Genomic DNA, 55546 nt, shown 5'->3' with positions numbered 1-55546 from the left:
CACGCCTGTCGACCAGCAGACCGACCACGATCACCAGGCTCGACGCATCAGGCTCGCGATCGGAAGACTTGCTCCAGCACGCGCGAGCACACCAAGCGGCGCAAGGCGAGTCCCAGCCATGCGCCTGGATTATCGATGCCATTCGACCACGCCCAGGACTGTCCAATGGAGTCTGCACACCACCATCGCGACTGCCGGTTGAGGATAGGGAGCGCCTTTGACCTGGGCAAATACCGCGATCCGCCACCTTGACGCGGAGTAGGGGAACGATCTCGGACACGTCCTCCGGCCAGCCTCAACGGCATGGATACGTCACGCCTTCGGTTGTGGGCCAGCATGGCAGAGTCCGAGTCAACGGCGGATCTCGCCTCGGCAACGCGGCGATATGTGCACCTCGGCATCCCGGTGTTCCCGTGCGTGCCACGCGGCAAGCGGCCGCTGACGAAGAACGGATTCCACAACGCCACCACATCTGCACGAACGGTGACGGAGTGGTGGCATCGTACGCCCGAGGCGAACATCGGCATCCCGACGGGATGGCGGTCGGGGTTGGATGTGGTGGACGTTGATGTCCATGGCTCCGGCAGTGGGTATCCGGCGTTCGAGGGCGCTCGTGCGGCGGGCATCGCTGACGGATGGGCCTGGCTCGTTCGCACTCCTTCGGGCGGATTGCACGCCTACTATCCGCGCACCGCAGTGACGGACGCCGCTGATCGCGGCGAGCAGAGGTCGTGGCAGGCGCCGTCGGCTCATGTCGACTTCCGCGGTGATGGTGGGTATGTCGTCGTCCCGCCATCGCGACTGAGTATCGACGGCGCCCAGGCCACGTACGCGGTGATCGCGACCGCGACCCACGAGCCCCGTCCGCTCGACGCTCAGCGTCTGCGGGATCTTCTCGAACCGCCACGACCGGCTCCCCCACCAGCGCCGACCCGGGCGCTGGGTAGTCCGGAGGGTCTGGCGAACTACGTCGCCTCGCGTCCGGAGGGCGAACGCAACCGAGGCCTGTTCTGGGCGGCATGCAGGATGGTCGAGGAGGGACACCGGATCGACACGACCCGCTCGATCCTCGGTGACGCCGCGCGCTCTGCGGGGCTGCCCGAGCGCGAGACAGAGTCGACGATTCGGTCGGCGTACCGGATCGCCCAACCAGGTTCCACGAGTCGCACCGTCACGCCCCAGTCGGCGGCGGTGACGATGTGAACACCGACGCCCACTACGAGCGCATGCGCGCGACGCCCGCGTCCGACTCTGCTGAGTCGATTGCTCTCGACACCGACGCCGATCGCCTGGCGCGACACCGCGATTCGTCATGGCATCTCTCACCTAGCCAGCCCACCCAGCCCACCCAGTCGTCCCCGGGCGGGCGGTCGATCGCCTGGGTCCGACCGAGCGACCTGGCGACCGCTGTGGGCTCGCCGGCGGTGGCACGCGGCGCAGCCGTCGAGGAGGCGGCCATCCGTGGAGTGCGCCGCGCTCCCTCACACATCGCCCGCGCCGCGATCGCGCGTCGTCATACCACCCCACGACAGGAAGGTCTGGAACGTTGAGCACCGACTACCGAACCTCTGAAGGCCTCCGAGCGCTGCTAATGCGCCTCGACGCCGACGGCGCGGACGCGTGGCGCGACGACCGGGAGGCACGCGACCTGATGTGCTTCGCAATGGAGAAGTACGGCGCCCTGGCGCACCGCCACGGCATGGAGGCCGAGGACGCCGCCTATGCAGCGTTCGAGGTATTGCGCACTCCGGCCGTCCGACGGGCCGAGGACCCGTGGGCCGTGGTCACCCGTGCGGTGCAGGTGACGCTGATCGCGGACGAACGCGCCGCTGGACTGGTGTGCTCCACCGCGGCCGCGCGCCACCTGGTCCATCACGACTGCCACGACGCCCGACGGATCTTCGACCGCGACGACCTGCTGTGCAACTACCACCCCGTCTTCCAGCTGCCTGCCGCCGAAGACGAGGCCGAACTCGACCCCGACGACACACCTGCAAGCACGGCAGACGAGCCGACCAACGCCTTCCAGGCGATCGACATCGCAGTCGCTCTGTTCGTCCGTCTCGGGTGGCCCCCGCAGACCGCTCGCTTCGCGCTGGAGTACATCTGCACCCGCCTGGTGCTGGCGGGCAGCCGCTCCACTGCGCACGAGTACCTCCGCCGCGACTACCACGCGCTGGCACAGCTCGACCTCGACCGCCGCGGATGGGCCGCGCTCCTGCGGGTGGTCCTCGGCAGCCCCGAGCCCCACCTCGCTCACACCCGCGTCGGGCACGGCGTACTGCAGCGAATCCTGTGCGACGAGCGGCAGGCAGAGCTCCTGCGCGATGACGACCTCGTGCTCGCGATCATCAGAGCCATCCCCGGTCGGGCCCGGAGCTCCCATGCCTGACAAGGGTCACATCGAGCTTCAACGCGCGGTGGCCTCGATCGTTGTCGGGGTCGTGCACCGCACCGACATCGGAGACCTCGAGCCGCTGAAGGCGTCGATCGAGCGACTGGGCCTCCTCCAGCCCATCACCATCGCGCCCGACGGCACGCTCATCTGCGGTCGACGACGCCTCGAAGCCATCCGCGAACTCGGATGGACGACGGTGAAGGTCTGGGTGCGCACCGGGCTCTCCGACCGGCTGCACAGCCTGCTGGCGTGGCAGGACGAGAACACCCTGCACAAGCCGCTGACCGAGCTCGAAGCAGCTCGACTCTTCCGAGAGCTCAACGCGGCCATGAAGGAGGACAGCCAGCGCCGCCAGGAAGCCACCCAGTTCAAAGGCTCCATGGACACCGAAGACCGGACCGATGCGACCTCCGAAGGTGAAACTGAAAGCGGCAGAGGTGACGGTGGTGTTGAGTCAACACCACCGTCGTCGCTGGCCGGGAAGACACGCTCCCAGGCGGCTCGGGCGGTCACCGGAGTGGATTCCCATCAGCGGCTGGAGCGCATCAACGACCTCGCCGACCTCGCCAGCGACACCGCCGTGGCGCTCAAGATCCGAGAGGTGGCCCAGGCCGGGCTGGACGAGATCGATGCCGGCAAGCCCGTCGCCCCGATCTACGAACACGTCATGGCGTTGAAGCGGGAGGAGGACGAGGCCGAGCTCGACCGGCTCGCGCGGGAGGCGCTCGAACGGGTCAAACAGCCGCGGTCTCGTCGCAAGGTCTCCAAGGAGGTGGCCCAGCGCAAGCGATCGGTCCGGGGTTTCGTTCACACCTGGACCGACATGAACGGATGGTCTGCCAGGTACGACGCCGAGGAGATCGGCGTCCTGCTCGATGACGAACAGTGGGCGCTGTTCGAGCGCGTTGTCGACGAGACCGCTGCGTTTCACCGTGCGGCCGCGGACGCGCGGTCGGCGCGGGTGACGAGTACCGTCGCGGCGAGCTGAGAGATCGTCATGCTCGTGCAACGCCCGGAGTCGCTCGTACGCCGGCGCCTGGTCATCGCCGTGGTCAGCGGACTCCTCTTGCTGGTGGCTATCGGTGCGTGGATCTTCCTCACCCCCACACACGGGGGTGGGTCGAACCCGCCGGGCCAGGTGGGCAGTCAACCGACAGCGTCCGCGCCGGAGGTTGGCGACAACCACGGGGAGGGGCCACCGCACGCGACGGCTGATGAGCTTCCGCCGTTGGACTCGACCAGTGACCCGGAAGTCTTTGCGCGCTCCGTGGCCGAAGCGTTGTTCTCGTGGGACACCACCTCGCAGGTGCCCCGGCGAGGTACGCGGGGCGGCTGGTTGGGGTGGCCGACCCCACCGGTGAGTCTGCACCCGGTCTGGTGGCCGACGTGGCGGCGTACTTGCCGACCGACGAGGCGTGGGCGATGCTGCGCGCCTACGCGACGCGGCAATGGCTCGAGATCACCTCCTCCGAGGTCCCCTCGCTATGGGCGCAGGCGCTCGAGGAGGCCGGCCCGAGCGGGCTGGCACCGGGCACCGTCGCCTACACGATCCAGGGCATCCGCCACCGCAGCGGCGTCTGGGAGGGCGCAGCAGTGAGCAGTGAGCATTCGGTGGCCTTCACCGTCTTCGTCGTCTGCGGACCCAGCTATCCCGAGTGTCACCTGCTGCGGCTGTCTCGACTCGACGAGCCGCTGGAGTGAGCGGTGATCAAGGTCGTGGTCGGGCTCAGCCTGACCGGGCTGCTGTTGGGGCCGGCGGCAGTCCTGATCGGGATCGGGGTGCTCCTCAACCCCGCTGCGCAGGCCACCTGCCCCACTCCGGTCGGCAATGTCTCGATCGGCCCGGTACCCAACCAGTTCACCGGCCGCCTCGCCGACGGCACCCGCGTCACGCTCGGCCGCCAACAGCTACGGCACGCGGCCATCATCATCGCTATCGGCAGCCAGACTGCCGGCGTCGGTTCCGACGGCATCACCGTCGCGCTGATGGCCGGGCTGACCGAGTCCTGGCTCAGGATGCTCGCCAACCCCACGGCGTACCCCGAGTCCACGCGCTATCCCAACGACGGCAGCGGCGCCGACAGCGACTCGCTCGGCATCTTCCAGATGCGCCCCACTGCCGGATGGGGCACCGTTCCGGAACTGATGGACCCGACCTACCAGGCACGCGCCTTCTACGGCGGAGCCAACGGCCCGAACCACGGCTCTCCGCGCGGCCTCCTCGATATCCCCGGATGGCGAGCAATGTCCAAGGGCGCGGCAGCGCAGGCAGTCGAGGTCTCGGCGTACCCCGACCGCTACACGAACACGATGCCCCTCGCCGTCGCGATCCTCGACCGGCTGACATCCACATCACCACGGGCCACCAACCTGCCGCCCACCTCACGCGTCGTCTTCCCACTCCCCCAAGGCACCTGGCACAAGACATCCACCTACGGCCCACGGATCGACCCGATCACCGGCGACCGCTCCGTCCACACCGGCGTCGACTACGCCGCGCCCGCCGGCACACCCATCCTCGCCATCGCCGACGGCACCGTGCTCTTCGCCGGCGCCGTCTCCTCCGGCTACGCACACCTGATCCTGATCCAACACCGGATCGGCGGGCGTCAGCTGGTCTCTGGCTACGCCCACATGTACGCCGACGGCATCGACGTACGGAAAGGCCAGACCATCACCGCAGGTCAACGGATCGGCGTCGTCGGCGCAGACGGCAAGGCCACCGGCCCTCATCTCCACTTCGAGATCCGGGTCGGCGGCCCCAACGGTTCGACCATCAATCCGGAGCCCTGGCTCGCCCACCACGACGCCGCCGAAGGACCACCCGCGTCATCTGGCGACACGGCAGAGTGCGCCCCCGACTCCCCCGCACGCCCTGCACTACCTTTCCCCGGCGGCAACCCCAACCGCCTCGTCGACGACCCCACTACCGGCGGTCGGATCACCGCCCGCATGGCCTACGTCCTCGGCCAGGCCCGACGTCAGTTCCCGACCTCGCAGTGGTCATGCTGGCGCTCCGACAACCCCGTCTCCGACCACCCCCACGGCCGGGCCTGCGACGGTACCTTCGGCAACCCCATCGGCACCCGCGCCACCGGCCCCGCCCTCGACCTCGGCTGGCGCGTCACGAACTGGCTCCAAACCAACGCCCGCACCCTCGGCGTCGCCTACCTCATCTGGCAAGGAAAGATCTGGTCGGTCGCCCGAGCCGACGAAGGATGGCGACCCTACGACGGCGGCGGCCGGTACAACCCAGCCGACGTCATCGGTGGCCATTGGGACCACCTGCACGTCTCGGTCTAGTGAAGCTACCTACTCGACGATGTCGTCGGCAGCTGCCGATACCCCTTCTCCGCCGTTACCGGACGATGGCAGCTACGGCAATGGCGGCCCTTGCAGGCCGATTCCGGACAGTCTATGCGACGGCATCGCGTTGGCCCCAGCATCTTGGGGCGGCCGCTCTGTTCGGCCACGCCATAGGCTCATTTGTGAACTGGACGACTTCGCGGCGCGACCTCGTTGGGGCGCGATCACACCAGATCCACGGCCCCGACAGCACCCGAACGGCGTGCTGCCAAGGCCCAGGGCGAACGCGGAAACACCCCAGGACGCTGCCGCCAACTGCTCAGTCGCGTCGATAGACCACTTCGTACTCGTCGCCCAACTCGCGCTGGAGCCGGGCAGTAAGCTCTAAACCGGCCTCCCGGTGTCCTTCCGGCTCGATGACAAAGCTATCCTCGAGGCCCCATTGTTCAAGCGCCGAGATCAACTCATCGGATATGCCGAGTTTATCTCGGGCCCCCTCTTCGCCGAGATAACCTCCGCGCACCCAGAGCGGAAAGCTGCCACTCTCGGAGAACACCCTGACGAGTTGGCGCCGGCTCTGTTCCATCGTCGGATCCTATCGCGATTCAGACGAACCTTCCTGAGTCAACTGTTATATCGGTGAAGAACGACACGTACGCGGCGCAACGACCAGGGCTATCTGGCGTCGGGTGCGGGAGACCCCCATCAGACACGACGGCCTCGGCGCGGGCACGAACTGACCTCTGGACGGACCTCTCGACCAACTCGGTCGCCGCGATGACCGACGTATACCGGGCTCGCCCTCCTAGGGTGTGCCCATGTGGCCGGATGATGCGAAGTCGCTCAGTCCTCTGATGCTATCGGCGGGTCTCGTCCTTTTCTTGATCGCACAGATCGACAGCTTCCGCGACCGAGACCGTCGCGAGCGAACCGCAAGGGAGCGGCCACAACCGATCCGCCTCACCTCGCGCGGTCGAGCGTTGATGATCGCTGCCTCCGCTTTCATCGCGGTCAGCGCGGTCCTCGTCGTTTTCGGTTAGTGACCGGTTGAGCAGGCGGTGGCGCCTGGCTTTGCTGTGACGCCCGCTCACGCCGAGATACGGGCGTGCATCGGATGCGCCCGTCCGCAACTTCCGTGCGCTACACGCGTCACGAGCCGATGAGTGAGCCATCGGCATCACCCTCAACGACGGTTGCGCGGGAACGCGACATCGATGCCGGGCCGGACCTCGCCAGCGGGCGGTCAGGAGGCGAGCGACTGCGAGGCGACGAATGGCCTCTGGTCCATCTGCTCGAGATGCTGGTCCACGGCGATCGTGAGGTCACCTTGGTTTGCATTGGCAACCCAGAGCATCAACAGAGAGGCGACCGTGCCGCCGGCTGCGACGGCGATCATTGCCGGCCCGATCCACTCGAGCCTGGACTGCGCTGCCACGTCCAAACTGCCGTAGGTCGGGTACCAGGCCAGCACCGCCAGAAGCGCACTGACTGCGCATCCGAGCGCAGTCCGGCCGACCGCGGCATACGGCCGCGTGCGGGCCTGGGGGATTACGGACGGGATGCACCCAACGTGTTACACGGTCCCCGCCCGGGGTCGCGGCTGTGCACGGGCTAGCGACACGCCAACCATGGACGCTCGGTTGAGAGCTGCGTCGTTGTCGCGCTCGACCCGTGTCATCGGAGGTATCGACAGTCGATGCGATCGATGATCGATATGGTTCCTGGGTGCACCTTTCCGTTCGCCGGCCGCCTGGCTTCTTCTTCGCCCGCGTATTGCTGGGTGTGAGCGTCCTGAGCGGCGCGCTCCTGATCGTCAGCGTCGTTGCTTCTGTCATGTCTTCCGATCCGGTGTTCCGCGAGATCGCCAACCGGAGCCGTGACGTCGGAGTCGTGGACGCGAGCGAGTCGCTGCTGCTGATCAATGCTGCCCCGGACGTCCTGCTCGGGACAGTCACGCTCGTCACTGGATGGTTGCTGCTCGTGGTCGTCGTCGACATCCAACGCGGTATGCCGTTCGAGAGCCACGCGCCCCGTCGACTTCGGTGGGCGTCGTACGTCGTTGTCGTTGGCGTCATCGGACACGCCCTGTTGTCCGCGTGGGCCGATACCGCCCTGCTCGCCGAGGTCGGCCGACACGGTGAGGGGTTCCTTGCCTACGCCGCACGGCACCTGTTCGACACCTCGGCGTGGTGGCTGGTCGCCGCGCTGCTCAGTGTGTTCGCTGCCGCTTTCGGTGCCGGGCGACGTCTGGCTGAGGATGCGGACGGTCTCATCTGATGCCGGCGACCGATCACCACCGGATCACATGCAACCTTGGTGAGCTCCTTGCAGATCGCGGGATGACTCTCGCTGCACTCGCCGAGGCGACCGGAGTGACCGTCGCCAACCTGAGTGTGCTGAAGAACAACCGCGCCCGCGCGATCAGGTTCTCAACCCTTACGGCTGTGTGCGATGCACTGTCGTGCACGCCGGGCGACCTCCTCGAGACCCAAGACGTGTAGGCGGTACCGGCCGGCACCGCGCGCTGCGACCTGTTTCCCTCGTGGAGCAATCAAGTGCGTCAATGCGCCGCGATAGATGCGCTCGCCTGGACTGCGGCGCCCCAAGCCGTCGCTGGGGTCGTCAATTTCAGCCAGACGACGCGGCCGTCATGTCCCGGTGCAGAGGAATGCCGGGTCAGCGAGGAAGGGCCAGGACTCGGTCGCGTCTCGTCCGGTGGTTCCTCCAGGGGTGGTGTCGCGGAGTTGGATGCCGAACCGGTAGGGCTTCTTGAGCTTGAGGATGATTGGCAGGCTCTTCCCGGGCGTGAGGGACGGAGAGGTGTAGATGGGTGCGTCGTCGGTGGTGAAGGCGATCGTCGCCGATGAGTCATCGGCCGAGATGTCGGCGACGCCCAGGACTGCCTTGAAGGACTTGCAGTGCCGCCCCGGGGTGAAGCGGCCCTCCCAGCTTCCCGTGTGGGAGGAGTAGGCGGCGCCCCATCCCTCGTAGACGCGACCGTTGACACTGGCTGTGCCGAAGATCGCTCCGCCGACCTCGTAGTAGGGGGCGTACTCCGAGAGCGGAATCCACCGCCACACCGTGACTCCGATGGCGCGGGACGCTACCGGCTTCTTGAAGCCCCGATAGTTGACGAGGAGGCGGTAGCGCTCGCGGTTCTCCTCGATGGCGGTCCGGTTGAAGTTGATCTTGCGATGACCGCGGACTTTGAGGGTCTTCACCGTCTGCCAACTCGGTGTGCCGTAGTAGGTCGGCACGTACCACTTCTGCAGCACGACCCGGCGAGCTCGTTTGGGCACGGCGATCGTGGCCGTGACGGTGAACCGATCACCCTCCTCAACGTGGCCGGTCGACCGCAGAACCGGCCTGGACACGGTCAGCACCCGTGCCGCGAGCGGCGGCGCAGACCGCTCGGCCAAGACCAGCTCACCGGCCGCGGCACGGGCTACCTGGTGCGAGTTCGGCGCAGCCGACGCGGCCGCCCACGGGGCGATAGCCGCCATCACCAAAGCCACCCCGCTCATCAATGCCATCCGTGTACGCCTGCGCTGCACGTTCCGCCCCCAGTTCCTCGCTCGATCTGCTCACCGCATCCTGCAACCGGTCGCCATCCTTGCGCAGCCGAACGCCCGAGGACGGGACTCGATCCCAGACAACCCGGTCGCACCCGTAGAGCACTGGGCGTGCTGGCGCACCTTCGTGGCGATGGAGGAGGCGAAGTCGCATGCGCAATCCGCACACCACGCCGACCGACCGGGCAGCAAAGTTGGACGCGCTGCAGGAGCGGCTTGCCGCTGCTGTCACAGACCTCGTAGGCGGCGAGGACTGGAGGCGCGCCCTCGAGTTCGCGGCACGGTTTCGCAGTCGGTCGTTCAACAACACGCTGCTGATCTACGTCCAGCACGCGGCCGCCTACGAAGCCGGCCGAGTGCCTGACCCCGTACCGTCGTACGTCGCCGGGTTCAGGCAGTGGAAGACCCTCGGCCGGAGCGTGGACAAGGGGCAGTCTGGCTACCAGATCCTCGCCCCGGTCACCGCCCGGTACGCGTCGGTCCAGCCAGGCATCAAGGGCTCGTGGCGTCGGCTCAGTCGGGGTGAGCGACCGGGCCCGGGTGAGACTGTCAGGTCGAGGCTGGTCGGGCTGCGGCCGGCGTACGTGTGGGACGTCTCGCAGACATCCGGTGAGCCGATCCCGAAGCGACCGCTACCCCGCGTGCTGAGCGGCGCCGCCCCCGACTGCCTGATCGACGGGCTGGCGGCGCAGATCTCGACGGCCGGGTTCCAGCTGCACCGCGTCTCCGACGCGCGGGCGATCGGTGGTGCCAACGGGCTCACCGACCACGCCCAGCGTGTGGTCTCTGTCCGCACCGACATGGATCCAGCCGCTCAGGCCAAGACCCTCGCGCACGAACTTGCCCACGCCCTGATGCACGACCCCGCCAACGCAGCAACCAGCGACGACAACGGCAGCGGCAACGACCTCGGCGATGGACGTCTGCATCGCGGCATCGCGGAGGTTGAGGCAGAGAGTGTTGCCCTCATGGTCGGCGCGGCGCACGGCATGGACACCACCGACTACACCGTCCCCTACGTCTCGGCCTGGGCTCACAGCGTTCCCGACAAGGCCCCCACCGAGGTCGTCCAAGCCACCGCTGAGCGAGTCCGGTCGACTGCGGTGCAGATCCTTGACGGCCTCGACACTCTCCAAGCCGGTGGCGGCGACCCACCCGGACTCCACCGCGAGTCTCCCCGCACGGGCCAGGTCGCCTCGCGAACAGCCGAAGTCGCGGCACCCGACCTGGTCAACCTATGAGCGCCACCGACGTTCACGTCCCCGTCGCCCTTCCCCTCCTCGACGTCACCATCGGCGACGAAGGGCAGATCACCATCACCCTCGATGGTCAGCCGTACGGCGACACCGCTGACCTCGATCGCAGCGGTATCCAGCAGGTGGTGGACGACATCACCGCCGCCCGCGGTCCGATGCGAGTCCACGTCACCGAGCACGACGGCACAGAGTTCACCGACATCGCCCTCCCCCACCACCCCGACGCCGCGGGCAAGAACCCCGACACGAAGGACCTGGATGAGGAGGACCACGCGCCGGGACGAACGCCACCGACTGCCCGAACGATGGCTACCGGGATCACCGGGACCGGACTACTGCCTGAGGAGGACGTCCACCTCGCCCTGGTCATCGCAACCGACACCGCCGACCGCGACGGCGCGGTCCAGGTGCGTCTGCCGGCCGCTGTCCTCACCCGGACCGACGCGCAGCTCCTGCTGGTCGGTGCGACCTCTGGCCACACCACGGTCTGTGTCCGCCCGAGTGCTCGCGCATGAAGTCGCGCAGGGCGTCGGTCGACGACCACCTCACCAACCTCGCACTCGCCACCATCGGCGCCCTCGGAACGCTCGCGATGCTGCTGCACGCCGCCGGCCGAGTCACCGCCTGGATCACCGGCCACCCCCAACCAGCCCGAGGACCCGACAGCACCGTCCGCGTACTGCTCGAACCAACCGACCCCGGCACGGCTCTCGGCACACCCGACCTCCCTGCCATCGCCTACTGGCTCATCGTGCTCACGGCGTTCGCGCTCGTCGCCGGCGGCGCCTACGGAGCGTGGCGGGCTATCGACCGAAGCCGCCACCTCCACGCACGCGACCCGCGGCGCATCCCCGGGACCGCGACCCACCGCGACGTCATACACACCGCCTCCAAGAAGGCCCTGCTCGCACACGCCCGCACGCTGCGGCCGAGCCTCGAGCATCCGCGCCCTGCCGATGTGGGCTACCAGCTCGGGCACGCCCACGGCATCGAGGTCTGGTCCTCGGTCGAGGACTCCACCCTGATCATCGGCCCACCCAGGTCCGGCAAAGGACTGCACCTGGTCATCAACGCCATCCTCGACGCCCCCGGACCTGTCATCACGACCTCCACCCGACCCGACAACCTCACCGCCACCCTCACTGCACGACAACAACGCGGCCCCGTCGCGGTCTTCGACCCCCAACGCCTCGCCGGCAACACCCCCGCCGGTCTCCGTTGGTCCCCCATCCGCGGCTGCCAAGAACCCCTCACCGCGATGATCCGAGCCACCGGACTCGCCTCCGCCACCGGACTCGGCAAAGGCGGCGTCGAGTCCGGCAACTTCTGGGAAGGCAAGACCCGCACCGCCCTCCAAGCACTCCTCCACGCCGCAGCCCTCGACCACCGCAGCCCCCGCGAACTCCTCGACTGGACCCTCAACCCCACCGCCGCCGTCGACGCCGTCGCCATCCTCGCCAGCCACCCCCACGCCGCACCCGGCTGGAGCGACGCCCTGGAATCGATGGTCCACGCCGACCCCCGCACCCGCGACTCTATCTGGATGGGCGTCTCCCTCGCCCTGGCCAGCCTCGCCGACCCACGCATCCTCACCGCCGTCAGCCCCGGACCCGACGAAGCCTTCGACCCCACCGAGTTCCTCACCAACAACGGCACCCTCTACCTCCTCGCCACCGGCGCCGGCGCCGGCGCGTCCTGGTCCCTGGTCGCCGCACTCATCGAAGACCTCGTCGAAACCGCCCGCCACCTCGCCGCCGCATCCCCCGGCGCACGACTGGACCCACCCCTGCTCATGGCGCTCGACGAGATCGGCAACCTCGCCCCACTCCCCTCACTCCCTGTCCTCATGGCCGAAGGAGGCGGCACCGGCATCACCACCATGCCCGTCCTCCAGTCACTGGCCCAGGCACGCGACAAGTGGGGCAACCACGCCGCCAACGCCATCTGGGACGCCGCCATCGTCAAGATCATCCTCGGCGGCTCCACCGCCACCCGCGACCTCCAAGACCTCACCACCCTCATCGGCGAACGCGACGAACCCACCCACAGCACCTCGACCGACGGCCACGGCAGCCACACCCACCAACGCTCCATCCGACGAGTACCGATCATGACCCCCGAAACCATCCGCACCCTGCCCTTCGGCACAGGCCTCACTCTGCTGCGCAGCGCGCCGCCGATCATCACCACACTGCGACCCTGGACCACACGACACGCAGCAGCGAGACCTGCACAGAACAGCCACGTTTCGGGACGAACAACAGGCGCCCGAGCCAGCAGGGCGAGAGCCCCATGAGCACAGGATCCACAAGATCCAAGGCACGACCGTCGCTACCGTTTCTCACCAGCAACGGACAATCTCGAAACCGTTTTGGCATTCCGGAGACGGGCGGCTTGAAGTCCTGTCAGACTCCGTCGACTCGGTTGGACAGAACAAGGGGGCGGTCCATGGCGACGTGGCGATCAACGGATGGTCGGCGCAAGCAAACCGGCTTGGCGGTGGTGGCGTTGGCCACGATGACAGCCGCCTGTTTGAGTGCGGTGGCGGGCGAGTCTGCGAAGGCGGCGCCAGCGGCTCCCGCTTCGCCGTCCGGTGCGGCTACGGGTCGGGTAGTGGAGTTGTCGACGGCGACCTCTGATGTGTTCGTGCAGCCGGATGGTTCCTATGAGTACGTCGGGTACGCCGCGCCGGTGAACTACCGGGATGCCGATGGTGTGTGGCAGCCGATCGACAACAACCTGGTCGACGCGGCCGGGCAGACCTTTGCTGTGGAGAATGCGGCGAACAGCTACACCGTCAAGCTCCCAGAAGACGCCTCCGCGGACCCGGTCAAGATTGTTGACGGCGGCCATTCGGTGTCGTTCTCGATGGCCGGTCTGGAAGGTGACCCGTCGGTCGACGGTGCGATCGCCACCTACGAGGTCAGCGACGACACCCAGGCCATCGCCGCCGAGGTGACATATGAAGCCACCGGCCAGGGCGTCAAGGAGTCCATCATCCTCGACCAGGCACCCGCCGAGCCCGTGGTCTATGAGTTCGGACTCGAGATGAGTGCGGAGCTGAGCCCAGAACTCCGGGCGAACGGTGAGATCGAGATCCTCGACTCCAACAACCGGGTTGCCTTCACGATGCCGGCGCCGTTCATGACCGATGCAAACGAGGCCCTGTCGACCGAGGTCACCTACGAACTCGATCAGGGCACCGAGGGCGGGTGGACGTTGAGCGTCACCCCAGACCTCGCGTGGCTCCAGAGCACCGACCGCTCCTACCCGGTTGTCGTCGATCCGACGCTGAACACCAGCCCCACCAGCGATGCGTGGATCAGGGAGGAGGAGCCCACCACGAACTCCTCGACCGGGGCCCACATGCGGGTCGGCGGCATCGCCGGCCGGCAACGACGAGCGCTGCTGAAGTTCGACCTGACTCGTGCCACTTGAGCCGGATTCGCAGTTCGCGTTGATATCTGTGCTGGTCAGCGGCCTGCGGGCGGGCTGATCGACACACCCCGCGGGGCACTACGGTCGGGGTTCATGGTGTTCGTGCGGAAGGCTGCGGGCCGGTCGGGAGCGACCAAGGTCCAGATCGCCGAGCGCCGCGACGGCCGTGACGTCGTGCTTGAGCACGTCGGGACCGCCCACGACGAGGCCGAGTTGGCGGCGCTGATAGCGGTAGCCCGCAAGAAGCTCTACCCCGGCCAGGGCGAGCTGCCGCTGGACGGCATCACCAGCACGGCAGCAGATCCTCGACCGGGAACGGCGGTCATCACCAGCAAGTCGAACGCGGTGTTGTGGCAGGCCCTGCGCGCCGGCTACGACCGGCTCGGGTTCGACACCATCGGCGACGAGGCGTTCGCCCAGCTCGTCCTGGCGCGGATCGTGGAGCCGACCAGCAAGGCCGACTCACTTCGTGTTCTGGACGAGCTCGGTGTCCCGCACGCCTCGCTACGCACGATGTTCCGCTCGCTGGCCCGTGCCCAGGAGCGGGACTACCGATCGACGATCGCGGCAGCGTGCTTCCGCCACGCGCTCAGCCACGGCGACGTCAGCCTGTGCCTCTACGACGTGACCACCCTCTACTTCGAGGCCGAGAAGGAAGATCTCGACGCGGGCGGCAAGCCCGGGCTGCGCAAGGTCGGCTACTCCAAGGAACGCAGGGTCGACCCGCAGATCGTGGTCGGGCTGCTGGTCGACCGGACCGGGTTCCCCCTTGAGATCGGCTGCTTCGAGGGCAACAAAGCGGAGACGTTGACGATCTTGCCGATCATCGAGCAGTTCCAGACCCGCCACGGCCTGACGGACATGGTCGTGGTTGCTGACGCCGGGATGCTGTCCGCGACCAACCTGCGTGAACTCGACGAAGCGGGGCTGCGGTTCATCGTCGGATCACGCGTCACCAAGGCGCCCAAGGATCTGGAGTCCCACTTCCGCTGGCACGGGGATGCGTTCACCGACGCCCAGATCATCGACACCCTCACCCCACGCGACCAACGCGCCACCAAGTCGACTTCCAGCACCGGTCCGGCGGCGAGTGACCCGAACGTGCGCGCCGAGCCGGTGTGGGACCCCGAGATCCATCAGCGGTCCTGGCGCGCGGTGTGGGCCTACTCCGCGAAACGAGCAGTGCGCGACAACAAGACGCTCACGCTGCAGGAGAACAAGGCCCGTGCCGTCGTGAACGGGGAGAAGACCGCGCGGACCCCGCGGTTCGTGAAGACCAGCAACGGCAACCGGAGCCTGGACGAGGCGTCGCTGGCCAGAGCCCGGCGGCTGGTCGGGTTGAAGGGCTACGTCACCAACATCCCCGCCACCGTGATGGGTCCCGGGGAGATCATCGCCAGCTATCACGACCTGTGGCGAGTCGAGCAGTCGTTTCGGATGTCCAAGACCGACCTGAAGGCCCGGCCGATGTTCCACCACACCCGCGATGCGATCGAGGCGCACCTGACCATCGTGTTCGCTGCACTCGCCATCGCGCGTCACCTTCAAGACGCCACCGGGCTTACCATCCGCAAGATCGTGCAGACCCTGCGTCCGCTACAGCAGGTCACCGTCCGGATCGCCGGCCACGAGCACCTCGCGAACGACCCGCTCACACCCGGCGCCGCCGCCATCCTTCACGCCCTGGACACCGCTGCCGAGTGACACACCCCGGTGGCACGACTCAGGGGCCCACATGCGGGTCGGCGGCATCGCCGGCCGGCAACGACGAGCGCTGCTGAAGTTCGATGTCTCCAACCTGCCCGCCACGGCAACCATCTACAGCGCGAGCCTCGACCTCTACGTCGACTCCACCCAGACCACCGGGTCCGGAAACCACGACTTCACCGCCCGTCGAGTGAGCGAGGCGTGGATCGACTCGGCCGTCACGTGGAACAAGAGGACCGCCGCGCAGACGTGGACCACGCCCGGTGGCGTGTGGAACAGCTCGAGCCCGGTGGTGAACATGAACGGCGGCACCAGCGGCTACCGGTCCTTCGAGGTCGACGGCATCGTCAAGAGCTGGGTCAACAACGGGATCGACAACCACGGAATCCTCATCCGACAGAACGAGGCATCCGACCGCGTCATCTGGTTCCGATCCGTCGACAACGCCACCAACCAACCCCGCCTCAAGGTCACCTACGAGTTGATCAACAACGCGCCCGACGCGCCACTTCGGGTCGACTTGTCACCGTCCAGCGGACAGTACGCTTCCCTGACGCCGACCCTGCGTACGTATGTGTCCGATCCTGACGAGGACGACACGGCAGCTGAGATTGCCATCTACCAGGGAGGCACGCCGGTATGGACATACCAGACGCCTACGTCTCCCTCAGGCACAGCCATCGAGGTTGTCGTTCCGAGCGGGACCCTGACGGCAGGGGGCGCCTACACAGTCAAGGCTCGCGGGAGCGACGGATCGCTGAACTCGTCATGGTCCTCGAGCCAGCCGTTCGTTGCCGCGCCGTTGCCATCTGTACCACACGATCTAGCTGCTACCCCATGCACGGGCGATTGTGCTACGCCCGAACTTTTCGTGTCTTCGCTCACTCCGACCTTTACTGTCCAGTCCGAGGCACCGAGCGGCGCGTCAATCACCTTCGCCTGGGAGTTACTCTCGGCTGAGGGAGAGCAGATCCTCACCCACACGAGCACGCCAGCGACTGGCTCCCTTGGGACCTGGACTCTTCCCGCCGGGCTGATCAGTAATGGTGACTATTACTTTCTCCGAGCTCAAGCGCAGACCGCCTACAATTCGGGCTGGTCGGAGCCGGTGGAGTTCGGGGTAGAGACGTCTCCGCCACCTGCGGGCGACGTGGACCCGCAAGGCGCACTGACTGACGCTGAGATAGATCCGAATGGCGTCGCTGAAGCTCCCTTGGATGTGGCGCCCTATCAGGTGATGCCCGCAGGTGATGCAGCTTCGATCCTCGCGGAAACCGCGACTCCTCCCGCTACTGAGGCCCTGGGGCGTCCACTGCGACACAATTCGATCACCCGAGCGACCCTGGGCCAGACATTCCGTACTCAGGCTGGGCTGCATGTGGCGCGTTCGACGGCAAGTACAAAGTCGTAAAGGACTACACCCGCTATGCCTGGCACTCTCGAATGGAGCGATACTACGCTCGCCTTTACTGCGGGATCTATGAACCAGAGCCCGATCTGAGCCTGTTTGGCTACCGTCACATTAAAGATCGTCACGCAGGGCAGTTCTCGAAATGGTCGTGGATGATAGGTCGACAATGGCAGGATCTCGCGGGATGGATGATGAAGTGGGCACTGTCGGACCCCGACAAAGCGACGGTCCCCAACGCTACCCGCTTCTGCTATCAGCGTAGATTCTTCTTGATGTATGGGGCAGACGATCCCTACCGAGTTCGGGTCGTAATGTGGCTCGGCAAAACAGGTGTCAGAATCATGAGTCTCGCTCCAACAAACGCAAGTGGAAAAGGCCCATGCAAGGGCCCAGAATCGGCTATGACCAAGAATGATCCAGACGCGCGCTGATAACGCGAACCCGTCGAGCCGATAGACTGTTTGGCATGGAAGACAACCGCACCACGCCGCAGTCTGACGACCTGCCGCAGATTAGGTCCGTTCGAATATCGGACGACCCATACGCCGGACCGTTCTGGGAGGACGGCGTCCACATATCATCCCACTACGACGAGTTGTCTGCATGGATCGGAATCTCGAAAGAACTCTTCGATAAGATCGCCGCCTGGCACGGGACCTTCAATGCCAATGCGACCCCACCGAGATGGGACCCCGATCGCGACGAATGGATCGCAGAGAAAGAGCGGCGTCGGTCGAAACTGACAAAAGAACTGCGGGCAGAAATCGGCGGAAGGTTTCGTATTGACCCCACTCCGGGTAGGTGACTAGTAGTTGTCGGCGTGCCTCCTACGCTGGAGATAGGCCTTCGCCGGGCTCCCTTCTGTCCGAAATCTGGCGTGTCCCAAGACGCGACATAACTGGCTTCTGAGCAGTCACCCCACCCACCCCGGCACCTCGCAGCGCCTTGCAGAAGCATGTGACACCCCGGTGGCGATTCGACACCTGCAAGGCACGAAGCGGCCAGCGCCCAGCTGCCGCGAACCCCTTGGGAGCCTGCCGATGTCGATCCCCACCCAGATGAGCCTGACCGGGTTCATCGCCAGCCCGCCCGAGATCCACTTCTCCGAATCCGGTACCGCCCGGATGCACGCCCGCATCGGGTGCGAGCACTACCGCAAAGAAGTCGATGGGTCGTTCACCAAGCTCGACCCGACCTTCCACGACCTCGTCGTCTTCGGCGACACCGCCCTGAAGGCCTACGAGCGATTCCGCAAGGGCGATGCGTTCCTCGCCTCCGGCTACATCCACGAATACGAAGTCCCGCCGGCGACACCACCCGGATCAAGGAACAGTTCGTCGCCCGCCGGATCGGACACGACACCAACCGCACCCGGTACGACGTACAACGCCGCCGCCTCGATCCCCCGGCACCCACAGCACAGCAGGCCGTGTCCGAGCAAGCTCCGGCCGTAGGGCACTGACTATGACGGTGCCGCCGCCGGCGATGGGTGCGGACCATCAGCCGGACCATCAGTCGGACTATCGCCCGGATGAGTCCGCGATCCCGATCAGTCCGGTCAACTGGCTCACCCTCACCCCGGACGAGGCCCGCAACGAGCTCATCGACCTCGACCGCTGGGTCGACTTCCTCCGCATCACCTACGGACTGCCGCCCACGATCCTGCCGCCCTACTGGCACCGCCACGACGAACTGATCTGGGAGCTGTCCGCACTCCACCTGCACTGGCTCAACAGCTACGCCCCCGACGCGCCACTGTCCGCGCCGATCAACTGGCACCACGACTTCACCCTCGCCCGCGCCCGGCTGCGCGACTGGGTCGCCCTCAACGGCACACGCCTCGACCACGACCGCCCCACCCGGACCACCACCTGGCCCGGCGAACCCACCCCACCGGCCACGACCGAGGTCGCCATCACCGACCGCGCCGCCGACTTCCGGGCCTTCCTCGCCGAAGACCACGCCCAACGCCTCGCCCGCACCCATACCTGGCCGTAACCCGGCCTCAACCCGCCGAGGCGCGGTCGGCATCCACAGCACCCGTGCCCAACAACCAGCAGTGCCGTACGCGGCACCGACGCTGGCCGAACCACCACTCCACCCGGACTCGTCCCACCCCGTGCTCGTCAGGAGGCCGCTCATGCTGCTCGCCGACGCCATCGCGATCGCCGAAGCCAGGACCTACCTCGCCGCTCTCGCCGACACCGCCACCACCCTCGACGGATCACTCGCCTACGAGCTGACACTGCTCAGCCTCGACACCGCCTACGCCGACGACGTACCCGCCCTCGACAACACCTTCCACCCACCCGACACTGCCGCGCTGCACGCCATCGCGGCCGCCGCGATCAGCACGCTGGCCTCCCACGGACTCGACCCGCTCCAGGTCGAGCTCCTCCACGCGATGCTCGACGACGCCCGCACCCAAGACCGGCAGCCTCCAGACAAGCAGAATCCAGACCATCCGCAGGGCGAGTCCTGATGTACGGCGAGACCGGGCAGATGCTCCGCACCGAACTCACCGCCCTGCTGCACCAACACCGCGTCCGGCACTACCTCCAACAGGCTGAACAGGCTGAACAGTCCACCGCGTCCCGCGAGACCAGCGAGACCAGCGCAGGAGTCGAGCGGGCAAGCGGCCTGCTCCTGCAGTACCGCCTCTCGGTGCTGACCTGGTGCATCCAAGCCTGCACCGCCGCCCAACCCCTGGCGTTCAGCAACCAACCACCCGCCAAGTCCAACCCGTTCCACCCAAACCCCGGCGCTGGTGGCGTCGTCCACCCGCTCCTCAAACTGCTCCGCGACAACCGCGAACAGCAGGACACGAACCTGCCCACCCTCGCCGAACTCACCACGCCCCACACGGTCCCGCTGGTCGAGCACTGGCGCGCCGCCGCCAAAGCAGCCGCCCTCGCCGAGCACGACATCGGCGGCACCGACACCCACGGCATCCTCACCACGCCCCAAGCCCAAGCACTGGTCGGCGACGTCGCCGCGATCACCCAAGCCCTCGTCGTACTCGACCGCCGCTACCACCTACTCCCCGGCTGGCAGCCCCTCGCCCACCCCCAACGACTCGGGTGGGCAACCCTCGCCGCCGCGCTCGACACCGGCCTCGGACAACCCGACTACACCATCGACAAACTCGGCTGGCAGCCCCTCGTCCGCTCCATGCGCGGCGCAGCCAAACCAGGCGTCCTCGGTGTCCTCCAGGCCGAACACAACCTGCTCCACGCCCTCAAAGGACTCCCCACCGCCCGCGACCTACGCCTCATCGTCGATTCCCAACGCCGCGTCACCACCACCCTCGCGGTCCTCGCCGCACCGGTCGACCAACGCCTCCACGACGCCTTCACCCGCCGCGCCCAGAGCTACGCCGACCTCCACCGCGCGCTCCGTGACATCGGAGGCCTACTCGGCCACGGCAAGGCCGCGGTCGCCCAAGCCGCCACCCTCGCCACACGAACCACCAAACTCACCGGCAACGAGATCGTCGAACCCCGCCAACTCGCCGCCTTCCACAACCTCTTCACCCGCGTCGACAACCGCATCGCCGACATCGTCGAACACGCCATCGCCGGCGGCACCTACCTCCAACGCACCACTCTCCCCGAGCTCGCCGACACCGGCGCTCCTGTCCTACGCCTGCGCGAGCGCTACACCCCATCACCGAACCAACCCAAGTCGAGGCCATCACCATCGTCCGCAACCGGATCCGGCCCGAGCACCCAGTGCCACGAACAACCGCCAACCAAGACCCCAGCCGACCGGCCCTCCACACCGCGCTCAGTTACCGAGCCCGTGAGGAGTCACCGCCGACACTCCATCAGTAGGGCGCGGAGCGAGGCGCACTCCGACTACGTCTGATAGGCACGCTGACTACGCCTGGTGGACACGCACTAGGCAACCTCGTCGTCAGACTCGGCGGAGTCGAGCAGGTCGAGGAGGTCCTCCTCGGCGTCGTCCGCCGGCTGCTTGAGCAGGGCACCGTCCGGGTTGACCGAGCGCAGTGTGCGCTCGAGGACGTTCGCGGGACCGAAGTCGATCGTCTGGTCGGGTTCGATGTAGTGGCCTTCGGTGATCGCGGTCGAGGTGTGGCCCAGGTGAGCAGCTGCGGCGTCGACGCCGAGACCACGGGCAATGACGGTGGCGCCGGTGCGGCGATACCAGCGTGGTGAGATGCCCGTCTGCTCGAGTCCGGCCAGCTCCAAGAAGGCGCGAAACGTGCGGCGGAAGTTGGCCATCGTCAGCGGCCCACCATGGCGGTTGTGGAAGATGGTCCACTCCCGCTGTTCCGGCGTCATCAGGCTGAGGCGACGCCGGATCACTTGAGCCGCGAACTCCGGAACCGGGATCTGGCGGACCGAGGCATCGGTCTTCGGCCGATCCTGGCGGAAGGTGCCCTCGCCTTTCCGGAGCACGACGGTGCCCCGCACGTGCGCAACCATTCCGTTTCTGCCGTCGTCGACGTCCAGTGGACGCAGGGCGAGGACCTCGCCAGGCCGCATGCCGGTGCCGAGCAGGATCTCGATGGCGTCTCGGACCTTGTCGTCGGGCTTGGGGCCCTTGGCGTCCGGACCCGTGCGCCAGCGAGCGGCGGCCGATCGGATCGCAGCGATCTGTTCCAGCGTCAGGGCCTGAGGTGTTCCCTTGGGCTTCCGCAGCGGCGAAGTCCCCTCGACTGGGTTCCGTCCGATCGCGTCGTGCCGCAGCGCGAAGCCGAAGAGCTGGTTGAGCAGGGTGCGCGAGTGTTTGGCACGTGAGTACGAGACCTCGGCCTCGCGCTGGAGGAAGACCTCGACGCGACCGGTGGTGATCTCGCCGAGCGTGTAGTGCTCGAAGAACGGCTGCACGTGCAGACGCAGGTCGTCGCGGTAGTTGTCCTTGGTGCTCTCTGAGATGTCGCGCCCTTCGAGGTCGGACAGCCACAGCTGGGCCAGGTCGACGAAGGGACTCTGCAGGCCGAGCAGCCCTCCTTGGCCGTAGCCGGGCCGCGCCAGAAGCCTTCGCTTGAGCTCGGAGACCGCGCGGCTTGAAGTGGTGCCGGTGGCCTTGACCTGGCGAAGCTGTCCGTCGGTGTCGCGGAAGCGCGTCCGCGCCATGTAACGCCCGCGGCGCGACCGTCGGACGCTGATCGACCCGAAGGTTCCGATCGCGGTGCGGGGCCGCCCACTCATCGTCTACCGCTTCCCGGATGGCGCTCGAGGTCCTCCTCCTCGAGTCGATGCAGCCAGGCCTCGATCTCTGAGTGGCGGAACCGGAGGTGCCGGCCGACGCGGAAGCCAACCGGGCCACGGTCCTGGCTGCGCAGGTCGTAGAGCGTTTGGATGCCGACGCCGAGGAGCTCGGCGAGCTCCTTCAGCGAGAAGGTCGGCTCGAAGCGGTCGTGGAGCTGGACGTCGTCCGGGTCATCAGCGCTCTCAAGGATTGTCCGAGTCGCTGTGCGAGATGTGGCGTGAGCGTTCATACCGACCAGGTGCGCGAAGAGCGCCGAACAGCGACGAGACCCAGCGAGATGACTCGGAGCCGGTGCGAAAGTGCGTGAGTTTCTGGTGCTTTTCTGGTCCCACTGCATGGGTGTCCTCTCGGTGAGGACCCAGCACGTCTCCTGGTCGAACGACAGAATCCGCAGGCCAGAAGCGATTTTCACTTCCGTCCTGCGGACCCGTTTGGTGGAGCTGAGGGGACTCGAACCCCTGACCCTCTGCATGCCATGCAGATGCGCTACCAGCTGCGCCACAGCCCCAAACTCTGTGCCGTCCTCTCGGACAACGACGTGAATACTAGCCAACACCTCCACGAGACCGAAATCGGGGGTCCACCCCGTCGCTCGGGGCTCGCGGCGACGCTCAGAACGGCAGGTCGTAGCCGGCCAGCCGCCAGCGCCCGTCGGCCTCCTCGAGCACCACGCGGCCGCAGTTGCCGAGCCCCTTGAGGTCGGCAGTGGCCGAGAGCGGCCAGCCCAGCCGGACCGCGGTGCCGATCTTGATGGCAGCCCCGTGGGAGACCACGACGGCGGTGCCGTGCTCCCCCAACGCGTCGGCGACGTCGACCAGGGCGGCCCGGTAGCGCGACGCCACCTCCTCGGGCGACTCGGCGCCGGGGATGCCGCGCCACTCCCCGGCACGGAACCGGGCGAACTCCGCGGGTGCGAGCGCGGCGTACTCGTCGTGGGTCAGCCCCTGACGGTCCCCCAGGTGGAACTCCCGCACCCGCACGTCGTACGACGCGGAGAGCCCGGTCGCCTCGGCGACCGCCTCCGCGGTGGCTCGAGCCCGCTTCAGGTCCGAGGAGACCAGCAGCGTCGGCTCCATCGCCGCCACCACCGGCGCGACCGTCTTGGCCTGGAGCAGCCCGGTCGCGTCGAGCTCGGAGTCGAGCTGACCCTGGATCCGCCGCTCGGCGTTCCAGGCGGTCTGACCGTGGCGGAGCAGGACGATCCGGCGCGTCATGGTCGCCGGCTCAGACGTCGTCGGTGGTGCCGGTCCCCGGCGCGGGCGGGCCGTGCACCTCGGCCGGCAGCTCGATGGCCGGGCAGTCGCGCCACAGCCGCTCGAGCGCGTAGTACTCCCGCTCCTCGGAGTGCTGGACGTGCACCACGATGTCGCCGTAGTCGAGCAGCACCCAGCGACCGTCGGTGCGGCCCTCGCGCCGGATCGGCTTGGCGTCGGCCTCGCGGAGCTTGTCCTCGATCTCCTCCACGATCGCCCGGACCTGTCGGTCGTTGGCGCCGGTGGCGAGGAGGAACGCGTCGGTGATCGCGAGCTGCTCGCTGACGTCGAAGGCCACCAGGTCGGTGGCCAGCTTGTCGGACGCCGCCCGGGCGGCGATCCGGATGAGGCCGACGGCGTGGTCGGTGGCGGTCATGCTTCTCCTGACTCAGCCACGGCTATAGAGCCGGTGCTTGGTGATGTACTGGACGACGCCGTCGGGCACGAGGTACCAGACGGGCTGTCCCTGGGCCTGCCGGGTGCGGCAGTCGGTGGACGAGATGGCGAGCGCAGGCACCTCGAGCATGGTGACCCGGTCCGAGGGCAGCGCCGAGAGGGTGCCGGGGTCCATCTCCGCACCCGGCCGGGTGCAGCCGACGAAGTGCGCGAGCCGGAACAGTTCGTCCGCGTCGCGCCAGCTGAAGATGTCGGTCAGTGCGTCGGCGCCGGTGATGAAGAAGAGGTCGGCGTCCGGACGCTCGGCACGCAGATCGCGCAGGGTGTCGGTGGTGTACGTCGGCCCGTCGCGGTCGATGTCGACCCGGCTGACGGTGAACCGCGGGTTGGCCGCCGTGGCGATCACGGTCATCAGGTAGCGGTGCTCGGCCGGCGAGACCTCGCGGTCGGCCTTCTGCCACGGACGGCCGGTGGGGACGAAGACGACCTCGTCCAGGTCGAACCATCCCTGGACCTCGGAGGCGGCGACCAGGTGGCCGTGGTGGATCGGGTCGAAGGTGCCGCCCATCACCCCGATCCTGGCACGTCGTGCCGGCGCGGTCACCGCACCGCTCCCACGTCGTGCTCCGGCTGCGGGATCAGCTGTGCTCGCGACCGCCGCCGAAGGCGACGAGACCGATCAGCAGCAGCAGGAGGAGGGCGAAGACACCGCCACCGACTACCCACGGGTTGATGCCACCTTCACCGTGCCCTTCGGCCGCGGTGACGACAGCGAGGGCGGTCTGGTTGATCAGCATGAGCGAATCCTAGCCGCCGCGGGCCCCGGGGGCCGATCCGAGGCCTCTCCCGTCCTCGCCGCCCCGTCGCCCGCCGGTCGGACCGCGGGGTCAGTGCAGGGCGAAGTCGACGCCCAGGAAGAGCAGGCTGAACCGTAGTGACCGGCCCAGGAAGACGGTGGGCACGAAGATCCACATCGGCATCTTGAGGATGCCGCCGACGGCGGCCATCACCAGCAGCGGCGGGATGCCCACGGAGGCGGCGACGAACATGATCGTCGCCGCGTAGACCGGGCGCCCCTGGGTGCGCTCGACCCAGCGTTCGTAGCCGCTGCGGATCTTCGGGAGGAGAGCTTGCGCTGCGCCCATTTCGAGTCGATCCCCCGGCGGGCGACCTCGTACCAGATCACCTTGCCGACGGTCGCCCCGGCGCCGGCGGCGATGCCCAGCGAGACCGCCTGCACCGGGCCCGGAGCGGCGGCCCCGGCGCCCAGGATGTAGACCTCGATCGGCAGGAACGGCAGAAGAGCGGACGCGATGGAGAACGCGAACGTCGTCAGCCACAGGATCACGCCGGTGATTCCCTCTGCTCCGCCCCCCGGCCCCGCTCGGTGGCCTGCGGGGTGGCCGTCGGGATCGGGATCCCCAGCCGGAGCAGCCAGCCCAGCGAGACGCACTTGAGCACCAGCAGGGCGATCGCGATCGCCAGGCCGAGCCACACCCAGCCGGTGACCAGCAGCAGCACCGCGAAGAGACCCGAGTTCGCCGCCTTCCCCAGACGGGACCAGTTCCACAGGTAGATCCGGCGATCGACCACGTGGAAGTAGTTGGGACTGCGGATCGGCCAGGCCAGGAAGGCCAGCGAGAGATACATGTCGATGACCATGAACTCGAACAGGTAGACCCCGACCGGCAGGGCGATCCAGGTCATCGGCTCGTCGCTGAAGAAGCCCGACGGCTGCAGCCAGACCAGGCCGAGGTAGAACGCGGCGCAGCTGAGCCGGTCGCACATCATGTCGACCACGGCACCGATCCGCGTCTCGCAGTCGAACCAGCGGGCCCACTCGCCGTCGAGGCTGTCGCCCACCCAGTAGACGACCAGTCCGGCCACGAGCAGCGTCAGACTGCCCTCGTGGGCCGCCCACAACGAGAGCACCAGCGTGGCGAAGGTCCGGATCAGGGTGATCACGGTGGCCCCGGTGAGAAGCCGTTCGGTCGCCGGATCAGCCATGATCCGCTCCGGGGTTCCTGCCATGGTGCGAAACCTACCCCTGCTCACCCCGCCGACCGTGCACCGGCCGCGACTCGTGGCGCACCCGTCGGCAACGGTTCACCGGGTCGACATCTGCTCCCCCTACGGTGCCGAGGTGCCCGTGCTCGCCGTCACGCTCGCCGTGCTGTTCGCCTCGGCCAGCGCGCTGACCACGGCGGCGTCCACCGCGCTGCAGCACCACGCGGCCAGCACCGTCGTCCTCGGCGACACCGGTCTGCTGCGCCGCCTGGCGCGCCGTCCGGTGTGGCTCGCGGCGCTGGCACTCGGCCCGCTGGGCTTCACCTGGCACGCCCTGGCCCTCCAGCACGGTCCGATCTCGCTGGTGCAGCCGATCGTCATCGTCGGGATCGTCGCAGCGCTGCCGCTGAGCACCGCCCTCGCCGGCAGCCGGACCACCCCGGCCGGGCTGCGCGCTGCCCTCGCCACGGTGGCCGCCCTGGCGCTGTTCCTCCTGGTGACCTCGCCGAGCGACGCACCCGGTGGCGGCGCCGACCCGACCCGCCTGGCGCCGGCCACCGCGGCGACCCTCCTGGCCGCCCTCGGCTGCCTGGCCGCCTCGGTACGACGCCGTGGCGCACGCGCCGGCTGGCTGGGCAGCGCCTCGGGCCTGCTGTTCGGCCTGATGGCGGTGCTGGTCGAGGTGGTGGTCGGGGCGGTGGCGGACGCCGCGAGCCCCGCGGGCGGTGTGATGGCGGTGGCGGCGAGCTGGCCGCCGTACGTGCTGTGTGTCGCGGGGTGCGGCGGCCTGGTGGTGAACCAGTTCGCCTACCGCGCGGCCGGGCTGGCGGCGTCGATGCCGCTGCTCAACGTGGTCAACTGCGTGGTCACCCTGGCGTTCGGGGTGCTCGTGCTCGGCGAACGGTGGAGCACCTCGCCGTTCTCGTTGGCGATCGGTGCGGTGGCACTGGCCGTGGTACTGCGTGGCCTGTGGGTGTTGGGACGCTCCGCCGGTGCGCGCAGCGGGCCCGACGGACCCGGCGCCAGGTCCGGCTCAGCGGATGTGGCCGTCGCCGATCACGACGTACTTGGTGGAGGTCATCTCGGGCAGGCCCATCGGGCCGCGGGCGTGCAGCTTCTGGGTGCTGATCCCGATCTCGGCGCCGAACCCGAACTCTCCCCCGTCGGTGAACCGCGTTGAGGCGTTGACCAGCACCGCGGCGGAGTCGACCTCGGCGACGAACCGACGCGCGGCGGCCTGGTCCTCGGTCACGATCGCGTCGGAGTGCTGGCTGGACCAGGTGCGGATGTGGTCCAGCGCGGCGTCCAGGTCCGGCACCACCCCGGCGGCCAGGTCGAGCGAGAGGTACTCGGTGGCCCAGTCCTCGTCGGTCGCTGCCACCACGTCGTCATAGGCGCGGAAGGCGGCGTCGCCGTGGATCGTGACGCCGGCCTCCTGGAGCGCGGTGACCACCCGGGGCAGGAACCGCTCGGCGACGGCGGCGTGGACCAGCAGCGACTCGGCGGCGTTGCAGACCGACGTGCGGTGGGTCTTGGCGTTCACCACGATCGCCAGCGCCTTGTCCAGGTCGGCGCCCGCGTCCACATAGACGTGGCAGTTGCCGACGCCGGTCTCGATGACCGGCACGGTGCTCTCCTCGACCACCGACCGGATCAGGCCGGCGCCGCCGCGTGGGATCAGCACGTCGACGTCCCCACGTGCCCGCATCAGCGCCTTCACGCTGTCGTGGGTGTCGCCGGGGACCAGCTGGATCGCGTCCTCGGGGAGCCCGGCACCACCGACCGCGTCACGCAGCACATCGACCACCGCCCGGTTGCTGTGCCGGGCCGAGGAGCTGCCGCGCAGCAGCACCGCGTTGCCCGACTTCAGGCAGATGCCGGCGGCGTCGGCGGTCACGTTCGGGCGGGCCTCGTAGATCATCCCGACCACGCCGAACGGCACGCGCACCTGACGCAGCTCGAGGCCGTTGGCGAGCACGTTGCCGCGGACCACCTCGCCCACCGGGTCGGCCAGCCCGGCGACGTCCCGCAGGCCCTGGGCCATCGCCGCCACCCGGGCACCGGTCAGCCGGAGCCGGTCGATGATGTTGGCCGGGGTCCCGTTCGCCTCGGCCGCCGCGACGTCACGGCCGTTGGCCTCGAGCACCTCCTCGACCCGCTCGTCCAGCGCATCGGCCATCGCCTGCAGCGCTGCGTCCTTGGTGGCGCGGGTGGTGATCGCCAGTGCCCGTGACGCGGTCCGGGCGCGCCGCGCGGTCGCGGTCACCGCGGCCGTGATGTCGGTGGCGTCGGTGCTCTCGGGGCGGCCGGGGTCGGCGATCGTGCTCACCGCACCAGCCTAGTGAGCGCGCGGGCGCGGTCGGCTCGGCGTCTCACCCGACCGGCGCCACAGGAAGATCACAGAAACCCGGCGCGGCGAGGCAACTTTCCTCCACCCTGGAGCGTCTTAGGTTCACCGACCCGGAGAGGACCACCTGTGAACCCCATCCCCGCGGGCACCGCCGCCCGCACCGCGCCCGCACGGCACGGATCCTGCTGGCGAGCGCCGCGCTGTGCGCCCCGCTGCTGCTCGCCGTCTCCGGCGCACCGTCGGTCGCCGGCGAGCCCGACGACCCACAGGCCGCCGCGGCGGACGCGCCCCGGCTGCACCTCACCGCTCCGCGCCGACAGACCGCCTACGCCGAGGGCAGGTACCTCTACAGCGACCTCGGCGTCCGGATGGTCGCGGAGGGCGCCGACCTCCGGCTCGACCTGACCCGGGCGGACTACTCCTCCCCGATCGTGGTCTCCCGTCGCGACGCGACCGGCAGCACCGTCCTCGGGTCGGACCTCACCAGCTCCTTCAACCAGCTCGACGGGTTCCTCCGGATGCGGTTCACGCCCCTGGGGGCGAAGGCGAAGCGCCCCTTCACCCGGGTCGCCGGTGCCTGCCTCGGCTCGATCAGCGAGCGGATCCGCCCCGACGCCGACCCGCGCTCGCCGTACCCGACCTACTGCCGCTACAACCCCTACAGCCTGGGCGCGGTCCAGGGCATCGCCGACGGGTACGCCGCCTCCGTCCTGGTCCCCTACGGCCCGATGAAGAGCGTTCCGGCGGGCCGCTACCGGGTCGAGATCCGAGTCTCCGCGCCGTGGGCGGACGCACTGGGCATCAGCGCTACCGACCGGCTGCGCACCAGCACGCTGCGCGTGCGCCACTACGACGACTGCGACCGCGGGTGTCGTCGTACGGCTCCGCAGCCGCGGTCGGTGGCGCCGCGCCCGAGAGCCCAGCGGCCCGACGCCCAGCGCGCGATCGACCCGGCCGAGGTGCCGGCGGACTACCCCAAGCCGGACCTGCGGGCGCTCCCCGCCTGGGGGCTGCGGATCTCGCGCAACGGCGACTTCCTGCAGTTCTCCGCCACCGTGTGGAACGGGGGGAACTCACCGCTGGTGGTGGACGGGTTCCGCCGGGGCGGCAAGGGCGTGATGGACGGGTACCAGTACTTCTTCGACGCCGATGGCGAGCAGCTGCCCGACTACGCGCAGGTCGGCGAGTTCGAGTGGGACCCGAAGCCCACCCACCTGCACTGGCACTTCCGCTCCTTCGCCGCCTACTCCCTGCTGCCCGTCGGCCACACGCCCGAGGCACCGGACGGTCACGACGACCACCACGGCGTGCAGTCGCGCAAGGAGGCGTTCTGCCTGGCCAACACCGACGCGGTCGACCTGACCGGCGACGGAGCCCAGTGGAACGTGGACAACAGCGACCTCGCCACCGCCTGCGGCGACGAGGGCTCGCTGTCCATCCGCGAAGTGCTGGCGGCCGGGTGGGGTGACACCTACGCCCAGTTCCGTGCCGGCCAGTCGTTCAACCTCAAGGGCCTGCCCAACGGTTGCTACAACGTGTGGGTGGAGGGCAACCCGATCCTCGACCACGACACCGACGCCCGCACGCTGGTCGAGTCCGACTACTCCAACAACACCGCCAAGCGGCGGGTGTGCATCGGGGGCAGGCCGGGCGCCCGGACGATCCGGCACCTGCAGCCGATCGGCGACATCGACGAGAACGACACCGGCGGCTACTTCCGCCGCTGACGCGACGCCCGGGGACGCGAGACGCCCCGCCCGGTCGGACCGGGCGGGGCGTCTCGTGCTGTCGGTGGGCCGCCCGCTGTGGGCGTCCGCGGTCGATCAGCCCTTGCGCTTCTCGACCTCCGCGGTCACCGCCGGGAGGACGGTGTGCAGGTCGCCGACGACGCCGAAGTCGACGAGCTCGAAGATCGGCGCCTCCTCGTCCTTGTTGACCGCGACGATCGTCTTCGAGGTCTGCATGCCGGCACGGTGCTGGATCGCGCCGGAGATCCCGTTGGCGACGTAGAGCTGCGGGGAGACCACCTTGCCGGTCTGACCGACCTGGAAGGTGTGCGGCTTCCAACCGGAGTCCACGGCGGCACGCGAGGCACCGACCGCCGCGCCCAGCGCGTCGGCCAGACCCTCGACGGCCTCGAAGTCACCACCGGTGCCACGACCGCCGGAGACCACGATCGCGGCCTCGGTCAGCTCCGGACGACCGGTGGACTGACGCGGCTGCGCGGCGACGATCTGGGCGCCCTTGGCGGCATCGGAGACGGTGGCGGCGAACTCCTCCACCGCACCGGCACCGGCACCCTCCTCCGGAGAGGCCGCGTTCGGCTTCACGGTGATGATCGGGATGCCCTGGGTGACCTTGGCGGTCACGGTGAAGTTGCCCGCGAAGACCGACTGGGTCGTCACCGCACCGCCGTCGGCACCGGCGACGACGTCGACGGCGTCGGTGATCAGGCCCGAGGAGAGCTTGATCGCCAGGCGCGCCGCGATCTCCTTGCCCTCCGCGGACGACGGGATCAGGATCGCGGACGGCGAGGCCTTCTCGGCGATCTGCTGCAGCACCTCGGCCTTCGGAGCCACCAGGTAGCCCTTGATCTCGGTGTCGTCGACGACGTACACCTTCTCCGCGCCGTAGCCCTTCAGCGCCTCTGCCGCGGCCGAGGCCTTGTCGGCGCCGCCGATGAAGACGGCCGAGGGCTCACCGAGCCGCTTGGCGATGGCCAGCAGCTCGTAGGAGGGCTTGCGGACCGCACCGTCGACGTGGTCGACGAGAACCAGAACTTCAGACATAGCTACTCCCTCGTCCTCAGATGAACTTCTTCGAGGCGAGGAACTCGACCAGCGCGCCCGCGCCCGAGCCGTCCTCGTCCTTCACGATCTCACCGGCGGTCCGCGGCGGACGAGCGGCGGTCTCCTCCACGGCGGTCCACGCCGCGTCCTGGCCGACCTGGCCCGCGTCGACACCGAGGTCGCCCAGCGAGTAGGTCTCCAGCGGCTTCTTCTTCGCGGCCATGATGCCCTTGAAGGAGGGGTAGCGCGCCTCACCGGACTGGTCGGTGACCGAGAGCACCATCGGCATCCGGCCACCGATCACCTCGGTCGCGGTGTCACCGTCGCGCTTGATCCGGACCTGGTCGCCCTGCGACTCCACGACCGCGGCCATGGTCACCTGCGGCAGGCCCAGGCGCTCGGCCAGCATGGCCGGGACCACGCTCATCCCGGCATCGGTCGAGGCCATGCCGCACATCACCACGTCGGGCTGGCCGATCTTCTCGATCGCCTTGGCCAGCACCAGCGAGGTGGCGATGGCGTCGGAGCCCGCGATGGCCTCGTCCGAGACGTGGACGCCGGCGTCGGCACCCATCTGCAGCGCCTTGCGGACCGCGTCGACGGCCTTCTCGGGGCCGATCGTCACCGCGGTCACGGTGACCTCCTCGTCGGCGCGCTTCTCCTTCATCTGGAGCGCCTGCTCGACGGCGTACTCGTCGAGCTCCGACAGCAGACCGTCGACGCCTTCACGATCAACAGTGTTGTCCGACTCGAACCGCCGGTCGGCGGTGGCGTCGGGCACGTACTTCACACAGACGACAATGTTCATGGTTGTGGCCGCAACGGCCCCTTCCTGTGCACTTTGGGTCCCACCAGCGGGGAGATGTGTCCCGGGATGGACGGCGTTGGGCAGGCTACCGCCCGCCGTTACTCACTGGAAACCGAACGTGAGTTGGCTAACTCACATCCGCTCCGCACCTCACGGCCTGATGATGCGCTCGACGACCCGGCCGACCACCAGGTAGGCCACCGCGGCGGCGCCGTAGTTGGCGAGCGCCGTCTTCACCAGCGCGTTCTTCGCGTCGGCGCCGGGCTCCCAGACCGGGTTGTCCAGGTCGAACAGCCCCAGGTCGAGGACGTCGGCGAGGTCGCGCACCGCGCGCACCAGGGCGTTCCCCCCGTTGGCGTCCAGCGCGAAGCTGAACGCCGCGGCCGCCATCACCAGGGCGGCCGCCAGGAAGAGTGCCCACACCACCCTCGCCGCGATGCCGCGCACCCGGGCGGTGCCGAGCCTCCGGGAGCCGCCGGAGGGGCTCTCGCTGGATACGTCGTTCTTGCTGGTCTTCTCGCTCATCGATCACTTTCCGCGTCGGAGGTGGCCAGTCCACCGGACGCCCGGCCTGCGGTGGCATTGTGCCCGTTCTGCGGCGACACTGCAGCACGCGTCCGTCCGAGCACCCGTCGGGAACCGTAACGACGCCACCGCCTCCGGCGTTACACCAGTGGTCACGGGCGAGGCGGAGTCATGGGGGCTTCCTCGCCCGTGATCGACGTCCGCCGGCGGGTCGGTCGGGTTCTCTAGGCTGGGCGCGTGGCTTCCACCCCTGCGCTGATCCCGGTCGACGTCCATGCGGCCCTGGTGGCCGGTCTGCTGCCCGACCCCGCGTCCCTGCTCGTCGAGCCGCTGGCCGCCGACTGGACCGAGACGGTCCGCCGCGACGACGCGCTGGGTCGAGTGGTGGCCGCCCCGGTCGTCTCGCCCGAGGACCTGCCGGTGTTCGACAACTCCGCGATGGACGGCTACGCCGTGCGCGCCGCCGAGATCGCCGCCGCCGACGACCACACCCCGGTCACCCTGCCGGTGTCGGCGGACATCCCGGCCGGCGCCGCCCGGGGCACCCTGGCACCGGGCTCCGCGGCGCGGATCATGACCGGCGCGCCCGTCCCGGCCGGCGCCGACGCGGTGGTGGAGGTGGAGGTCACCGACGCCGGCACCGACACGGTGCGGATCCGGGCCGCCCGGGAGCCCGGCAGCTTCATCCGCCCGGCCGGCTCCGACCTCGCGGCCGGCGCCGAGGTGCTGGACGTCGGCACGCCGATCGGCGCCGCCCAGGTCGGCGCGCTGGCCGCGCTGGGGATCGACCGGGTCACGGTCCGCCGCCGGCCCCGCGTCCTGGTCTGCTCGACCGGCTCGGAGCTCCACGACGACCCTGCGCCCGGGTCGGGCAAGATCCGCGACTCGAACTCGCCGATGCTCGCCGCGGCCGTCGAGCAGGCCGGCTGCGAGGTGGTACGACGCCGCTGGGTCGCCGACGACGTCCCCGAGTTCCTCGGCCTGGTCGACGACACCCTCGCCGCCGAGCGGATCGACCTGGTGATCACCTCCGGCGGGGTCAGCGCCGGCGCCTACGAGGTGGTCAAGGACGCCCTCGCCTCGCGCGGGGTGGAGTTCACCAAGGTGGCGATGCAGCCCGGGATGCCGCAGGGGGCCGGCAGCTATGCGGGCGTGCCGGTGATCTGCCTGCCGGGCAACCCGGTCAGCACGCTGACCTCCTTCGAGGTGTTCCTGCGGCCGGCGCTGCGCCGGATCGCCGGCCTCCCGTTCGCCGAGCGCCGCCGGGTGACCGCGCGACTCGGCGAGGACCTGACCTCGCCGGCCGGCAAGCGGCAGCTGCGCCGCGGCCGGCTGGACCGGGACTCCGGCGTGGTGCGGCCCTGGGGCCCCGCCGGGTCCGGGTTCCTCACCTGGTTCGCCGGTGCGGACTGCCTGATCGACCTGCCCGAGGACCTGGTCTCCGTCTCGGCCGGGGACCAGGTCGAGGTGTGGGACCTGTGGACCTGAGCCGGCCCCTGGGGTGCCACCACTAGGCTGACCCGGTGCCCGACCTCCCTCGCATCATCACGGTCGAGGACGGAGTGGCCCGGATCGTCTGGTCCGCCGACCTGCCGTCCCGCTGGCAGCAGGAGATCGCCGGCGTCCGCTCGCTGGTCGAGGAGGCCCTGCGCGCGCACCACCGGGTCGAGGCGAAGGTGGACGTCGAGGACGCCGACGGCCAGCGGCTGGCCACCTGGTCCGGCCTGCGCCGCGAGGGCGTCGAGCGTGGTCGGACGGGCGACCGGGTGGTCTACGCACGACTGGCCGACGACCCGCCCCTCGACCAGCCCGGCGGGTTCCGGGCGTTGCTCAACTCCTTCCTGCCGCGCAAGCGCGCGATCGGTCAGATGCTGATCCGCGACGCCGACGCCACCGAGCCGCGGGTCCTGCTGTGCCAGCTCACCTACAAGTCGGACTGGGACCTGCCCGGCGGCGTGGTGGAGGTCAACGAGTCACCGCGTCTCGCAGTGACCCGGGAGATCGAGGAGGAGCTCGGCCTCACCGTCCCGGCGGGCCCCCTGCTGCTCACCGACTGGCTGCCGCCGTGGGGCGGCTGGGACGACGCCGTCGGCCTGGTCTTCGACGGCGGGGTGCTCCCCGGGTCCACCCTGGACCGCGCGGTGCTCGAGCCCCGCGAGATCCGCGCGGTCGCCTTCTGCACGGCGGCCGAGGTCGAGGCCCGCGCCGCCGACTTCACCGCGCGTCGGGTGGCGGCCGCCCTGGCCGCCCTGGACGGTGGTCCGCGCTACACCGAGTCCGGGCGCTGAGGTTCCGGGCGCGGGTTCGGTCTTCCGGGCGGGCCGCAGCGCGACCAGGACGCCGAGCACCAGGACCACCCCGCCCAGCAGCTCCCCCGCGGAGGGAACCTCGTCGAGCAGCACCCAGGCCGAGCCGATCGAGACCGGCGGCACCAGCAGGATCCACGGCACCACCGCGGCCGACGGGTTGCGTGCGAGCAGGCCGTTGAAGATGCCGTAGCCGACCAGCGAGGCCAGCACCGCGGTGTAGAGGGTGGACAGCAGCGCCGCCAGGTCGAACGCGGCCGCCGCCTCGGCCAGCACGCCCGGTCCGTCGAGCAGCACGGCGAGCACCAGCAGCGGACCCGGCACCACCAGGGCCGACCAGACGGTGAGTGCGAGGCCTCCGGTGGCCCCGGAGGCGCGGGAGACGACGTTGCCGATCGCCCACATCAACGCGGCGGTCAGGCAGAGCAGCAGCGCCACCAGCGGCACGTGCCCGCCGCGGCCGAAGGCGACCACGAGCAGCCCCAGCGCGCCGAGGCCCACCCCGACCACCTGACCGCGGGTGGGTCGTTCCCGCAGCACCACGGCGGCCAGCACGATGGTGAGCACCACCTGCGCCTGGAGCACCAGACCGGCCAGGCCGGCCGGCATCCCGGCGTGCATCGCGACGTAGAGGAAGCCGAACTGGCCGAGCGACATGAACGCTCCGACGGCGAGGACGGTGCGCCACGGCACCGGTGGACGGGGCAGCAGGAAGACCGCCGGGACCAGGACCACCAGGAAGCGGACAGCGAGGAACACCAGGGGCGGCACCTCCCCCATGCCGACGTCGATGACCACGAAGTTGAGTCCCCAGATCAGGGCGACCAACCCGGCGAGGAGGCTGTCACGGCGGTTCACGCGGACCAGCCTGACAGCCGAGACCGTGAAGCACCAGCGAATCATCGCGCACTCAACGATGTAGCATCGCTTCATGATCGACCTGGATGCCCTGGCTGCCCTCCGCGCTGTCGCCGACGAGGGGTCGGTCAACGCCGCGGCCCGGGCCACCGGGTTCACACCGAGCGCCGTGTCCCAGCAGATCAAGCGGCTCGAGCGGCAGACCGGGGTCCCCCTCCTGGAGCGGGTCGGGCGCGGCGTGATGCTCACCGGTCACGGCGTCCACCTCGTCGCCGCCGGCGCCCGGGTGTTGGCCGACCTGGAGGAGCTGGAGGCGGGGCTCCAGCGCCGGGCCGGTGTCGTCGCCGGACGGTTCCGACTGGCGGCGTTCTCCACCGCCATCCGTGGCGTGGTCGCACCGGTCGTCTCGGCGCTGCGCGACGCGCACCCGGACCTCAGCCTCTTCCTCACCGAGCGTGAGCCGTGGGACACCATCGACCTGGTCGCCTCCGGCCAGGTCGAGCTGGGCATCGTCCACCGCTGGGGCGGCGTCCCGTTGGACGTCCCGGACCACCTGGTGGCCACGCCGCTGGCCCAGGACATCGCCGACCTGATCGTCCCGGTCGACCATCCCCTGGCCGCCCGCGCCTCGGTCACTCCGCACGACCTGCTCGAGGTGCCGTGGATCGCGACGCCCCCCGACACCATCTGCCGCCAGTGGCTGCACCGGATGTACGACGGGACCGGCCGGCCGCCCCGCGTCGCGCACGAGTCCGGCGAGTTCGAGTCGCACCTGGCCATGGTGGCCGCGGGCCTCGGGGTCGCACTCGTCCCCCGGTTGGGCCGGGCCGCACTGGGCGACCGGCTGGTCGCCGTACCGGTGACGGAGCCGGTGCCGACCCGTCTGGTGGACGCGTTGCACCGGCGCACCATGAGCGAGTCGCCGGCGGTGGTCGCCGTGCTGGACGCCTTCGGGGCGACTCCCGGCGGGTGAGCCGGGTCAGCGGGGCTGCGCGTCCAGCACGTCCCGAGCCAGCATGGTGGCTCCGGCGACGGCCGCCGGCATCACCAGCACGCCGCCCAGCGGGACCAGGAAGCAGGCCTGGACCGCCACCCCGAAGCCGAGCACGGCGCCGCGGTGCCCGCGCAGCAGCGCCGCCTGGGCCGCACGATCCATCCCGCGCGCCTCCAGCGGCCGCGAGATCAGTTCACCGGCGAGGAGCCGGCCCGCCATGACCAGGCCGAGCACCGCACCGACGATCGATCCCACCACCGGGAGGAGGCCCACCAGGAAGACGAACCCGGCGGTCAGGAAGCCGAAGCCGATGAGCACGCCGCCGTCCTTGATGCCGCGCCACCAGCCGACCCCGTGGGTCGGGGCGTCGCCGCCGAGCATCCGCTCCACCTCGGCCCAGATCCGTTCGTAGAACGGGTCCCCGACCGCCAGGGTGAGGCCGGTGAAGGTGATCATCACCAGGAAGCCGCTCCCGGCGAGCACCAGCAGGTAGAGCGCCAACCGGACCAGGTCGCGCACCGTGTCGTCCCACCCGTCGGCGAACGGCGTGGCCCACGCGACCACGTCGTCGGCGACCAGGACCAGCCCGACCAGGAGCACCGCCATCAGCTGGGCCACCAGCAGCGCGGGCACCATGCCCAGCAGCATCAGGCCCGGTCGGTGCCGCCAGAGCGCGAAGCCGCGGCCCAGATACCCGGCACCGCCGAGCGGACCGCGTCGGAGCGTGGCCGACGCGCGGGTCGCGGACATCGCGGAACGTCGGTCAGTACAGCGCCGAGGCCAACGCCTGACGTGCCTTGAGGACGCGGGCGTCGTCGTTGCCGACAGCGGCGAACAGCCCGATCAGGTGCTCCCGGGCCCGGTCCCGGTCCTTGTCGACGCTACGACGCACCGCCTCCACCAGACGTGCGAACGAGTCCTCGACGTGGCCGCCCAGCAGGTCCAGGTCGGCGACCATGATCTGCGCGTCCAGGTCGTCCGGGTCCGCGGCCGCGGCCGCCCGCGCCGCGTGGAGGTCCACGCCCTGCGTGCGCTGCAGCACCTTGGCCATGGCGAGTCCGGCCGCGGCCTCGTGGTCGGCGGGGTTGGCCTCGACCAGCTTCTGGTACTCCCCCACCGCGCCGTCGATGTCGCCCGCGGCCAGGGCGTCCTGGGCCGGCGCGTAGCGCGGGTCGACGGCCTGCTCGTCCTCACCCTCGTCCCCGGCGGGCACCGTCGACTGGGGCTGGTGACGGCCGGCGAAGCCCTGCGCCGTCAGCTGCTGCGCGAGCTGGGTGAACATCGCGCGCAGGTCGTCGATCGGGGCGGCGCCGGGGATCGGCTGCGTGGCCGGACGGCCGTCGAGGAGCACCAGCATCAGCGGGACCTGCTGGATCTGCATCGCCTGAGCGATCTGGGGCGAGACGTCGACGTCGATGGTGGCGGCCAGGAAGCGGCCCTCGTGCTCGGCGGCGACGGTGGCCACGTCCTCGGCGAAGCGGACGCTCTCCGGCGACTGCGACGGTGAGGTGAAGACCAGCACCACCGGCGCGGTCATCGACGACTCCAGGACCGTCTGGAAGTTCGCCTCGGTGACGCTCACGGCGTAGGCCGAGGTCGCCCCGCCGGTGGCGCCGGCGGCGGCATCGGATCCGGCAGGTGCCGCGGCGCCCGAGGGCGGGGGTGTCGCGGGCCGCTGGAGCGAGGACAGGTCGATCGCACCCGGGCGGGAGAACGGCTGCTGCGTCATGGGCACCATCCTAGGCAGCCCGTGGCACCCGCGGGTCCGGCCCCCGGCGGCTTGGGACCGCGGTCAGTTGGGAACGCGCGGCCCGCGCAGGCCGGAGCGCTGCACCACTCGCTGGATGGCCAGGTCCCGCTCGTCGGGCCGCCCGACGAACCGGATGTCGCGCAGCCCCTGGTCCTGGGCGGCCGATTCGAAGCAGAAGTGTCCGAACCCGAGGATCCGCCCGTGCAGCGGCTTCTTCACCGAGATGTCCAGGATCCTGGTCAGCGGCATGGTCGCCAGGTGCTGGGCGAGCACGCCGTGCACGCGGAACACCCGCATGTTGGTGATGACGAACCGGTCTCGGTGCTCGCGCACCGCGAGCCAGGCCGAGTGGACCATCAGCGCGAAGGCCAGGATCAGGAAGAGCCAGGCGCCGCCGACCGGGACGAACGTGGCCGCCACCAGCAGCAGCAGGGCCGCCGTCGCCTCGCACAGGGGCCGGACGTAGGCGAACCAGTGGTGCTGGACCTCGTCGACCACCACCTCCCCTCTTCGCGGAGCAGGTGCCGACCCACCTTGGGGTCACCGAGCCACGCGATGAAGCCCATCGGCCGGACCGATCAGTCCATCTCGCCGACGAAGTCGATCACGCCGCTGAACAGCTGCGTGGTCAGCGCCCAGGCACCGGCGCCGGCGCTCTTCGCGGTCTCCGCGAGCCCGTCGGGGTCGGTGAACATCCAGAAGCCGAGGAAGACGACGACCACGACACCGATCAACTTCTTGGCGTCCATCCGGTCCACTCCATCTCGCGTCGAGGTCATTGCCGGCCCGAGCACCGTCAAGCCACAGTTCGCACCATTGGTACCAGGATCGCGATCCGCCGCAGCGGAGGCGCGCTGTGGATCGAAAATGCGTTGCACCCGACGGGTGGGGTCCCGCAGGCTCGACCGAGCGCCCGGGAACGAGCCCGCGGCCCCGTCGAGAGGAGGCACGAGATGACCACGACTGTCGTCCGCCTGACCGCAGACCAGCCACTCTCGACCCGACGGAGCATCCACCGTGACACCGGAGCAGACCTCCACCCCTGATCTCACCCCCGGCCGCGCGCACGCCCACCCCAGCGACGCCCACCCCACCGACCCGCAGACGGACGCACCGACCGACGACCCCGGCCCCGACCGGCGGTTCGTGATCGACTTCGCCGCCTACGACGACGTCGCCGACGGCCAACGCTGGTCCACCTGGCTCCAGGTCGAGCCGCTGTGCCGCGGGCCGGAGCCCCGACCGTCCTGGGTGGTCACCTCCCAGGGCGCGATCGACACCGACCTCGGCGTCCTGAAGACCGGCAAGGAGGCCGACGTCCACCTGCTCGAGCGTGCCGACCCGCACGACCCGGAGCAGTCCGTGGTGATGGCCGCCAAGCGCTACCGCAGCGCCGAGCACCGCACGTTCCACCGGGCGGCCGCGTACACCGAGGGGCGCAGCACCCGGCGCTCGCGTGACGAGCGAGCCCTCAACCGCAAGAGCACCTTCGGCCGCCAGGTCGCGGCCGGCGAGTGGGCGGTCGCGGAGTGGAACGCCCTGGTGCGCTGCTGGGAGCTGGGCGTCCCGGTGCCCTACCCGGTGCAGATCGACGGCACCGAGATCCTGCAGGAGTGGATCCACGTCGAGGAGGCCGGCGAGCGGCACACCGCGCCGCGCCTGGCCCAGACCCGGCCGGACCCCGAGCTGCTCGGCTCCTACTACGAGCAGACCCGGCAGGCGCTGCACACGCTGGTCGGCGCCGGGCTGGTGCACGGGGACCTCTCCCCCTACAACGTGCTCGCCGCCGGCGATCGGCTGGTGGTGATCGACCTGCCGCAGGTGCTGGACCTGGTCGGCAACGCCGCCGGGTTCGACTTCCTCCACCGCGACTGCAGCAACATGTGCGCCTGGTTCCGCCGTCGCGGGCTCGACGTCGACCCCGAGGAGCTCTTCGCCGAGCTGATGGCCTCGGCGTTCTGAGAGGCCCGGGCCCGCCCGGTCAGCGCAGGCCGTTGGCCCGGGTGGGCGCCGGCGCCTTCCGGTCGCGCAGCCAGGCGTCGAAGAACCCGTCCAGGTCCTTGCCATACACCTCCTCGGCGAGCCGGGTGAAGTCGCCGACCCGGCCGTTGCCGTCGGCCCGCTCGGCCACCCAGCGGCGCAGCAGGGTGCGCATCGGCGCGCGCCCGATCCGCTCCCGGAGAGCGGCGACCGCCATCGCCCGCGCTGGTAGACCGACCAGTCGAAGATCCGGTCCGGCCCGGGGTTGGCCACCTTGGTCCGCCAGAAGCGGGCCTGGTCCTTGGTCGCCCGGTAGTTGCGCTGCAGCCAGGCACCCGTGGTCGGGCCGCCGTGCGCCTCCCGGTAGCGCGCCTCGAAGTACGAGGCGAAGCCCTCGTTGAGCCAGATGTCGCGCCAGCGCGCCACCGCGACGCTGTCGCCGAACCACTGGTGGGCCAGCTCGTGGACCTGCACGCTCCGGCCCACGAAGCCGCCGTAGGTGGGCCGGGTCTGGTTCTCCAGCGCGAACCCGGAGTAGAGGTTGGTCACCAGCCCGCCGGTGCTGCCGAACGGATAGTCGCCGAGCTCCCGCTCCAGCCAGTCGGTCACCCCGCCGGCACGGTCGAGCACCCGACGGATCCGGGTCCGCTCACTGCGGGTGAACTGCAGCGAGACCGCATTGGTGTACGGCGTCCCCGCCGGCGAGACACCCGACCAGACCTCGAAGTCGCCCGCGGCGAAGAACGCCAGGTAGGTCGTCATCGGCTCGGCCGAGGACCAGCGGGTGGTGGCCAGCCCTCCGCCCTCCGGGGTGCGACCGACGAGCTCGCCGTTGCTCACCACCTCCTTGCCGGCGTCGGTGGTGATCGCGATGTCGAAGGTGGCCTTGTCCCGCGGGTGGTCGTTGCTCGGGAACCACCAGGCGGCCATGTGCGGCTCGTTCATGGTGACCACCTCGCGCCGGTCGGCCAGCCAGTTCCGCTCGCCCTGCCAACCGATCTCCCCGGGCCTGCCGTGGTAGTCGACGGTGACCTCGACGGTCTGTCCGTCCTCCAGCGGCGAGTCCGGCGTGATCACCAGCTCGTGGCGGTCGGGCTTGGCGAACGCGGCGGGAGCGCCGTCGACCTGCACCGCGTCGACGGCGAGCAGGAGGTCGAGGTTGAACGAGCTCAGCGGCTGCGTCGCCTCCACCGTGAGGGTGGTGGTGCCGCTCAGCCGCGCCGGGCTCTGCCCGGTCTGGAAGGTGTAGCGGTCCGCGATGTCGTAGTGCACCACGTCGATGCCACCGTTGCCGTCGAGGGGAAGTAGAAGTCACCGATGCCCGACGGGCCGGGCTGCGGGGCGTGGGCCGGCGCCGCGAGCGCGGCGGGCAGCACCAGTCCGGCAGCCAGCACACCGGCGAGGGCGGCGGCGACCGCGGGACCTGCGAGGCGACGAGTCTTCACCGGACCAACCTAGATCACCCCGGCCCGGTCGCCGGCGTGACATCCTCTCCCCGTGCTGCGCACCCGTGGACGTGTCGTCGTGATCGAGAGCCTCACCGAGCTGGACCGCCGACTGGCGCTGGGCGCGCGCCGCCTGACCGGGTGGCGGTTGACCGGCCTCGACCTCAGCGGGCACGGCGAGGCGCTGCGGGTCTGCGACACCTCACGGTCGACCTTCGTCGGCTGCTCCTTCGCTCCCGGCCAGGCCGAGGACCTCGCCGCCCACGGAGCCCTGGTCCTCCCGGGCGTGGGAGCGGTCCCGGTCGATCCGCACCGCCGGACGCTCTACACCGCCGACGAGCTCTACGACACCGCGGACTACGCCCGCTCCCTCGACGCCCGTGCCTACGCGTGGTTGCAGACCGAGCACGGCGCAGAAGCCGCGCTGGCACGGGTGCTGCACGACCGGGCGGTCGACGACGCGCTGGGCACCTGGCGCACCGGACGCAGCCTGGTCGGCGTGATGGGCGGGCACGCCGCCCGGCGGGGAGAGCCGGACTACCGTGATGCCGCGCGGCTCGGTCGGTTGCTGGCGCAGGACCACGTGGTGGCCACCGGGGGCGGCCCCGGGGCGATGGAGGCCGCCAACCTCGGTGCGCGGCTGGCCGGAGAGTCGGCGGAGACGGTGAGCGACGCGGTGACCGAGCTGGCCGCGGTGCCCTCGTTCCGGCCGTCGGTGGAGGCGTGGGTCGCGGTGGCGCGGCGGGTGGCGGGCGTCGTACCGGAGCCGGGGGTGAGCCTGGGGGTGCCGACCTGGCACTACGGCCACGAGCCGCCGAACGTCTTCGCGACCGCGATCGCGAAGTACTTCCGCAACGCGCTGCGCGAGGCGATCCTGCTGGAGGTCTGCGATGCCGGGATCGTCTTCCTCCCCGGCGCCGGCGGCACCGTGCAGGAGATCTTCCAGGACGCCTGCGAGAACTACTACGCGGAGCCGCACTCGGTCGCGCCGATGGTGCTGGTCGGCCGGGAGTACTGGACGCACACGCTGCCGGCCTGGCCGCTGCTCCGGGCCCTCGCCCGCGGCCGGCCGATGGAGCCGCACGTCCACCTGGTCGACTCCGTCGATGCGGCCGCCGACCTCCTCCACCGTTGAGTCGTCCGTCCCACCCCGTCGAGTTGTACGTCGGGAACCGTCGAGTTGTTCGTTCGGCTCACCCCGAGGTCCCGAACGAACAACTCGAGGGTCCCGAACGAACGATTCAACCTGCGAGGTGACGGACCCGCTCGGTGACCACCGCCCGGTAGTGGCCGAGGAGCTGTTCGGTGATCGCGGCCCAGGAGCGCTCCTGGACGCTGCGGACCGCCGCGGCACCCATCCGGCCGCGCCGGGACGGGTCGGCGGCCAGGCGGTCCACGCAGCGCAGAAGGTCTGCCTGGTCCCCGGGCCGGTAGAGCAGACCGGTGGCCCCGTCGGCGACCACGTCCACCGGACCTCCGGCGGCCGGCGCCACCACCGGCACCCCGGAGGCGAGCGCCTCCTGCGCCGACTGGCAGAACGTCTCGTGACGGCCGGTGTGGACGAACAGGTCGAGGGAGGCGTAGGCGCGACTGAGCCGGTCCCCGTGGCACAGTCCGAGGAAGCGAGCCTCGGGCCCGAGCACCCGGCGCAGGTGCTCCTCCTCGGGGCCGGCCCCGACCAGCACCAGCCGGTAGCGCGGGTCGCGCGCCAGCGGAGCGAGCAGGTCGAGCTCCTTCTCCGCGGCGAGACGGCCGACGTAGCCGACCAGCAGGCGATCCGCCGCGCCCTCCCCGAGCAGCTCGGCCCGCAGCCGAGGGTCCCGGTGACGCGGGTGGAACGCCTCCAGGTCGACCCCCCGGCCCCACCGGTGCACCGCCGGTACGCCGAGTCCGCGCAGCTGCTCGATGCTCGCCGTCGACGGCGCCAGCGTGCGGTCCACCTGGAGGTGGATGGTTCGGGTCAGCGCCCCCATCGCACGGACACCGGCGGGGAGGTCGTAGCGCTCGGCGAAGCCGATCAGGTCGGTCTGGTAGATCGCCACGGTGGGCAGGCCGAGCTCCGCGGCGGCACGGGCCGCCTGGTAGCCGAGCGTCGCGGGCGAGGCGAGGTGGACCACGTCGGGCCGGAAGCGGAGCATCACCGCCCGGAGCCGACGACGGGTCTCCAGGCCGAGCCGGAAGTCGCGGTAGAAGGGCAGGCTGGTGCCGCGGGCCCGGGTCACCGGGAAGCCGGCGTAGCTGCCGGGGCCGGTGGGCGCGACCAGCTCCGCGGCGTGCCCGGCGGCGGCCAGGTGGTCCAGCACGCGCCGTACCGAGTTGGTGACGCCGTTGACCTGCGGCAGGAACGACTCGGTGACCACCAGCACGCGCAGGCGCGACCCGGCACGCCCGACGCGGGGTGGGCGCCGGGTCGTTGCGGTGGGCACGGCGGGTCGGAGCACGGAGGTCGTGGGACCGCTCATGCCGGTGACGCTAGGCACGGCCCCGGAACTCGCCGTCGCGGCGACGCGAGTGTCAGGTGACCACTCGATGAACGATCGGCCGACCCCGGGCCGCTACAGCGGCAGCAGGTAGGAGCGCTCCTGGCCGAACGTCTCGAACCCGGTACGCCGCAGCAGCGGAGCCGAGCTGTCCACGCGACCCTTGACCAGGGCCAGCCGGGTCCCGTGGGCGACGCCGTACCGGAGCCGGGCGTGCAGCAGGGCGGCGTAGACGCCGCGGCGCCGCGCCCGGGGCAGGACGCACCCGCCCCACAGCCGCGCGTCCGGGCCGGCGACGGTGACCCCGGCGGTGCCGACCGCGACCCCGTCGAGGTAAGCCACCACCGACCCACCACCACCGGCGACCACCTTCTCGCGCTCGTCGGCGAAGAGCCGCTCGAGGGCCTCGTCGGGCGGGAGCGTGCCGCCGAACACCTCGGTGCCCAGCCGCACCGCGTCCACGAAGGTCGGCAGCGAGTCGGACCAGCGCAGCTCGACCCCCGGCGGCGGCCCGGGGAGGTCGGCGACCGCGTCGTCACCGACGGTGCGGGCCAGGACGTCGAGCCGCTCGTCCAGGGTGGCGCCGCGCTCGAGGAGGGCCTCGTCGAGGCCGTCCGGTGCGGTGAGCCGGACCCAGCACAGGACCTCCGCAGGTGCGGCGCCGGCCAGGTCGCGGGCGGCGGCCAACGCCTCGTCCAGCGTCTCCGCGAGCGGCCGCCGGGGCAGGATGCCGAAGAGCTGGAGCGGATGCTCGTAGTAGGTGGGGTAGCGCAGCAGCAGGTACTCGTCGGTCTCCACCCGGCGGGCGGTGGGCGGGATAAAGTACCACGCACCGCAGGCGCGCGCGATGTCCGGCGGGATCATCGGCGCTCGGCGGGCATCAGGTGCACGGCTGGTGGTCGTCGGGGACGGTCGTCCGGAACCGGATCAGGGCGCGGCGGCCAGCTGCCCGCAGGCACCGTCGATGTCCGAGCCGCGGGTGTCGCGGACCGTCGTGGGGATGCCGGCCGCCTCCAGCCGCCGGACGAACTCCCGCTCGTCGGCCGGGTCCGAGGCGGTCCACTTCGACCCCGGCGTGGGGTTGAGCGGGATCAGGTTGACGTGGACCCAGCCCCAGTCGCCGTAGGAGTTCAACACCTCGCCGAGCAGGTCGGCGCGCCACGCCTGGTCGTTGATGCCGCGCATCATCGCGTACTCGATGGAGACCCGGCGCTTGGTCTTCTCCGCATACTCCCAGGCGGCCCGGACGGTCTCGGCCACCGAGAAGCGGGTGTTGATCGGCACCAGCTCGTTGCGCAGCTCGTCGTCGGGCGCGTGCAGGCTCAGCGCCAGGGTGACCGGGATGCCCTCGTCGGCCAGCTGACGCATCCGGGGCACCAGGCCGACGGTGGAGACGGTGATGCCCCGCGCCGACATGCCGTAGCCGTCGGGGGCCTCGTCGGTGAGGCGTCGTACCGCACCGATCACGGCCCGGTAGTTGGCCATCGGCTCGCCCATCCCCATGAAGACGATGTTGTTGACCCGGCCGGTGCCGCCCGGCACCTCGCCACGGGCCAGCGCCCGGGCGCCGGCCATCACCTGCTCGACGATCTCGGCCGTGGACATGTTGCGCTGCAGGCCGCCCTGGCCGGTGGCACAGAACGGGCAGGCCATCCCGCAGCCGGCCTGGCTGGAGACACACATGGTGACCCGCCCGGGGTAGCGCATCAGGACCGACTCCACGAGGGCACCGTCGAAGAGCTTCCACAGCGTCTTGCGGGTGGTGCCCCGGTCGGCCTCCATGGTGCGCAGCGGCGTCATCAGCGACGGCAGCAGACCCTCGACCAGCTCGGCACGCTGGCCGGCCGGGAGATCGGTCATCTGCTCCGGGTCGTCGACGAGCCGGGAGAAGTAGTGGTTGGCGAGCTGACGCGCGCGGAACCCGGGCAGACCCAGCTCGACGGCACGGTCCTTGCGCTCGGCCGGCGTCAGGTCGGCGAGATGCTGCGGCGGCTTCTTGCGGCCGCGCGGCTCCTTGAGCACCAGCGGGAGGGCCTTGGCCGGCTCCTCGGGCTGCGGGACGGGGGGCGCGTCTGACTGGTCGGACATGATGCACCGATTGTCCCACCGCGGAGTGCCGAGGACGAACTCCTCGGCGTGAGGGTCAGGAGTCGCGCTTGATCAGGAGCCACAGGACAGCTGCCGCGACGCCGAGGACCACCACCGCGGTGGCGACGGTGCCGAGCAGCATGTAGCGCGCGAACTGCCGGGTGCGCCGGGGGACCAGGAGGCCGATCGGCACGGCGAAGGTGAGCACCACGAACGGGAACAGCTCCTCCGCCCGGGCGTAGCCGACCAGTGACTTGAGGATCGTCGCGTACAGGCCGGGCACGACGATGATGAACACCATGCCGGTGAAGAAGCCGGACAGCGGTCCGAAGACCGGGTGGTCACGGTGCCACCAGTCCGGCCGGATCGTTCGCTTCTCCTCGGCCGGATCGGTCTGCTCGGCCGCCGGGGCCGGTTCCACGCTCACGTGAAGACCGCGTAGTGCAGCAGGAGCCAGATCGGCGCGATGGTGGCGAGCAGGGAGTCCAGCCGGTCCATCAGCCCGCCGTGGCCCGGGATCACCTGGCTCATGTCCTTGATCCCGAGGTCCCGCTTCATCACCGATTCGCACAGGTCACCCAGGGTCGCCATCACCACGGCGATCAGGCCGAGGCAGACGCCGACCCACCAGTCGCCGTCGAGCAGGAAGACGACCAGCGCCCAACCGGCGGCCGTGGTGGCGATCGCCGATCCGGCGAACCCCTCCCAGGACTTCTTGGGTGAGATCACCGGCGCCATCGGGTGCTTGCCGAAGAGCACGCCGGCGACGTACCCGCCGATGTCGGAGGCGATGGTGACCAGGATGAAGGTGATCACGCCCGCGACGCCGTCGTCGTCGAGACCGCCGCCGGTGGTGCCGCCCTCCGCCAGCATCAGCGCCACGAACGAGCCGAGGAACGGCACGTAGACCAGGGTGAACACCGACGCGCTGGCGTTCTTCACGTAGCCGTCGACGCCGCGGCGCAGCAGCCACAGCATCGTGGTGAGCGCGGTGACGGCGGTGGCGGTCACCAGTGCCTCGCTGCCGAACAGGTAGGCGACCACGACCATCACGACGCCGCCGACCATCAGCGGCTGCTCCGGGATGTCGATCTCCTTGGCGAGCAGCCCCTTGCGCAGCTCCCAGACCGCGACGACCACCGCGACCGCCACGATCACCATGAACGCCGGCTTCCAGAACCACAGCGAGCCGGCGATGGCACCGAGCAGCACCACAGCGGAGCCGACCGCGGCCTTCAGGTCGCGACCTGCCCGACCGTGGTCCTTGGCCGGCGGCGTCGCCGGGGCAGGACCGGGCGAGGGAGGCGTCGTCATCGTGGTGGCTGAGATCCTCAGATCTCGAGCAGCTCGGCTTCCTTGGACTTCAGCAGCTCGTCGATGGCGTCGGTGTGCTGCTTGGTCTTGCCGTCGAGCTTCTTCTCGGCGCCGGTGACGTCGTCCTTGCCGACCTCGCCGTCCTTCTCGAGCTTCTCCAGGTTCTGCTTCGCCTTCTGGCGCACCTGACGGACCGCGACCCGGCCGGCCTCCGCCTTCTCCTTCGCGAGCTTGATGAACTCCTTGCGGCGCTCCTCGGTCAGCTCGGGGAAGACGCAGCGCAGCACCTTGCCGTCGTTGGCCGGGTTGACGCCGAGGTCGGAGTCGCGGATCGCCTTCTCCACGTTGGCGATCGCGCCCATGTCGAACGGCTGCACCAGGATGATCCGGGCCTCGGGCGCGGTGAAGGAGGCCAGCTGCTGGATCGGCGTCGGGGTGCCGTAGTAGTCGACGAGGATCTTGTTGAACATGCTCGGCTGGGCACGCCCGGCCCGGATCGTCGCGAACTCCTCGCGGGTGGCGTCGACCGACTTCGCCATCTTGCCGTCGGCCTCGTTGAGGATGTCGTTGATCACCGGTGCTCCTTCGTCAGTTCTGGCTGTGCTGGTCTGGCTCGGACTGTTCGGTCGCGCTGGTGGATCAGCCCGCGCTGACCAGCGTGCCGATCCTCTCACCCTGCACCACGCGCAGGATGTTGCCCTCGGGTTCCATCCCGAACACCACCATGGGCAGCTTGTTCTCGCCGCACAGCGCGAAGGCGGTCTGGTCCATGATCCGCAGGCCCTCGGCGATGGCCTCGTCATAGCTGAGGTCGTCGTACTTGGTCGCCGTCGGGTCGAGCTTGGGGTCGGCGCTGTAGACACCGTCCACGCCGGACTTGGCGACCAGCACCACGTCGCACTTGCTCTCCAGCGCGCGCTGCACGGCCACCGTGTCGGTGGAGAAGTAGGGCATGCCCATGCCGGCGCCGAAGATGACCACACGGCCCTTCTCCATGTGCCGGATCGCCCGTCGCGGGATGTAGGGCTCGGCGACCTGGCCCATGGTGATCGCGGTCTGCACCCGCGTCTCGACGCCGAGCTTCTCGAGGAAGTCCTGCAGCGCCAGGCAGTTCATCACGATGCCGAGCATGCCCATGTAGTCGGCGCGCACCCGGTCCATCCCGCGCTGCTGGAGCTCGGCGCCGCGGAAGAAGTTGCCGCCGCCGGTGACCACCGCGATCTGCGTGCCCGACTGCGCCACCGCAGCGATCTCCTTGGCGATCGACTGGACGACATCGGGGTCGACCCCGAGCTTGCCGCCTCCGAACACCTCACCGGAGAGCTTGAGCAGTACGCGCTTGTAACCGGGCACCAGGCACCTTTCGTTGTTTCTGCCACGTCCGCGAGCGCGGACGGGCGGGTCAGCCAGCATCAGAGCCTACCGCCGCGCCACGGACCGGGGACAACATCGGCGACGGCGCCGCGACCGCTCGCGACGACCGTCACACCCGGACCGTCCCGGGTCCCACGGGGCTCAGTGGATCCGCCGTACCCGCTGGCGGTGCCGGGAGCTGTTGTCGCCGTCGATGTCCTTGTCCCGGGTGCGCGAGATGTGGTCCACCCGCGTCTCGCCGCCCTGCACCGGCTTCGCACTGATCAGCGTGTCGCGCTCGAACTCGTGCGACTTGTCGGTGTTCCGGTAGTAGCGGTAGATCAGCCAGTACGTCGCTCCCCCGCCCAGCGGGCCGGCGAGCAGCAGCCAGACCGGCGAGTCCTCCGCCGCGAACGGCACGAGGACGGGAGCCAGCTGGGCCAGGACCTGCGGGAGTGTCTGCGCGAGATCGATCATGCCGAGGCCACCAGGAGTGCGGCGGCGATGCCCTCGAGGACGGTGCCGACGGTGATCGAGGCGAGGAGCAGCTTGGGGTGCGAGACCGGGACACTGCCCATGGTCTCCCCGGTGCGCGCGTTGACCGCGATGTAGTGCAGCAGTCCGTTGCTCTGCTGCTGGTAGGAGTAGAGCCACACCGGCAGGTACATCGCGACCCAGCGTGAGCCGCCCACGGCGATCGACTCCTGCTCCCAGCGCACGCCACGGTCGAACTTCCGCAGCGACCCGGAGACCTGCGACCGGCCGATGGAGAGCAGCTGGTCCTCCAGCTTCGGCTTCAGCTCGGCCACGTTGAGGTCACGCTTCTCGCTGTTGAACCCGACGAGGTAGCTGGCGTTCCACCGGACCGCGTTCTTCGTGTCGAACGGCAGGATCGTGTTGATGATGTTGTTGGTGTTCTCCTTGGCGATGTTGGCGCGGTCCGCGGAGCCCTCCATGGTCAGGTCGTCCACGGTGTACTTCACCTGCCGCTCGACCTGGTAGACGTCCGCCGCGTAGTAGGTGACGTTGTTGTCCCCCTGCTTCTCCGTCCAGCGTCGGGTCTGCACCTCGCCGACCCCCCGGTACTCCGACTCGGCGTGAGCGTCGATGACCAGGTAGGGCAGGTACACGCCGAGCACGTTGTCGGGCACGAACTCCTGCTTGAACCGGCCCAGGGCGAAGAGCCGTCGCTTGCCGGCGAAGTCGCGGATGCGGGCGATCGCCTCGTCCTTGGTCAGCTTGAACGGCAGCACGGCGTCGGGCACCGCCCCGTTGGGGATCTGCTCGTTCACGTTCAGCGTGTGCCGGCACCAGTGGCACCGGGCGTTCATCGCGCTCGAGGTGTCGACCGACACCTCGGCACCGCATCCGCCGCACTTGAAGGTGACCACGTCGGAGACGTCGGCTCGGATGTCGGCGGCACCGCTCGCGATGACCGTGCCCTCGAGCTCCTCGATCCCGTGGCCGAGGCCGAAGTCCTCCTCGACCCGCTCCTCCTGCCACTCGTGCCGGCAGAAGAGGCAGACCAGCTGGCCCGTCGACGCCCGCAGCTGGACGTCGGTCGAGCCGCACTTCGGGCAACGGTTCAGGCCGTCGCGCAGCGACTCGTTGACCGTCTCGATGCTCGGAGTCGGCTCGGGGCCCGCCTTCGCCGCGGCGAGCTCCTCCTCCAGCGAGGGCGGCGACGGTGGCGGTGGCGGCGGCGGACCGTCGTACGCCGACCGCGGGGGCTCGGCCGGATCCTGGGTCATCAGAGACCGAGCGCCTTCGCCTTGGCCGCGTCGTAGTCCTCCTGCGTGATCAGGCCGGCGTCGAGCATGTCCTTGGCGCGCTTCAGGACGACCATCGGGTCCTCGGCCGCCGGTGCGGCGGGCGCGGCCGGCGCGGCCGGGGCGGCGGGGGCCGGCGCAGCGGGGGCGGGCTGCTGGGTGGGCTGCTGGAGTCCACCGATGCCCATGCCACCGGTGGCCATCCCCATGCCGACCAGGCCACCGGGACCGGCGTTCTCACCGGCCGCCTCGACACCGGCGGCGACGGAGGCCTGCAGGTTGGAGTTGCCGCGAGCGCCGGAGAGGGCGTCGGCCCGCTGCACGTTCTTGAGGAGCTCACGGGTGTTGGCGTCGTACTCGATGGAGATGATGGCGGTCTTGACGATCTCGAGGCCGCGGTCGCTCTTCCACTGGTAGTTCTGCTCCACCGCCGCGGAGAGCGACTGCGCGAACCCGATCGAGTCCTGCTGCAGCCGCGAGATCCGGTTCCCCTTGGCGGGGTCGTTGGTGTACATCGAGAATGCCGGCGCGAGCGAACCGACGACCTCGTTGAAGAGCTGCTCGCCGGCCGGGTTCTCCATGTCGGTGAAGTCGAAGCGGCGGCCGCCACCGATGGTCTCCGCGGGCACGAAGTTGCGGATGAAGGTCAACGGGTCGGTGATCTTCAGGGTGTAGGTGCCGCGGGTGATCGCACCGACCTGGGTGTTGAGGAAGGCGTCGTCCCAGTAGATCTCGGACTGGGTGCCGAACCGGTTGTTCGGCAGCTCCTTGAGGGTGACGAAGACGGCGGTCTGCTGGGTCGAGGGTCGGCCGCCGAACTTGAAGCGCTCCCAGCTCTGCTTGATCACGGAGTCGACGAGGCCGCCACCGGTGAACACCGACTGGGACGCGGGCTCCTCGGAGTTCCAGATGTAGGCGCCGGGCTCGGCCGCGAAGCCGGTGAAGGCACCGTCCTCGAGCAGCACGAGACCGTAGCCCTCCGGGACGACGAACTTCGACCCGTTGGTGATGACGCCGGAGGAGCCGTCGGTGTTGCTGCCCCGCCCGGCGTTCTGGCCCTTGGCGACGGCGGGGAACACCGCGACGGTCGAGCTGACGCCGTCCGGCACCCCGTAGAAGTCGAGCCACTGGTCGCCGAGGGTGCCGCCGACCGCGCCGATCGCTGCCTGAATGAGTCCCACTGGACGATCTCCTTCACCTGAGACGGAAGTGCGCCCTGGCCGCGCGGCGCAGGTCGGGTCCTGTCCGGTCGCCGGACGCGTCAAACCTACAACGCGCGACGCCTCTCGGGGCGGACTGCCCAGCGCGCGCCCCGGTGGTGGGTGGCGGTGGTGGGTGACGGTGGTGGGTGACGGTGGTGGCGGCAGCAGAACGGCCGGTGGTCACCTCTCGGTGACCACCGGCCGTTCAGTGCTCGGTGCGATCGACGACGATCAGGCGCCGACCTCGAAGCGGGCGAACCGCTTCACGGTCGTGCCGGACTCGTCCAGCAGCTGCTTGACCGACTTCTTGTTCTCGGTCACCGACGGCTGCTCGAGGAGGACGACCTCCTTGAAGAAGCCGTTGAGGCGGCCCTCGGCGATCTTGCCGATGATGTGGTCGGGCTTGCCCTCCTCGCGAGCGGTGGCCTCACCGATCGCGCGCTCCTTCTCGACCAGGTCGGCGGGGACCTCGTCGCGGGTCAGGAACTGAGGACGCATCGCGGCGACCTGCTTGGCGGCACCGGCAGCGGCGGCCTCGTCACCCTCGTACTCGACGAGCACGCCGATGGCCGGCGGCAGGTCGGCAGCACGCTTGTGCAGGTAGACCGTGACCGGGCCGTCGAAGTAGGCGACATTGCCGAGCTCGATCTTCTCGCCGATGGTGATCGCGAGACTCTCGACGACCTCGGCGACGGTCTTGTCACCGAGCTTCGCGACCTTGAGGGCCTCGGCGTCGCCGGCCTTGGCCTCGTTCGCGGCGTCGGCGATCTGCTGGGCGACCGCGACGAAGTCGTCGCCCTTGGCGACGAAGTCGGTCTCGGACTTCAGCTCGACCAGCGCGCCGCCGGAGTTGGCGACCAGACCGGCGGCCGTCTCGCGCTCGGCGCCACGGGCTGCCGCCTTGGCGGCACCCTTGACGCGGAGCAGCTCGACGGCCTTGTCGAAGTCGCCGTCGGTCTCGTCGAGCGCCTTCTTGCAGTCCATCATGCCGGCCTGGGTCAGCTCACGGAGCTTCTTGACGTCGGCTGCGGAGAAAGCCATGGATCCTCCCTCGGATCAGTCGTTGAGTGAGTGGGGAACGGCGGAGGTCAGGCCTCGGCCGGAGCGTCGGCGGCCGGGGTCCCGGCAGCCTGCTCCTCGGTGGCCTCGGCGGACTCGGCGGTCGCCTCGGTGGCCTCGGTGGTCGCCTCGGCGGCCGGCTCCGCGGGGGCGTCGGCCGACTCGGCGGCCTTCTCGCCCTCACCCTGCGCGAGGAGCTCGCGCTCCCACTCGGCGAGCGGCTCCTCGGCGGTGGTGGCAGCGCCCTCACCCTTGCCGCCGGAGCGGGCGATCAGGCCCTCGGCGACGGCGTCGGCGATCACGCGGGTCAGCAGACCGACCGCGCGGATGGCGTCGTCGTTGCCCGGGATCGGGAAGTCCACCAGGTCGGGGTCGCAGTTGGAGTCGAGGATCGCGATGATCGGGATCCGCAGCTTGCGGGCCTCCTCGACCGCGAGGTGCTCCTTGTTGGTGTCGACGATCCACACCGCGGAGGGGGTCTTGCCCATCTCGCGGATGCCGCCCAGGGTGCGGTCCAGCTTGTCCCGCTCCCGCTTCATCTGCAGGAGCTCCTTCTTGGTGCGGCCGGACCCGGCGACGTCGTCGAAGTTGATCTCGTCGAGCTCCTTGAGGCGGTTGATCCGCTGGTGCACGGTCGAGAAGTTGGTGAGCATGCCGCCGAGCCAACGCTGGTTGACGTAGGGCATGCCGACGCGGGTGGCCTGCTCGGAGATGGCCTCCTGAGCCTGCTTCTTGGTGCCGACGAACATGATCGTCCCGCCCTTGGCCACGGTGTCCTTGATGAACGCGTAGCTGCGGTCGATGTAAGCCAGCGACTGCTGCAGGTCGATGATGTAGATGCCGTTGCGCTCGGTCATGATGAAGCGCTTCATCTTCGGGTTCCAGCGTCGGGTCTGGTGTCCGAAGTGGACGCCGCTCTCGAGGAGCTGGCGCATGGTCACGACAGCCATGATGGTTCTCCTGTTGTAGTTCTCAGTTGGGTCCTGACGCCTGCGCACGGCCGGACCCTCCGGGAGGAGGGACTGAAGGCCGTCGCCCACGGGCGGTCGGTGTCCTGACGGGCACCGTCGTGGTCTGCGGACGTGCGTATTCCGGCCCCACGGGACCGGTCCGCACAGGATAGTCCGATCCGGGGTGTCCCGACCAATCACCGGAGCTCGGCACCTGCACCACCAGGGCCCCACGACGACGCCGATCGGCCGGCGGCGGCTGTGCCGAGCCGCTTCGTCCACAACCGGTCACCGCGGCGACGACCGAGCGATCGCGGCGCGGGCACTCTTCGTCCATGGCTCAACACCATCGACGGGTCGCCCTGCTGGCGGCGACCGCCTTCCTGCCACTGCTCCTCCTGGTCGCGGCGCCGGGGGCCGCGGACGCCGGAGCGTCCTCCGGCGCGTACTCCGGCGGCGTCCCTGCTTCCGACAACGGCACGGCTTCCGACGACTCCATCCCGGGCACCGGAACGGTCCCGGTGGGCGTGTGGCCGCTGCTCCCGACACCCACCGTCGTCCACGACTTCGACCCTCCCGCCACCGCCTACGGTGCGGGGCACCGGGGCGTCGACCTCGCCGGCACCTTCGGGAGCAGCGTGCGTTCCGCGCTCCCCGGGACCGTGCTCTTCGCCGGTTCCCTCGCCGGCCGCGGCGTCGTCGTGGTGGGCCACGGCGACACCCGCACCACCTACGAGCCCGTCAGCGCGTCGGTCGCGGTCGGCGATCGAGTCGAGGCGGGAGCGGTGATCGGACACCTGCAACTGGCGCTGTCGCACTGCTTCCCCCGTGCCTGCCTGCACTGGGGCTGGCTGCGCGGGCAGACCTACCTCGACCCGTTGCTGCTGGTGGGCGCCGGGCCGGTGCGACTGCTGCCCCTGTGGCCCGGGACCGGGTGAGGTCAGCCGGTCAGGGCGGAGAAAACCCAGGCCATCCTCGACCGGTAGGTCTCCCCCGGCTCCAGGACCGCCGACGGCCATCCGGGTCGGTTCGGAGAGTCCGGTGCGAGCTGGGGTTCCAGGGCCACCGCGGCCCGGGGCCCGATCGGGCGACCGCGGAGGTCACGACCCGTGCCGTCGAAGGAGTTGCCGGTGTAGACCTGAAGACCGGGCTGGTCGGACCACAGGTCCATCCGGGTGCGTGCGGCCGGGGAGTCGAGCGTGGCGACGCGGCGCCAGCCCGGTGCGTCGATCACATAGTTGTGGTCGAGGCCGCGGGCGACCCGGATCCCCGGGTCCGGTTGACGTACGACGTCTCCGATCCGCTGTGCCGCGGTCAGATCGAACCCGGTCCCGCGCACGTCGGCATGGTCCCCGGTCGGGATCGAGGAGTCGTCGACCGGCGTGTAGCGCCCGGCGGGCACCTGGAGCAGGTGGTCCTCCACGGAGCCGGAGCCGTCCAGGTTGAGGTAGACGTGACTGGTCAGGTTGACCAGGGTGGTGGCGGTCGTCGTGGCCGCGATGTCGAGCTCGACGCGGTCCGCGGTGACGCGGTAGCGAGCTCGC

The 55546-nt window shown here is 69.9% G+C and carries 59 protein-coding genes, 1 tRNA gene and 4 pseudogenes (2 of these 64 cut by a window edge); 26 read left to right on the top strand and 38 right to left on the bottom strand.

The features are described from left to right. Positions 1-31 (bottom strand): annotated as a pseudogene (locus FIV43_RS24015) (IS1634 family transposase) (its annotated part extends 276 nt beyond the left edge of the window); the annotation flags it as partial. A gap of 305 nt (positions 32-336) precedes the next feature. Here FIV43_RS24015 and FIV43_RS03165 point away from each other — a divergent pair. The 5 genes from FIV43_RS03165 to FIV43_RS03145 all read left to right on the top strand — a co-directional run bounded on the left by FIV43_RS03165 (position 337) and on the right by FIV43_RS03145 (position 5701). Beyond that, entirely contained in the window at positions 337-1203 is an 867-nt protein-coding gene (locus FIV43_RS03165; RefSeq protein ID WP_231123655.1) for a bifunctional DNA primase/polymerase, read from the top strand. A gap of 343 nt (positions 1204-1546) precedes the next feature. Continuing rightward, on the top strand, positions 1547-2392 hold the full coding sequence (locus tag FIV43_RS03160; protein ID WP_141012956.1) for a serine/arginine repetitive matrix protein 2: 846 nt from the start codon (positions 1547-1549) through the stop codon (positions 2390-2392). Continuing rightward, positions 2385-3386 (top strand): ParB N-terminal domain-containing protein, encoded by a 1002-nt coding sequence (locus tag FIV43_RS03155; protein WP_141012955.1) that lies wholly within the window; start codon positions 2385-2387, stop codon positions 3384-3386. Before FIV43_RS03160 ends, FIV43_RS03155 begins: the two co-directional genes overlap by 8 nt. Positions 3387-3739: 353 nt before the next feature. Then, positions 3740-4099 (top strand): hypothetical protein, encoded by a 360-nt coding sequence (locus FIV43_RS03150; RefSeq protein WP_141012954.1) that lies wholly within the window; start codon positions 3740-3742, stop codon positions 4097-4099. Positions 4100-4102: 3 nt separating this feature from the next. After that, the gene (locus tag FIV43_RS03145) at positions 4103-5701 is read left to right on the top strand and encodes a M23 family metallopeptidase (protein WP_141012953.1); all 1599 of its coding nucleotides are present in this window, start codon (positions 4103-4105) and stop codon (positions 5699-5701) included. Between the two features lie 322 nt (positions 5702-6023). On the opposite strand, the gene FIV43_RS03140 is transcribed toward FIV43_RS03145, so the two are convergent. Together FIV43_RS03140 and FIV43_RS03135 are read right to left on the bottom strand one after the other, a co-directional pair. After that, positions 6024-6290 (bottom strand): hypothetical protein, encoded by a 267-nt coding sequence (locus tag FIV43_RS03140; RefSeq protein ID WP_141012952.1) that lies wholly within the window; start codon positions 6288-6290, stop codon positions 6024-6026. Positions 6291-6947: 657 nt separating this feature from the next. After that, on the bottom strand, positions 6948-7175 hold the full coding sequence (locus tag FIV43_RS03135) for a hypothetical protein (RefSeq protein ID WP_141012951.1): 228 nt from the start codon (positions 7173-7175) through the stop codon (positions 6948-6950). Between the two features lie 254 nt (positions 7176-7429). Between FIV43_RS03135 and FIV43_RS03130 the strand changes: the two genes are divergently transcribed. Both FIV43_RS03130 and FIV43_RS03125 read left to right on the top strand, forming a co-directional pair. Beyond that, positions 7430-7981, top strand: coding sequence for a hypothetical protein (locus tag FIV43_RS03130; RefSeq protein ID WP_141012950.1), 552 nt, complete (start codon positions 7430-7432; stop codon positions 7979-7981). Continuing rightward, a complete protein-coding gene (locus FIV43_RS03125) occupies positions 7981-8205 on the top strand; it encodes a helix-turn-helix domain-containing protein (RefSeq protein ID WP_141012949.1) in 225 nt (74 codons plus the stop codon). Before FIV43_RS03130 ends, FIV43_RS03125 begins: the two co-directional genes overlap by 1 nt. A gap of 147 nt (positions 8206-8352) precedes the next feature. Here the strand turns inward: FIV43_RS03125 and FIV43_RS03120 are convergent, their stop codons facing one another. Further along, positions 8353-9258, bottom strand: coding sequence for a hypothetical protein (locus FIV43_RS03120; protein WP_181407666.1), 906 nt, complete (start codon positions 9256-9258; stop codon positions 8353-8355). A 212-nt stretch (positions 9259-9470) separates the two neighbouring features. On the opposite strand from FIV43_RS03120, the gene FIV43_RS03115 reads away from it, so the two are divergent. From FIV43_RS03115 to FIV43_RS03065, 11 genes are all read left to right on the top strand, one after another. Beyond that, positions 9471-10517: an ArdC-like ssDNA-binding domain-containing protein gene (locus FIV43_RS03115; RefSeq protein WP_331251043.1), complete on the top strand. Its 1047-nt coding sequence runs from the start codon at positions 9471-9473 to the stop codon at positions 10515-10517. Then, positions 10514-11047, top strand: coding sequence for a hypothetical protein (locus FIV43_RS03110; RefSeq protein ID WP_141012946.1), 534 nt, complete (start codon positions 10514-10516; stop codon positions 11045-11047). Before FIV43_RS03115 ends, FIV43_RS03110 begins: the two co-directional genes overlap by 4 nt. Beyond that, positions 11044-12828 carry a type IV secretory system conjugative DNA transfer family protein gene (locus FIV43_RS03105; protein ID WP_141012945.1) on the top strand — a complete coding sequence of 595 codons (1785 nt, stop codon included), beginning with the start codon at positions 11044-11046 and terminating at the stop codon, positions 12826-12828. The genes FIV43_RS03110 and FIV43_RS03105 overlap by 4 nt, the downstream gene beginning before the upstream one ends. A 152-nt stretch (positions 12829-12980) precedes the next feature. Then, positions 12981-13970: a hypothetical protein gene (locus tag FIV43_RS03100; protein ID WP_141012944.1), complete on the top strand. Its 990-nt coding sequence runs from the start codon at positions 12981-12983 to the stop codon at positions 13968-13970. A gap of 93 nt (positions 13971-14063) precedes the next feature. After that, positions 14064-15674, top strand: a complete 1611-nt coding sequence (locus FIV43_RS03095; protein WP_141012943.1) for an IS1634 family transposase — start codon at positions 14064-14066, stop codon at positions 15672-15674. A gap of 31 nt (positions 15675-15705) precedes the next feature. Continuing rightward, positions 15706-17088 carry a DNRLRE domain-containing protein gene (locus tag FIV43_RS03090; protein WP_141012942.1) on the top strand — a complete coding sequence of 461 codons (1383 nt, stop codon included), beginning with the start codon at positions 15706-15708 and terminating at the stop codon, positions 17086-17088. Positions 17089-17554: 466 nt separating this feature from the next. Beyond that, positions 17555-17893, top strand: coding sequence for a hypothetical protein (locus FIV43_RS03085; protein WP_141012941.1), 339 nt, complete (start codon positions 17555-17557; stop codon positions 17891-17893). A gap of 235 nt (positions 17894-18128) precedes the next feature. Next, positions 18129-18542, top strand: a complete 414-nt coding sequence (locus tag FIV43_RS03080; protein ID WP_231123654.1) for a single-stranded DNA-binding protein — start codon at positions 18129-18131, stop codon at positions 18540-18542. A gap of 10 nt (positions 18543-18552) precedes the next feature. After that, positions 18553-19086, top strand: coding sequence for a hypothetical protein (locus FIV43_RS03075; protein ID WP_141012940.1), 534 nt, complete (start codon positions 18553-18555; stop codon positions 19084-19086). Between the two features lie 142 nt (positions 19087-19228). Next, on the top strand, positions 19229-19570 hold the full coding sequence (locus tag FIV43_RS03070; RefSeq protein ID WP_141012939.1) for a hypothetical protein: 342 nt from the start codon (positions 19229-19231) through the stop codon (positions 19568-19570). Then, positions 19570-20955, top strand: a complete 1386-nt coding sequence (locus FIV43_RS03065) for a hypothetical protein (RefSeq protein ID WP_141012938.1) — start codon at positions 19570-19572, stop codon at positions 20953-20955. The genes FIV43_RS03070 and FIV43_RS03065 overlap by 1 nt, the downstream gene beginning before the upstream one ends. Before the next feature lie 32 nt (positions 20956-20987). Here FIV43_RS03065 and FIV43_RS03060 read toward each other — a convergent pair whose 3' ends face one another. The 9 genes from FIV43_RS03060 to FIV43_RS03025 form a co-directional block, all read right to left on the bottom strand. Continuing rightward, complete coding sequence (locus FIV43_RS03060) at positions 20988-22190, bottom strand: tyrosine-type recombinase/integrase (protein ID WP_181407665.1); 1203 nt, start codon at positions 22188-22190, stop codon at positions 20988-20990. Between the two features lie 71 nt (positions 22191-22261). Then, on the bottom strand, positions 22262-22555 hold the full coding sequence (locus tag FIV43_RS20805) for a helix-turn-helix transcriptional regulator (RefSeq protein ID WP_181407664.1): 294 nt from the start codon (positions 22553-22555) through the stop codon (positions 22262-22264). A 203-nt stretch (positions 22556-22758) separates the two neighbouring features. Next, positions 22759-22834, bottom strand: a tRNA-Ala gene (locus FIV43_RS03050). 103 nt (positions 22835-22937) lie between these two features. After that, positions 22938-23540 carry a histidine phosphatase family protein gene (locus FIV43_RS03045; protein ID WP_141012936.1) on the bottom strand — a complete coding sequence of 201 codons (603 nt, stop codon included), beginning with the start codon at positions 23538-23540 and terminating at the stop codon, positions 22938-22940. A 10-nt stretch (positions 23541-23550) separates the two neighbouring features. Then, a complete protein-coding gene (rsfS, locus tag FIV43_RS03040) occupies positions 23551-23955 on the bottom strand; it encodes a ribosome silencing factor (protein ID WP_141012935.1) in 405 nt (134 codons plus the stop codon). Positions 23956-23967: 12 nt separating this feature from the next. Next, positions 23968-24543 (bottom strand): nicotinate-nucleotide adenylyltransferase, encoded by a 576-nt coding sequence (gene nadD, locus FIV43_RS03035; RefSeq protein ID WP_141012934.1) that lies wholly within the window; start codon positions 24541-24543, stop codon positions 23968-23970. 70 nt (positions 24544-24613) lie between these two features. Further along, on the bottom strand, positions 24614-24772 hold the full coding sequence (locus tag FIV43_RS20800) for a hypothetical protein (RefSeq protein WP_181407820.1): 159 nt from the start codon (positions 24770-24772) through the stop codon (positions 24614-24616). Positions 24773-24862: 90 nt separating this feature from the next. Continuing rightward, entirely contained in the window at positions 24863-25120 is a 258-nt protein-coding gene (locus FIV43_RS03030) for a hypothetical protein (protein ID WP_141012933.1), read from the bottom strand. 199 nt (positions 25121-25319) lie between these two features. Further along, a complete protein-coding gene (locus tag FIV43_RS03025; protein ID WP_141012932.1) occupies positions 25320-26006 on the bottom strand; it encodes a CDP-alcohol phosphatidyltransferase family protein in 687 nt (228 codons plus the stop codon). Here FIV43_RS03025 and FIV43_RS21890 point away from each other — a divergent pair. Then, a pseudogene (locus tag FIV43_RS21890) lies at positions 25981-26910 on the top strand (DMT family transporter); the annotation flags it as partial. The gene FIV43_RS03025 and the pseudogene FIV43_RS21890 sit on opposite strands and share 26 nt — an antisense overlap. Before the next feature lie 105 nt (positions 26911-27015). Here the strand turns inward: FIV43_RS21890 and FIV43_RS03020 are convergent. Then, positions 27016-28260, bottom strand: a complete 1245-nt coding sequence (locus FIV43_RS03020) for a glutamate-5-semialdehyde dehydrogenase (RefSeq protein WP_196781053.1) — start codon at positions 28258-28260, stop codon at positions 27016-27018. A 440-nt stretch (positions 28261-28700) separates the two neighbouring features. Here FIV43_RS03020 and FIV43_RS03015 point away from each other — a divergent pair, with 440 nt between their 5' ends. Further along, positions 28701-30059: a hypothetical protein gene (locus tag FIV43_RS03015; RefSeq protein WP_141012931.1), complete on the top strand. Its 1359-nt coding sequence runs from the start codon at positions 28701-28703 to the stop codon at positions 30057-30059. A gap of 96 nt (positions 30060-30155) precedes the next feature. Here the strand turns inward: FIV43_RS03015 and FIV43_RS03010 are convergent, their stop codons facing one another. From FIV43_RS03010 to FIV43_RS03000, 3 genes are all read right to left on the bottom strand, one after another. Next, a complete protein-coding gene (locus FIV43_RS03010; protein ID WP_141012930.1) occupies positions 30156-31121 on the bottom strand; it encodes an electron transfer flavoprotein subunit alpha/FixB family protein in 966 nt (321 codons plus the stop codon). A 16-nt stretch (positions 31122-31137) separates the two neighbouring features. Then, positions 31138-31929 carry an electron transfer flavoprotein subunit beta/FixA family protein gene (locus FIV43_RS03005; protein ID WP_141012929.1) on the bottom strand — a complete coding sequence of 264 codons (792 nt, stop codon included), beginning with the start codon at positions 31927-31929 and terminating at the stop codon, positions 31138-31140. Positions 31930-32079: 150 nt separating this feature from the next. After that, the gene (locus FIV43_RS03000; protein ID WP_231123653.1) at positions 32080-32454 is read right to left on the bottom strand and encodes a hypothetical protein; all 375 of its coding nucleotides are present in this window, start codon (positions 32452-32454) and stop codon (positions 32080-32082) included. A gap of 237 nt (positions 32455-32691) precedes the next feature. Here FIV43_RS03000 and FIV43_RS02995 point away from each other — a divergent pair, with 237 nt between their 5' ends. Together FIV43_RS02995 and FIV43_RS02990 are read left to right on the top strand one after the other, a co-directional pair. Continuing rightward, the gene (locus tag FIV43_RS02995; protein WP_196780952.1) at positions 32692-33942 is read left to right on the top strand and encodes a molybdopterin molybdotransferase MoeA; all 1251 of its coding nucleotides are present in this window, start codon (positions 32692-32694) and stop codon (positions 33940-33942) included. 35 nt (positions 33943-33977) lie between these two features. Then, positions 33978-34742: an NUDIX hydrolase gene (locus tag FIV43_RS02990; RefSeq protein WP_141012928.1), complete on the top strand. Its 765-nt coding sequence runs from the start codon at positions 33978-33980 to the stop codon at positions 34740-34742. 96 nt (positions 34743-34838) lie between these two features. Here the strand turns inward: FIV43_RS02990 and FIV43_RS02985 are convergent. Beyond that, a pseudogene (locus FIV43_RS02985) lies at positions 34839-35540 on the bottom strand (EamA family transporter); the annotation flags it as partial. Between the two features lie 151 nt (positions 35541-35691). Here FIV43_RS02985 and FIV43_RS02980 point away from each other — a divergent pair. Then, positions 35692-36591 (top strand): LysR family transcriptional regulator, encoded by a 900-nt coding sequence (locus FIV43_RS02980; RefSeq protein ID WP_141012927.1) that lies wholly within the window; start codon positions 35692-35694, stop codon positions 36589-36591. Between the two features lie 6 nt (positions 36592-36597). On the opposite strand, the gene FIV43_RS02975 is transcribed toward FIV43_RS02980, so the two are convergent. The 4 genes from FIV43_RS02975 to FIV43_RS20795 all read right to left on the bottom strand — a co-directional run bounded on the left by FIV43_RS02975 (position 36598) and on the right by FIV43_RS20795 (position 39111). Continuing rightward, entirely contained in the window at positions 36598-37362 is a 765-nt protein-coding gene (locus tag FIV43_RS02975; RefSeq protein WP_141012926.1) for an EI24 domain-containing protein, read from the bottom strand. A 13-nt stretch (positions 37363-37375) separates the two neighbouring features. Then, positions 37376-38341: a co-chaperone YbbN gene (locus FIV43_RS02970; protein ID WP_141012925.1), complete on the bottom strand. Its 966-nt coding sequence runs from the start codon at positions 38339-38341 to the stop codon at positions 37376-37378. A gap of 63 nt (positions 38342-38404) precedes the next feature. Next, positions 38405-38860, bottom strand: a complete 456-nt coding sequence (locus FIV43_RS02965) for a PH domain-containing protein (protein ID WP_331251042.1) — start codon at positions 38858-38860, stop codon at positions 38405-38407. Between the two features lie 80 nt (positions 38861-38940). Beyond that, positions 38941-39111 (bottom strand): hypothetical protein, encoded by a 171-nt coding sequence (locus FIV43_RS20795; protein WP_181407663.1) that lies wholly within the window; start codon positions 39109-39111, stop codon positions 38941-38943. Between the two features lie 268 nt (positions 39112-39379). On the opposite strand from FIV43_RS20795, the gene FIV43_RS02960 reads away from it, so the two are divergent. Then, on the top strand, positions 39380-40324 hold the full coding sequence (locus FIV43_RS02960) for a serine protein kinase RIO (RefSeq protein ID WP_141012924.1): 945 nt from the start codon (positions 39380-39382) through the stop codon (positions 40322-40324). Positions 40325-40343: 19 nt separating this feature from the next. Here the strand turns inward: FIV43_RS02960 and FIV43_RS02955 are convergent, their stop codons facing one another. From FIV43_RS02955 to FIV43_RS02945, 3 genes and pseudogenes are all read right to left on the bottom strand, one after another. Next, positions 40344-40559 (bottom strand): M1 family metallopeptidase, encoded by a 216-nt coding sequence (locus tag FIV43_RS02955; protein ID WP_141012923.1) that lies wholly within the window; start codon positions 40557-40559, stop codon positions 40344-40346. A 62-nt stretch (positions 40560-40621) separates the two neighbouring features. Beyond that, a pseudogene (locus FIV43_RS23670) lies at positions 40622-41533 on the bottom strand (M1 family metallopeptidase); the annotation flags it as partial. Positions 41534-41553: 20 nt separating this feature from the next. Continuing rightward, entirely contained in the window at positions 41554-41787 is a 234-nt protein-coding gene (locus FIV43_RS02945; protein ID WP_141012922.1) for a hypothetical protein, read from the bottom strand. Positions 41788-41839: 52 nt separating this feature from the next. On the opposite strand from FIV43_RS02945, the gene FIV43_RS02940 reads away from it, so the two are divergent. Next, positions 41840-42922 (top strand): LOG family protein, encoded by a 1083-nt coding sequence (locus tag FIV43_RS02940; protein ID WP_141012921.1) that lies wholly within the window; start codon positions 41840-41842, stop codon positions 42920-42922. 106 nt (positions 42923-43028) lie between these two features. Here FIV43_RS02940 and FIV43_RS02935 read toward each other — a convergent pair whose 3' ends face one another. The 12 genes from FIV43_RS02935 to rpsB all read right to left on the bottom strand — a co-directional run bounded on the left by FIV43_RS02935 (position 43029) and on the right by rpsB (position 54002). Further along, positions 43029-44249, bottom strand: a complete 1221-nt coding sequence (locus FIV43_RS02935; protein ID WP_141012920.1) for a glycosyltransferase family 4 protein — start codon at positions 44247-44249, stop codon at positions 43029-43031. Positions 44250-44342: 93 nt separating this feature from the next. Further along, a complete protein-coding gene (locus FIV43_RS02930) occupies positions 44343-45131 on the bottom strand; it encodes a GNAT family N-acetyltransferase (RefSeq protein ID WP_141012919.1) in 789 nt (262 codons plus the stop codon). 63 nt (positions 45132-45194) lie between these two features. Beyond that, positions 45195-46355 (bottom strand): 23S rRNA (adenine(2503)-C(2))-methyltransferase RlmN, encoded by a 1161-nt coding sequence (rlmN, locus tag FIV43_RS02925; protein WP_141012918.1) that lies wholly within the window; start codon positions 46353-46355, stop codon positions 45195-45197. A gap of 55 nt (positions 46356-46410) precedes the next feature. Continuing rightward, positions 46411-46782 (bottom strand): hypothetical protein, encoded by a 372-nt coding sequence (locus tag FIV43_RS02920; protein ID WP_231123651.1) that lies wholly within the window; start codon positions 46780-46782, stop codon positions 46411-46413. Then, positions 46779-47669, bottom strand: a complete 891-nt coding sequence (locus FIV43_RS02915) for a phosphatidate cytidylyltransferase (protein ID WP_141012917.1) — start codon at positions 47667-47669, stop codon at positions 46779-46781. Before FIV43_RS02915 ends, FIV43_RS02920 begins: the two co-directional genes overlap by 4 nt. Before the next feature lie 17 nt (positions 47670-47686). Continuing rightward, the gene (gene frr / locus FIV43_RS02910; RefSeq protein WP_141015705.1) at positions 47687-48241 is read right to left on the bottom strand and encodes a ribosome recycling factor; all 555 of its coding nucleotides are present in this window, start codon (positions 48239-48241) and stop codon (positions 47687-47689) included. Between the two features lie 67 nt (positions 48242-48308). Beyond that, positions 48309-49022 (bottom strand): UMP kinase, encoded by a 714-nt coding sequence (pyrH, locus tag FIV43_RS02905; RefSeq protein ID WP_141012916.1) that lies wholly within the window; start codon positions 49020-49022, stop codon positions 48309-48311. A gap of 162 nt (positions 49023-49184) precedes the next feature. Continuing rightward, on the bottom strand, positions 49185-49499 hold the full coding sequence (locus FIV43_RS02900; RefSeq protein WP_196780951.1) for a hypothetical protein: 315 nt from the start codon (positions 49497-49499) through the stop codon (positions 49185-49187). Next, entirely contained in the window at positions 49496-50773 is a 1278-nt protein-coding gene (locus tag FIV43_RS02895; RefSeq protein ID WP_181407662.1) for a TFIIB-type zinc ribbon-containing protein, read from the bottom strand. The genes FIV43_RS02900 and FIV43_RS02895 overlap by 4 nt, the downstream gene beginning before the upstream one ends. After that, a complete protein-coding gene (locus FIV43_RS02890) occupies positions 50773-51972 on the bottom strand; it encodes an SHOCT domain-containing protein (protein ID WP_141012915.1) in 1200 nt (399 codons plus the stop codon). Before FIV43_RS02890 ends, FIV43_RS02895 begins: the two co-directional genes overlap by 1 nt. 252 nt (positions 51973-52224) lie before the next feature. Then, positions 52225-53034 carry a translation elongation factor Ts gene (gene tsf, locus FIV43_RS02885; RefSeq protein WP_141012914.1) on the bottom strand — a complete coding sequence of 270 codons (810 nt, stop codon included), beginning with the start codon at positions 53032-53034 and terminating at the stop codon, positions 52225-52227. A 47-nt stretch (positions 53035-53081) separates the two neighbouring features. Beyond that, complete coding sequence (rpsB, locus tag FIV43_RS02880) at positions 53082-54002, bottom strand: 30S ribosomal protein S2 (protein WP_181407661.1); 921 nt, start codon at positions 54000-54002, stop codon at positions 53082-53084. A gap of 335 nt (positions 54003-54337) precedes the next feature. On the opposite strand from rpsB, the gene FIV43_RS02875 reads away from it, so the two are divergent. Beyond that, positions 54338-54940 (top strand): M23 family metallopeptidase, encoded by a 603-nt coding sequence (locus FIV43_RS02875; RefSeq protein ID WP_141012913.1) that lies wholly within the window; start codon positions 54338-54340, stop codon positions 54938-54940. A gap of 2 nt (positions 54941-54942) precedes the next feature. On the opposite strand, the gene FIV43_RS02870 is transcribed toward FIV43_RS02875, so the two are convergent. Next, a protein-coding gene (locus FIV43_RS02870; protein WP_141012912.1) for an aldose epimerase family protein crosses the window boundary here: on the bottom strand, positions 54943-55546 show its 3' portion. Its footprint extends 440 nt past the window's final position; only the last 604 of its 1044 coding nucleotides appear in the window; its start codon lies beyond the right edge, outside the window; its stop codon occupies positions 54943-54945.

This window comes from Nocardioides sambongensis (genome assembly GCF_006494815.1).
Classification (GTDB): Bacteria; Actinomycetota; Actinomycetes; order Propionibacteriales; family Nocardioidaceae; genus Nocardioides; species Nocardioides sambongensis.
Note: the sequence above shows the minus strand (reverse complement) of the source record. Positions and strands in the feature narration are given on the sequence as shown.

Bases quoted from the DNA above. Each gene is read 5' to 3' on its own strand.
- FIV43_RS03165 (WP_231123655.1), top strand. From the start codon at position 337: ATGGCAGAGTCCGAGTCAACGGCGGATCTCGCCTCGGCAACGCGGCGA.
- FIV43_RS03155 (WP_141012955.1), top strand. From the start codon at position 2,385: ATGCCTGACAAGGGTCACATCGAGCTTCAACGCGCGGTGGCCTCGATC.
- FIV43_RS03140 (WP_141012952.1), bottom strand. From the start codon at position 6,290: ATGGAACAGAGCCGGCGCCAACTCGTCAGGGTGTTCTCCGAGAGTGGC.
- FIV43_RS03125 (WP_141012949.1), top strand. From the start codon at position 7,981: ATGCCGGCGACCGATCACCACCGGATCACATGCAACCTTGGTGAGCTC.
- FIV43_RS03110 (WP_141012946.1), top strand. From the start codon at position 10,514: ATGAGCGCCACCGACGTTCACGTCCCCGTCGCCCTTCCCCTCCTCGAC.
- FIV43_RS03105 (WP_141012945.1), top strand. From the start codon at position 11,044: ATGAAGTCGCGCAGGGCGTCGGTCGACGACCACCTCACCAACCTCGCA.
- FIV43_RS03100 (WP_141012944.1), top strand. From the start codon at position 12,981: ATGGCGACGTGGCGATCAACGGATGGTCGGCGCAAGCAAACCGGCTTG.
- FIV43_RS03095 (WP_141012943.1), top strand. From the start codon at position 14,064: ATGGTGTTCGTGCGGAAGGCTGCGGGCCGGTCGGGAGCGACCAAGGTC.
- FIV43_RS03090 (WP_141012942.1), top strand. From the start codon at position 15,706: ATGCGGGTCGGCGGCATCGCCGGCCGGCAACGACGAGCGCTGCTGAAG.
- FIV43_RS03085 (WP_141012941.1), top strand. From the start codon at position 17,555: ATGGAAGACAACCGCACCACGCCGCAGTCTGACGACCTGCCGCAGATT.
- FIV43_RS03080 (WP_231123654.1), top strand. From the start codon at position 18,129: ATGTCGATCCCCACCCAGATGAGCCTGACCGGGTTCATCGCCAGCCCG.
- FIV43_RS03075 (WP_141012940.1), top strand. From the start codon at position 18,553: ATGACGGTGCCGCCGCCGGCGATGGGTGCGGACCATCAGCCGGACCAT.
- FIV43_RS03070 (WP_141012939.1), top strand. From the start codon at position 19,229: ATGCTGCTCGCCGACGCCATCGCGATCGCCGAAGCCAGGACCTACCTC.
- FIV43_RS03065 (WP_141012938.1), top strand. From the start codon at position 19,570: ATGTACGGCGAGACCGGGCAGATGCTCCGCACCGAACTCACCGCCCTG.
- FIV43_RS03060 (WP_181407665.1), bottom strand. From the start codon at position 22,190: ATGGCGCGGACGCGCTTCCGCGACACCGACGGACAGCTTCGCCAGGTC.
- FIV43_RS20805 (WP_181407664.1), bottom strand. From the start codon at position 22,555: ATGAACGCTCACGCCACATCTCGCACAGCGACTCGGACAATCCTTGAG.
- FIV43_RS03045 (WP_141012936.1), bottom strand. From the start codon at position 23,540: ATGACGCGCCGGATCGTCCTGCTCCGCCACGGTCAGACCGCCTGGAAC.
- rsfS (WP_141012935.1), bottom strand. From the start codon at position 23,955: ATGACCGCCACCGACCACGCCGTCGGCCTCATCCGGATCGCCGCCCGG.
- nadD (WP_141012934.1), bottom strand. From the start codon at position 24,543: ATGGGCGGCACCTTCGACCCGATCCACCACGGCCACCTGGTCGCCGCC.
- FIV43_RS20800 (WP_181407820.1), bottom strand. From the start codon at position 24,772: ATGCTGATCAACCAGACCGCCCTCGCTGTCGTCACCGCGGCCGAAGGG.
- FIV43_RS03030 (WP_141012933.1), bottom strand. From the start codon at position 25,120: ATGGGCGCAGCGCAAGCTCTCCTCCCGAAGATCCGCAGCGGCTACGAA.
- FIV43_RS03025 (WP_141012932.1), bottom strand. From the start codon at position 26,006: ATGGCAGGAACCCCGGAGCGGATCATGGCTGATCCGGCGACCGAACGG.
- FIV43_RS03015 (WP_141012931.1), top strand. From the start codon at position 28,701: ATGGTCGCGGAGGGCGCCGACCTCCGGCTCGACCTGACCCGGGCGGAC.
- FIV43_RS03010 (WP_141012930.1), bottom strand. From the start codon at position 31,121: ATGTCTGAAGTTCTGGTTCTCGTCGACCACGTCGACGGTGCGGTCCGC.
- FIV43_RS03005 (WP_141012929.1), bottom strand. From the start codon at position 31,929: ATGAACATTGTCGTCTGTGTGAAGTACGTGCCCGACGCCACCGCCGAC.
- FIV43_RS03000 (WP_231123653.1), bottom strand. From the start codon at position 32,454: ATGAGCGAGAAGACCAGCAAGAACGACGTATCCAGCGAGAGCCCCTCC.
- FIV43_RS02980 (WP_141012927.1), top strand. From the start codon at position 35,692: ATGATCGACCTGGATGCCCTGGCTGCCCTCCGCGCTGTCGCCGACGAG.
- FIV43_RS02975 (WP_141012926.1), bottom strand. From the start codon at position 37,362: ATGTCCGCGACCCGCGCGTCGGCCACGCTCCGACGCGGTCCGCTCGGC.
- FIV43_RS02970 (WP_141012925.1), bottom strand. From the start codon at position 38,341: ATGACGCAGCAGCCGTTCTCCCGCCCGGGTGCGATCGACCTGTCCTCG.
- FIV43_RS20795 (WP_181407663.1), bottom strand. From the start codon at position 39,111: ATGGACGCCAAGAAGTTGATCGGTGTCGTGGTCGTCGTCTTCCTCGGC.
- FIV43_RS02955 (WP_141012923.1), bottom strand. From the start codon at position 40,559: ATGGCGGTCGCCGCTCTCCGGGAGCGGATCGGGCGCGCGCCGATGCGC.
- FIV43_RS02935 (WP_141012920.1), bottom strand. From the start codon at position 44,249: ATGAGCGGTCCCACGACCTCCGTGCTCCGACCCGCCGTGCCCACCGCA.
- FIV43_RS02930 (WP_141012919.1), bottom strand. From the start codon at position 45,131: ATGATCCCGCCGGACATCGCGCGCGCCTGCGGTGCGTGGTACTTTATC.
- rlmN (WP_141012918.1), bottom strand. From the start codon at position 46,355: ATGTCCGACCAGTCAGACGCGCCCCCCGTCCCGCAGCCCGAGGAGCCG.
- FIV43_RS02915 (WP_141012917.1), bottom strand. From the start codon at position 47,669: ATGACGACGCCTCCCTCGCCCGGTCCTGCCCCGGCGACGCCGCCGGCC.
- FIV43_RS02900 (WP_196780951.1), bottom strand. From the start codon at position 49,499: ATGATCGATCTCGCGCAGACACTCCCGCAGGTCCTGGCCCAGCTGGCT.
- FIV43_RS02895 (WP_181407662.1), bottom strand. From the start codon at position 50,773: ATGACCCAGGATCCGGCCGAGCCCCCGCGGTCGGCGTACGACGGTCCG.
- tsf (WP_141012914.1), bottom strand. From the start codon at position 53,034: ATGGCTTTCTCCGCAGCCGACGTCAAGAAGCTCCGTGAGCTGACCCAG.
- rpsB (WP_181407661.1), bottom strand. From the start codon at position 54,002: ATGGCTGTCGTGACCATGCGCCAGCTCCTCGAGAGCGGCGTCCACTTC.
- FIV43_RS02875 (WP_141012913.1), top strand. From the start codon at position 54,338: ATGGCTCAACACCATCGACGGGTCGCCCTGCTGGCGGCGACCGCCTTC.